Annotated in this window: 56 protein-coding genes and 1 pseudogene (1 of these 57 only partly in view); 27 read left to right on the forward strand and 30 right to left on the reverse strand. The window is 51.8% G+C overall.

All coding sequences use genetic code 11. The features are described from left to right. On the reverse strand, positions 1 to 11 hold the 5' end (the start) of the coding sequence (locus AWR27_RS18635; RefSeq protein WP_077132589.1) for a DUF58 domain-containing protein. Its footprint begins 850 nt before the window's first position; the window shows 11 of its 861 coding nt (coding positions 1–11); the start codon lies at positions 9 to 11; its stop codon lies beyond the left edge, outside the window. Positions 12 to 42: 31 nt separating this feature from the next. Between AWR27_RS18635 and AWR27_RS18640 the strand changes: the two genes are divergently transcribed. The 5 genes from AWR27_RS18640 to AWR27_RS18660 all read left to right on the forward strand — a co-directional run bounded on the left by AWR27_RS18640 (position 43) and on the right by AWR27_RS18660 (position 4074). After that, entirely contained in the window at positions 43 to 471 is a 429-nt protein-coding gene (locus AWR27_RS18640; RefSeq protein WP_232325872.1) for a DUF4296 domain-containing protein, read from the forward strand. Further along, positions 468 to 1787 carry a protoporphyrinogen oxidase gene (gene hemG, locus AWR27_RS18645; RefSeq protein WP_077132590.1) on the forward strand — a complete coding sequence of 440 codons (1320 nt, stop codon included), beginning with the start codon at positions 468 to 470 and terminating at the stop codon, positions 1785 to 1787. The genes AWR27_RS18640 and hemG overlap by 4 nt, the downstream gene beginning before the upstream one ends. A 92-nt stretch (positions 1788 to 1879) precedes the next feature. Then, positions 1880 to 2695, forward strand: a complete 816-nt coding sequence (locus AWR27_RS18650; protein ID WP_077134074.1) for a polyprenol monophosphomannose synthase — start codon at positions 1880 to 1882, stop codon at positions 2693 to 2695. A gap of 117 nt (positions 2696 to 2812) precedes the next feature. Then, positions 2813 to 3715, forward strand: a complete 903-nt coding sequence (locus AWR27_RS18655) for an alpha/beta fold hydrolase (protein ID WP_077132591.1) — start codon at positions 2813 to 2815, stop codon at positions 3713 to 3715. Positions 3716 to 3783: 68 nt separating this feature from the next. Then, a complete protein-coding gene (locus AWR27_RS18660; protein WP_077132592.1) occupies positions 3784 to 4074 on the forward strand; it encodes a hypothetical protein in 291 nt (96 codons plus the stop codon). Between the two features lie 274 nt (positions 4075 to 4348). Here the strand turns inward: AWR27_RS18660 and AWR27_RS18665 are convergent, their stop codons facing one another. From AWR27_RS18665 to AWR27_RS18680, 4 genes are read right to left on the reverse strand one after another with little or no spacing between them, the layout of a single operon-like run. Continuing rightward, entirely contained in the window at positions 4349 to 4627 is a 279-nt protein-coding gene (locus AWR27_RS18665) for a DUF167 domain-containing protein (protein WP_077132593.1), read from the reverse strand. Further along, positions 4624 to 5526: an SDR family oxidoreductase gene (locus AWR27_RS18670; protein ID WP_077134075.1), complete on the reverse strand. Its 903-nt coding sequence runs from the start codon at positions 5524 to 5526 to the stop codon at positions 4624 to 4626. Before AWR27_RS18670 ends, AWR27_RS18665 begins: the two co-directional genes overlap by 4 nt. Positions 5527 to 5565: 39 nt before the next feature. Continuing rightward, the gene (locus tag AWR27_RS18675; RefSeq protein WP_077132594.1) at positions 5566 to 6273 is read right to left on the reverse strand and encodes a peptidylprolyl isomerase; all 708 of its coding nucleotides are present in this window, start codon (positions 6271 to 6273) and stop codon (positions 5566 to 5568) included. A 46-nt stretch (positions 6274 to 6319) separates the two neighbouring features. After that, positions 6320 to 6949 (reverse strand): ATP-binding cassette domain-containing protein, encoded by a 630-nt coding sequence (locus tag AWR27_RS18680; RefSeq protein WP_077132595.1) that lies wholly within the window; start codon positions 6947 to 6949, stop codon positions 6320 to 6322. Between the two features lie 65 nt (positions 6950 to 7014). On the opposite strand from AWR27_RS18680, the gene purN reads away from it, so the two are divergent. Together purN and AWR27_RS18690 are read left to right on the forward strand one after the other, a co-directional pair. Next, complete coding sequence (gene purN, locus AWR27_RS18685) at positions 7015 to 7602, forward strand: phosphoribosylglycinamide formyltransferase (protein ID WP_077132596.1); 588 nt, start codon at positions 7015 to 7017, stop codon at positions 7600 to 7602. Continuing rightward, positions 7599 to 8018: a hypothetical protein gene (locus tag AWR27_RS18690; protein WP_077132597.1), complete on the forward strand. Its 420-nt coding sequence runs from the start codon at positions 7599 to 7601 to the stop codon at positions 8016 to 8018. Before purN ends, AWR27_RS18690 begins: the two co-directional genes overlap by 4 nt. 53 nt (positions 8019 to 8071) lie before the next feature. Here the strand turns inward: AWR27_RS18690 and AWR27_RS18695 are convergent, their stop codons facing one another. After that, positions 8072 to 8296, reverse strand: coding sequence for a DUF4834 domain-containing protein (locus AWR27_RS18695; RefSeq protein ID WP_077132598.1), 225 nt, complete (start codon positions 8294 to 8296; stop codon positions 8072 to 8074). Positions 8297 to 8399: 103 nt separating this feature from the next. Then, entirely contained in the window at positions 8400 to 9941 is a 1542-nt protein-coding gene (locus AWR27_RS18700) for a M28 family peptidase (RefSeq protein ID WP_077132599.1), read from the reverse strand. A 63-nt stretch (positions 9942 to 10004) separates the two neighbouring features. Between AWR27_RS18700 and AWR27_RS18705 the strand changes: the two genes are divergently transcribed. Next, positions 10005 to 11783: a DUF6044 family protein gene (locus AWR27_RS18705; protein ID WP_198045030.1), complete on the forward strand. Its 1779-nt coding sequence runs from the start codon at positions 10005 to 10007 to the stop codon at positions 11781 to 11783. A 6-nt stretch (positions 11784 to 11789) separates the two neighbouring features. Here the strand turns inward: AWR27_RS18705 and AWR27_RS18710 are convergent, their stop codons facing one another. The 3 genes from AWR27_RS18710 to AWR27_RS18720 all read right to left on the reverse strand — a co-directional run bounded on the left by AWR27_RS18710 (position 11790) and on the right by AWR27_RS18720 (position 14157). Beyond that, complete coding sequence (locus AWR27_RS18710) at positions 11790 to 12428, reverse strand: DUF3226 domain-containing protein (RefSeq protein ID WP_077132600.1); 639 nt, start codon at positions 12426 to 12428, stop codon at positions 11790 to 11792. Position 12429: 1 nt separating this feature from the next. Further along, positions 12430 to 13563 carry an AAA family ATPase gene (locus tag AWR27_RS18715; RefSeq protein ID WP_077132601.1) on the reverse strand — a complete coding sequence of 378 codons (1134 nt, stop codon included), beginning with the start codon at positions 13561 to 13563 and terminating at the stop codon, positions 12430 to 12432. A gap of 72 nt (positions 13564 to 13635) precedes the next feature. Beyond that, the gene (locus AWR27_RS18720; RefSeq protein ID WP_077132602.1) at positions 13636 to 14157 is read right to left on the reverse strand and encodes a DUF2480 family protein; all 522 of its coding nucleotides are present in this window, start codon (positions 14155 to 14157) and stop codon (positions 13636 to 13638) included. A gap of 67 nt (positions 14158 to 14224) precedes the next feature. On the opposite strand from AWR27_RS18720, the gene dnaN reads away from it, so the two are divergent. Beyond that, positions 14225 to 15346: a DNA polymerase III subunit beta gene (gene dnaN / locus AWR27_RS18725; RefSeq protein WP_077132603.1), complete on the forward strand. Its 1122-nt coding sequence runs from the start codon at positions 14225 to 14227 to the stop codon at positions 15344 to 15346. Positions 15347 to 15455: 109 nt separating this feature from the next. Continuing rightward, positions 15456 to 16730 (forward strand): TCR/Tet family MFS transporter, encoded by a 1275-nt coding sequence (locus AWR27_RS18730; protein ID WP_077132604.1) that lies wholly within the window; start codon positions 15456 to 15458, stop codon positions 16728 to 16730. Here AWR27_RS18730 and AWR27_RS18735 read toward each other — a convergent pair. After that, positions 16624 to 18204, reverse strand: a complete 1581-nt coding sequence (locus AWR27_RS18735) for a lipopolysaccharide biosynthesis protein (protein ID WP_077132605.1) — start codon at positions 18202 to 18204, stop codon at positions 16624 to 16626. The genes AWR27_RS18730 and AWR27_RS18735 overlap by 107 nt on opposite strands. 151 nt (positions 18205 to 18355) lie before the next feature. Between AWR27_RS18735 and purH the strand changes: the two genes are divergently transcribed. From purH to AWR27_RS18770, 7 genes are all read left to right on the forward strand, one after another. Beyond that, positions 18356 to 19912 (forward strand): bifunctional phosphoribosylaminoimidazolecarboxamide formyltransferase/IMP cyclohydrolase, encoded by a 1557-nt coding sequence (gene purH, locus AWR27_RS18740; protein ID WP_077132606.1) that lies wholly within the window; start codon positions 18356 to 18358, stop codon positions 19910 to 19912. Between the two features lie 114 nt (positions 19913 to 20026). Next, complete coding sequence (locus AWR27_RS18745; RefSeq protein WP_077132607.1) at positions 20027 to 20758, forward strand: lysophospholipid acyltransferase family protein; 732 nt, start codon at positions 20027 to 20029, stop codon at positions 20756 to 20758. A gap of 14 nt (positions 20759 to 20772) precedes the next feature. Beyond that, positions 20773 to 21060: an Asp-tRNA(Asn)/Glu-tRNA(Gln) amidotransferase subunit GatC gene (gene gatC / locus AWR27_RS18750; RefSeq protein WP_077132608.1), complete on the forward strand. Its 288-nt coding sequence runs from the start codon at positions 20773 to 20775 to the stop codon at positions 21058 to 21060. A gap of 20 nt (positions 21061 to 21080) precedes the next feature. Next, a complete protein-coding gene (locus AWR27_RS18755; protein ID WP_077132609.1) occupies positions 21081 to 22055 on the forward strand; it encodes an AAA family ATPase in 975 nt (324 codons plus the stop codon). Positions 22056 to 22065: 10 nt separating this feature from the next. After that, complete coding sequence (locus AWR27_RS18760; RefSeq protein WP_077132610.1) at positions 22066 to 23178, forward strand: hypothetical protein; 1113 nt, start codon at positions 22066 to 22068, stop codon at positions 23176 to 23178. Then, positions 23175 to 23999: a tetratricopeptide repeat protein gene (locus AWR27_RS18765; RefSeq protein WP_077132611.1), complete on the forward strand. Its 825-nt coding sequence runs from the start codon at positions 23175 to 23177 to the stop codon at positions 23997 to 23999. Before AWR27_RS18760 ends, AWR27_RS18765 begins: the two co-directional genes overlap by 4 nt. Positions 24000 to 24004: 5 nt before the next feature. Continuing rightward, the gene (locus AWR27_RS18770; protein ID WP_157579267.1) at positions 24005 to 25366 is read left to right on the forward strand and encodes a DUF58 domain-containing protein; all 1362 of its coding nucleotides are present in this window, start codon (positions 24005 to 24007) and stop codon (positions 25364 to 25366) included. A 1-nt stretch (position 25367) separates the two neighbouring features. Here AWR27_RS18770 and AWR27_RS18775 read toward each other — a convergent pair whose 3' ends face one another. From AWR27_RS18775 to AWR27_RS18795, 5 genes are all read right to left on the reverse strand, one after another. Next, entirely contained in the window at positions 25368 to 25583 is a 216-nt protein-coding gene (locus AWR27_RS18775) for a hypothetical protein (RefSeq protein ID WP_077132612.1), read from the reverse strand. Beyond that, a complete protein-coding gene (locus AWR27_RS18780) occupies positions 25580 to 26248 on the reverse strand; it encodes a GNAT family N-acetyltransferase (RefSeq protein ID WP_077132613.1) in 669 nt (222 codons plus the stop codon). The genes AWR27_RS18775 and AWR27_RS18780 overlap by 4 nt, the downstream gene beginning before the upstream one ends. An 11-nt stretch (positions 26249 to 26259) precedes the next feature. After that, positions 26260 to 27117, reverse strand: a complete 858-nt coding sequence (gene tatC, locus AWR27_RS18785) for a twin-arginine translocase subunit TatC (RefSeq protein ID WP_077132614.1) — start codon at positions 27115 to 27117, stop codon at positions 26260 to 26262. 99 nt (positions 27118 to 27216) lie between these two features. Further along, positions 27217 to 28509, reverse strand: coding sequence for a serine hydroxymethyltransferase (locus AWR27_RS18790; protein ID WP_077132615.1), 1293 nt, complete (start codon positions 28507 to 28509; stop codon positions 27217 to 27219). An 81-nt stretch (positions 28510 to 28590) separates the two neighbouring features. Further along, positions 28591 to 29460: an AraC family transcriptional regulator gene (locus AWR27_RS18795; RefSeq protein WP_077132616.1), complete on the reverse strand. Its 870-nt coding sequence runs from the start codon at positions 29458 to 29460 to the stop codon at positions 28591 to 28593. A 146-nt stretch (positions 29461 to 29606) separates the two neighbouring features. On the opposite strand from AWR27_RS18795, the gene AWR27_RS18800 reads away from it, so the two are divergent. Beyond that, a complete protein-coding gene (locus AWR27_RS18800; RefSeq protein WP_077132617.1) occupies positions 29607 to 30440 on the forward strand; it encodes a phytanoyl-CoA dioxygenase family protein in 834 nt (277 codons plus the stop codon). Between the two features lie 74 nt (positions 30441 to 30514). Beyond that, entirely contained in the window at positions 30515 to 32596 is a 2082-nt protein-coding gene (locus AWR27_RS18805; protein ID WP_077132618.1) for a protein-disulfide reductase DsbD family protein, read from the forward strand. A 12-nt stretch (positions 32597 to 32608) separates the two neighbouring features. Here AWR27_RS18805 and AWR27_RS18810 read toward each other — a convergent pair whose 3' ends face one another. Next, a complete protein-coding gene (locus AWR27_RS18810; RefSeq protein ID WP_077132619.1) occupies positions 32609 to 33643 on the reverse strand; it encodes a fatty acid desaturase in 1035 nt (344 codons plus the stop codon). 120 nt (positions 33644 to 33763) lie between these two features. Beyond that, entirely contained in the window at positions 33764 to 34456 is a 693-nt protein-coding gene (locus AWR27_RS18815; protein WP_077134077.1) for a porin family protein, read from the reverse strand. A gap of 139 nt (positions 34457 to 34595) precedes the next feature. On the opposite strand from AWR27_RS18815, the gene AWR27_RS18820 reads away from it, so the two are divergent. After that, complete coding sequence (locus tag AWR27_RS18820) at positions 34596 to 35399, forward strand: lysophospholipid acyltransferase family protein (protein WP_077134078.1); 804 nt, start codon at positions 34596 to 34598, stop codon at positions 35397 to 35399. A gap of 69 nt (positions 35400 to 35468) precedes the next feature. On the opposite strand, the gene AWR27_RS18825 is transcribed toward AWR27_RS18820, so the two are convergent. From AWR27_RS18825 to AWR27_RS18840, 4 genes are all read right to left on the reverse strand, one after another. Further along, positions 35469 to 36890: an inorganic phosphate transporter gene (locus AWR27_RS18825; protein WP_077132620.1), complete on the reverse strand. Its 1422-nt coding sequence runs from the start codon at positions 36888 to 36890 to the stop codon at positions 35469 to 35471. A gap of 99 nt (positions 36891 to 36989) precedes the next feature. After that, positions 36990 to 38039 (reverse strand): dual-specificity RNA methyltransferase RlmN, encoded by a 1050-nt coding sequence (gene rlmN / locus AWR27_RS18830; RefSeq protein WP_077132621.1) that lies wholly within the window; start codon positions 38037 to 38039, stop codon positions 36990 to 36992. 56 nt (positions 38040 to 38095) lie between these two features. After that, positions 38096 to 38599 carry a CvpA family protein gene (locus AWR27_RS18835; protein WP_077132622.1) on the reverse strand — a complete coding sequence of 168 codons (504 nt, stop codon included), beginning with the start codon at positions 38597 to 38599 and terminating at the stop codon, positions 38096 to 38098. A 17-nt stretch (positions 38600 to 38616) separates the two neighbouring features. Beyond that, a complete protein-coding gene (locus AWR27_RS18840; protein ID WP_077132623.1) occupies positions 38617 to 39066 on the reverse strand; it encodes a GatB/YqeY domain-containing protein in 450 nt (149 codons plus the stop codon). Positions 39067 to 39223: 157 nt separating this feature from the next. Between AWR27_RS18840 and AWR27_RS18845 the strand changes: the two genes are divergently transcribed. Together AWR27_RS18845 and mnmH are read left to right on the forward strand one after the other, a co-directional pair. Next, entirely contained in the window at positions 39224 to 39943 is a 720-nt protein-coding gene (locus tag AWR27_RS18845; RefSeq protein WP_077132624.1) for a pyridoxine 5'-phosphate synthase, read from the forward strand. Between the two features lie 93 nt (positions 39944 to 40036). After that, the gene (gene mnmH, locus AWR27_RS18850; RefSeq protein WP_077132625.1) at positions 40037 to 41068 is read left to right on the forward strand and encodes a tRNA 2-selenouridine(34) synthase MnmH; all 1032 of its coding nucleotides are present in this window, start codon (positions 40037 to 40039) and stop codon (positions 41066 to 41068) included. A gap of 6 nt (positions 41069 to 41074) precedes the next feature. Here the strand turns inward: mnmH and AWR27_RS18855 are convergent, their stop codons facing one another. Beyond that, complete coding sequence (locus tag AWR27_RS18855) at positions 41075 to 41662, reverse strand: hypothetical protein (protein ID WP_077132626.1); 588 nt, start codon at positions 41660 to 41662, stop codon at positions 41075 to 41077. A 155-nt stretch (positions 41663 to 41817) separates the two neighbouring features. On the opposite strand from AWR27_RS18855, the gene prfA reads away from it, so the two are divergent. Further along, the gene (prfA, locus tag AWR27_RS18860; protein WP_077132627.1) at positions 41818 to 42891 is read left to right on the forward strand and encodes a peptide chain release factor 1; all 1074 of its coding nucleotides are present in this window, start codon (positions 41818 to 41820) and stop codon (positions 42889 to 42891) included. A gap of 21 nt (positions 42892 to 42912) precedes the next feature. Here the strand turns inward: prfA and AWR27_RS18865 are convergent, their stop codons facing one another. Then, a complete protein-coding gene (locus tag AWR27_RS18865) occupies positions 42913 to 43881 on the reverse strand; it encodes an FAD:protein FMN transferase (RefSeq protein WP_335695394.1) in 969 nt (322 codons plus the stop codon). Between the two features lie 52 nt (positions 43882 to 43933). Between AWR27_RS18865 and AWR27_RS18870 the strand changes: the two genes are divergently transcribed. Beyond that, on the forward strand, positions 43934 to 44140 hold the full coding sequence (locus AWR27_RS18870; RefSeq protein WP_077132628.1) for a hypothetical protein: 207 nt from the start codon (positions 43934 to 43936) through the stop codon (positions 44138 to 44140). 42 nt (positions 44141 to 44182) lie between these two features. On the opposite strand, the gene aroC is transcribed toward AWR27_RS18870, so the two are convergent. Together aroC and AWR27_RS18880 are read right to left on the reverse strand one after the other, a co-directional pair. Further along, the gene (gene aroC / locus AWR27_RS18875) at positions 44183 to 45292 is read right to left on the reverse strand and encodes a chorismate synthase (protein ID WP_077132629.1); all 1110 of its coding nucleotides are present in this window, start codon (positions 45290 to 45292) and stop codon (positions 44183 to 44185) included. Positions 45293 to 45331: 39 nt separating this feature from the next. Then, entirely contained in the window at positions 45332 to 46318 is a 987-nt protein-coding gene (locus AWR27_RS18880) for a hypothetical protein (protein WP_232326080.1), read from the reverse strand. On the opposite strand from AWR27_RS18880, the gene AWR27_RS25840 reads away from it, so the two are divergent. After that, a complete protein-coding gene (locus tag AWR27_RS25840; RefSeq protein WP_232326081.1) occupies positions 46296 to 46493 on the forward strand; it encodes a hypothetical protein in 198 nt (65 codons plus the stop codon). The two genes, AWR27_RS18880 and AWR27_RS25840, sit on opposite strands and share 23 nt — an antisense overlap. Here the strand turns inward: AWR27_RS25840 and AWR27_RS25845 are convergent. Further along, a pseudogene (locus tag AWR27_RS25845) lies at positions 46457 to 46774 on the reverse strand (BatD family protein); the annotation flags it as partial. The gene AWR27_RS25840 and the pseudogene AWR27_RS25845 sit on opposite strands and share 37 nt — an antisense overlap. Positions 46775 to 46898: 124 nt before the next feature. Here AWR27_RS25845 and AWR27_RS18885 point away from each other — a divergent pair. After that, positions 46899 to 47102 (forward strand): hypothetical protein, encoded by a 204-nt coding sequence (locus AWR27_RS18885; protein ID WP_077132631.1) that lies wholly within the window; start codon positions 46899 to 46901, stop codon positions 47100 to 47102. A gap of 59 nt (positions 47103 to 47161) precedes the next feature. Here the strand turns inward: AWR27_RS18885 and AWR27_RS18890 are convergent, their stop codons facing one another. After that, a complete protein-coding gene (locus AWR27_RS18890) occupies positions 47162 to 48556 on the reverse strand; it encodes an MBL fold metallo-hydrolase RNA specificity domain-containing protein (RefSeq protein ID WP_077132632.1) in 1395 nt (464 codons plus the stop codon). A 145-nt stretch (positions 48557 to 48701) separates the two neighbouring features. Here AWR27_RS18890 and pbpC point away from each other — a divergent pair, with 145 nt between their 5' ends. Continuing rightward, complete coding sequence (gene pbpC / locus AWR27_RS18895) at positions 48702 to 51035, forward strand: penicillin-binding protein 1C (RefSeq protein WP_198045031.1); 2334 nt, start codon at positions 48702 to 48704, stop codon at positions 51033 to 51035. A 56-nt stretch (positions 51036 to 51091) separates the two neighbouring features. On the opposite strand, the gene AWR27_RS18900 is transcribed toward pbpC, so the two are convergent. Both AWR27_RS18900 and AWR27_RS18905 read right to left on the reverse strand, forming a co-directional pair. Then, positions 51092 to 52417 carry an amidohydrolase family protein gene (locus AWR27_RS18900; RefSeq protein ID WP_198045032.1) on the reverse strand — a complete coding sequence of 442 codons (1326 nt, stop codon included), beginning with the start codon at positions 52415 to 52417 and terminating at the stop codon, positions 51092 to 51094. Positions 52418 to 52460: 43 nt separating this feature from the next. Continuing rightward, positions 52461 to 55931 (reverse strand): putative Ig domain-containing protein, encoded by a 3471-nt coding sequence (locus tag AWR27_RS18905; RefSeq protein WP_077132633.1) that lies wholly within the window; start codon positions 55929 to 55931, stop codon positions 52461 to 52463. Positions 55932 to 56133: the final 202 nt, after the last annotated feature.

Below are 56133 nucleotides of genomic sequence, written 5' to 3' on the forward strand. Positions count from 1 at the left end.
AATTCATTCATACCGAACGAGCGTTAGGTTATTTTAACGAAGATGCCCGAACTTTGCGGACTTTCGCAGCCTTACAAAGGTAACAAGTTCGACACGTCGAACCAGCTTTACTACCCTATGCAACGAATACTGACACTCTTTCTGGTATGGGTTACGATGGCCTGCTCGCCCCCCAACGATGATCGGCCCGATAATCTTATACCCGCCGACCAGATGGCCCGGATTCTGACCGAAATACATATGGCCGAAAGCCGTATTAGCCGACTGAGCCTGGCATCGACCGATTCGGCCAATATGGCGTATAAGCACCTGGAAAAGAAGATATTTACCAAGTTCAAGGTCGACACGGCAGCCTATACCAACAGCTATGTTTATTACTCGTCGCACCCGCGCGAGATGGAAGCCATTTACAAGCGAGTGACAGACAATCTGAAAAAGAAAATAGATACCAAAAAGCCCGCTCGTTCATGAGAATCGGCATTATTGGTGCAGGCATTTCGGGCCTGACTTTAGCATTTGAGCTTCAGCAACGCGGCATTCCTTACCAGATTTGGGAAGCATCTGACCAAGCCGGCGGCTACATTCGCTCCCGGCGCGACGGGCCGTACCTGCGCGAACTCGGCCCCAACTCGCTGCTGGGCGACGCCGATTTACTGGCCTGGCTCGACGGTCTGAGCCTGACGCCCGAACTGGTGTTTGCCAATCCGGTCAGCAAGGCGCGGTTTATTTTCCGAAATGGGCAGTATCGCGCCCTGCCCTCCGGTCCGCCGTCGCTGCTGTTCGGCAATTTTTTTAGCTGGAAAACCAAATGGGCCATGTTTCGTGAGCCTGCTAACCGCACCACGTCGCCCCCCGGCGAAACCCTGGCCGCTTTTTTCCGACGCCGGTTTACTGACGAAATCGTTGACTACGCACTCGGCCCGTTTGTGGCAGGCATCTACGCAGGCGACCCCGAGCATCTGCTGGTTTCGGAAACGTTCCCGCTTCTGTTAGCATACGAACGCGAGTATGGCTCGGTGCTGCGCGGACTGATAAAGAACCAGTCGGCAACCGGTCGGCGGCAGTCGTTCAGTTTCCGGGAAGGCATGCAAACGCTACCCAACGCACTGACTGCCAGGCTCGAAAATTTATCGCTCAAGACACCCATTACCGAAATTGAGCGCGTTGGCAACGGTTGGCGGGTTCAGAGCGTACAGGGAATTGAAACCGTTGACCGGCTTGTGCTGGCCGTTGGCACCGACGCAGCCGCCCGGCTTGTGGCCCCGCACACACCCGGCCTGACCGATGCGCTGCACGGCGTTTCGTATCCGCCTATGACAGCCGTGCATTCGGCCTACAAACGCGCCGACGTGCAGCACCCGCTCAACGGCTTTGGTGGATTGAATCCGCACGTTGAAGGTCGTTTCTGCGCCGGACACATCTGGAGCAGTTCGATTTTTTCGGGCCGCTGCCCCGCCGATGAAGTGCTGTTCACGACTTTTGTGGGCGGAACCCAATCAGCCCGCAACGCCCAGCAGCCCGATGAGATACTGCTGGCTAACGTTCATCGCGAACTGGCCGAAAGTTTCGGTATTCGGGCCAATGCGCCAACGTTCCGGGCAGTTTATCGCTGGGAACGGGCTATTCCACAATACGATGAAGCTATCGTAGCGGTGAAGCATCAGGTCGACGCCCTGGCCGGGCAGAACCTGTTCGTTTGCGCCAACTGGTACGGGGGCGTCTCGTTGGCCGATTGCATTGGTAAGGGCAGGCGGCTGGCCGAAGCGTTGTCGCAACCAATTGATTAAGAATTTTTAATGATTTTCCTGCACAAAAAACAGGTTTTTTGCTGTTCTTGTAGGAGGAGGTCAAAACCGAATAGCAACCCGCTCAATTGCCCGTGAAAGAACGCCTTGTTGTCATACCCACCTACAACGAAATCGAAAACATCGAAGCCATCATTCGTAAGGTGTTCAGTTTGCCCGAACCGTTCGACATTCTGATTGTGGATGATGGTTCGCCCGATGGCACGGCACGGCGCGTTCGCGATTTGCAGGACGAGTTTCCGGCCAACGGCCCGTCGCGCCGGCTGAACCTGCTCGAACGGCGCGGTAAGCTGGGCTTAGGCACGGCTTATATCGACGGGTTTAAATGGGCTCTCTCACGCGGTTATCAGTACCTCTTCGAGATGGACGCCGACTTCTCGCACAACCCCGACGACCTGATTCGGCTCTATCACGCCTGCGCCGACGACGAATCGAACCGGGCTGGTGCACCCCGCGCCGACGTGGCCGTTGGGTCGCGGTATATCAAGGGCGTAAACGTGGTCAACTGGCCTATGGGCCGGGTACTGATGTCATACTTTGCGGGCGTTTATGTGCGCTTTGTCACGGGTATGAACATCATGGACCCCACGGCGGGTTTTGTTTGCTACCGGGCTGATGTACTGGAAGTTATCCTGCACAACCCGATTAAGTTCGTGGGCTATGCATTCCAGATCGAGATGAAGTTTACATGCTGGAAATACGGCTTCCGCATTACCGAAGTACCCATCATCTTCACCGACCGAACGAAGGGCGTCTCGAAAATGTCGTCCAAGATTTTCAAGGAAGCGGTGTTTGGCGTATTGCAAATGAAAATCAGCAGCTTTTTCCGCCATTACATCCCCCGCCGGGAAGAAGCAGTCAAAGCAGAAGAGCCGGTCGATGCGGTGTAGCTGATTTCAACGTCTATCATATTGCTTATTCAACAAAAGAAACAGAGCAGCTTGATATGGATTTGAGAAGATTTTGCATCTTCTGTCTATCACGAGTATTTATCATTTCTATATTCTATGAATAACCTCTTACTTCTGCTAATTTTCTCTATCTCTTTCGGTAAAGCATATGCACAATCCCAAAAGATTACCATCGACGGTACCCAAATCGCTGTACAAGTCTCCGGGTTAGAAACAAGAAAACAAAATGAACCTGTCATTGTGTTTGAAAGTGGCTTTGGGACGCCGATGCAGCACTGGAATCCAATCTTTAATCAGGTGAGCAAGATAGCCCCTGTAGTAGCTTATGATCGACCGGGAATAGGCGATTCTCAACCTGACCAGCAAATGCCTACCGTCAAAAACGTAGCCGATAAACTCAGAAAAGTATTACAGGCTTTACATGTTAAACCACCTTATGTGCTGGTAGGGCATTCCTTAGGCGGAGTTTACGTGCGAGGATTTGCCGTTTATTATCCCCAAGAACTAGCCGGGTTAGTAATTATTGACCCGGCAGATTTCACAGAGACTTATGACCACTTTGGTCAGTATATGTTAGACGTTGGTTTGAGTAAAGCACACGTAGACAGCGTAATGGCTCAGCGCCGAGTTGAGACTTTCAAACCCAATCCTAAAATGCCGACTTCGCTTCAGGAAGAATTACAAATTCTGTTTAATCTTAGACGGTCTGAATTTTCTGAGTTCAATGGCAAACCACTACCTAACATACCTATCTCATTTATAACCAGTGGACGTTTTGAACCCTTTCCCAATGCCAAACCGATTGATGAAGCATTATTCCATTCGAAGACGAAGTTTCGCATAGGGCGTTGGATAAAGTTCGTTGACACGGTACCCAAAGGACGTTTCTTTTACAGTGCAAACGCTGGACACTTTGTTCACCGAGATGACCCAGGCTTGGTAGTCTCAAGTATAGAGTTGGTTCTAAAAGACGCTCAAATGAATACAATGAGTAAGTAACACTAATACTGCTTTTGTGATAAGCCAGTCCCACCCATTTCCGGGCAAACCAATTCAATCCATTCCTTATGGAAAAACATAGCGAAACCACCCTTAAACGTAGGGCATGGTATCAGAAACATACCGAAGACGCCCTGACGCAGTACGAGCCTAAATTCTGGATTATATTTTGGGTTACGGCGGCTGTAGGTGTAGCCTTACAGTATTTGACGGCGGAACATATTGCTCCTTATCTGAATCAGGACGGTCGATTTATACTATCGGTTAGCTGCTTAAGTCTGCCCCTGTTGGCATTACGAAATCTTCATTTACAAGCTTTTACGATTTTAGGCATTAGTTTGGTTAGTATTGTATGGTAAAGCATCATCTAACACAGATTCTCTCTTAAAACAGCGATAAACCATGAAACAAACAGAATTTTTCAAGCCAATGAATAAAATGTGGATTCAACTGAAAAAGTTTTTTAAGGATGTAATCCAAGGCCGGGTTAAGATTGACATTCACAGCTTGTCCTAAGATCACTTAGAAGTTATTTGAGTTGCCAACAGTCACTTTACAAGGGCTTGACAGCGTAGCGTCGGTAGCCCAATAAATCTTCCCCTTGCCCGGCCAGGCTCTTACTACGCTTAAGGACTAAATCCCCAAACTTTCCTGAAAGCGCGAAAAGTGTTCTTCACTCACATCAATCGCCACTCGTTTGTGCTGACTCGTGTGGCCCGAAACAATCGCTACTCCCGACTTGGCAACGCCTAATTGCTTCGCCAGAAACTCAACCAAATAGGCGTTGGCCTTACCATCCTGCGCCGGGGCTTTAATCTTCGCAGTGAGCAGCTTTTCGCGGCCTGACCCGGCAGCATCGTAGAACAACATATCTACTTTGCTGCCAGGTTTTACTTTCAGGCTGATGGTCATTTTGCCAACTGACTTGCCAGCGTGGCAATGCCCTCATCAAAGCTGTGGGGGTCATAGCCGAGCACCGTGCGGGCTTTGTCGATGATAAACCCTGTACGCGGAGGGCGACGGGCGGTTTGTTTGAACGTAGAAGCATCGGCCATCGTAATCAGCGACTTGTCGAGACCGAAGTAATCGGCGGTTTGAATTGCCATTTCGTAGGGTGTCAGCACCTCTTTGCCCGAAATGTTGAAGATACCTTCGGCCTGTTGGGTAGCAATCAACGCACATCCTTGTGCTAAATCTTCGGCCAGCGTTGGGCTGCGAAACTGATCGGTCACGACCTTGATTTTTTTGCCATCTTCGAGCGATTTCTTGACCCACAAAATGATGTTGCTGCGGCTCATGTCATGGGCAATACCATATACCAGCACCGTGCGGGCAATGCCCCACCGGATACCGCTGTGCCGTACTACTTTCTCGGCGGCATACTTGCTCCAGCCGTAGAAGCTGATGGGATTCGGTTCGGCGGTTTCGTCGTAAGGACCGGCGGCACCGTCGAAAATAAAATCGGTCGAAACGTGGCAAAGAAACGCGTTGGTTTGCTGACAGGCTTCCACGATGTATTCGGTAGCCGATACATTCTGTGCCCAGCAGGCATCTTTGTCCAATTCGCACTTATCCACATCGGTCATGGCTGCGCCGTGGATAACCGCATCGGGCCGCACCTCGGCCAGCGTATCGAGCACCTGCTGCCGGTCGGTAATATCCATCGACCGATACGTATACCCGTCGGAAAAAGGTAACCGATTTTGCCCGCGAGCAGTAGCTATCAACTCAACATCAGCTTGTTTCGCAAGCAGGTCGACCAATTTTTGGCCCAGTAGCCCATTGGCACCAGTAATCAGAATTTTTGTCATATCGTAGCGAAGGCGCAAACAGCCGAAGCCTGCCTGCACCTAAAATTTATAGCCGTAGCGTTTCGTAATCTTCTTTTTCTTCACCCACTTACCCGAAACGCCCATGCGTATGTCCTGTAAGGGACGGTTCACTGAATTGCCCGGTTGTTTCGCAATGCTGTCAACAACGGCCAGGCCATCAACAACTTCGCCAAAAACGGTGTATGTCCCGTCTAAATGCGGAGTTCCACCGAGGGTTTTGTATGTCTGCTTTTGCGCGTCGGTAAACACGCGGCTGACCGAGCGGGTGCGTCCGCGCTCAATTTGCTGCTGCAACTCATCATCAGTCCAAGTGCGGCCCTGCACGATGTAGAACTGGCAACCACTCGACGCTTTTTCAGGATTATTGTCGCGGGCAGCGGCCAGCGTACCTTTTTTATGAAACAGTTCGGGCACTATCTCGGCGGGTACTTTATAGCCATTCTCGCCGTCTCCGAGCAATTGACCGGGCTGAGCCATACGCGAACCAGGGTCGCCCCCCTGAATCATAAATCCCTGAATAACCCGGTGAAACAGCAAACTATCGTAGAACCGCTCATTAGTCAGTCTAATGAAGTTTTCCTTGTGTTTCGGCGTCTGATCGTATAACACCAGTCGCATGGGGCCATATTTTGTTGTGAGCGTTACCAAAAAATCTTTCTTTTTGCGATTTTGAGCCGAAACGAGGAACGGGAGAAGAAAGAAAAGAAGCAGGACTGTTTTTTTCATAAAGCCGGATATCATCTTCCGTAAGCAGGTGAATTAATTCACCTGCCTACGGAAGCAAAACCTGATTTTGAAATACGTCTTTCAGCCGCTGATCGTGTGTCACCACAATCAGACTGGCTCCGATCTGCTCCGATTGCTGACGCAGCAGCGATACCACACGAGCTGTATTCTCATCATCGAGACTCGACGTTGGCTCATCGGCCAGAATCACGTCGGGCTGATTCATCACCGCGCGGGCAATGCTCACGCGCTGTTGTTCGCCCTGACTCATCTGATTCGTTTTCTTACCAAGATAGTCTGCAAAACCCAACTGTCCAGCCAGTTCGCGGGCGCGGGCTTTGTTCTGCGGCTTATTGGCTAAATAATTCGCCATTAGCAGGTTATCGATCACAGATAGCGAACTGACGAAGTGCGGTTTCTGGTATACGATGCCAACGTGTTGCGCCCGAAATGCTGCCGTTTCGGCCACGCTGAGCTGGGTCAGGTCGGTTTGATTGATGATAACCGAGCCGCTTTGGGGCTGCAATAGCAACGCCAGCAGGTGCAGCAACGTGGTTTTTCCCGTTCCCGACCGGCCCAGAATCAGCAAAGCTTCGCGGTCGGCACACTGAATGTCGGGAAACGAAAACGGTTTGGCGGGGTCGTAGGCAAACGTAAGTTGGCGCGTAGCAAGCATCGGTTCAGAACGATTGTCCACAAAAATAGGCAAAAGACGTAAGTTTGCGGTAAACACTTTCCACCGTGAAACGCATCGCCTTGTTTGCTTCGGGTTCAGGCTCGAATGCCGAAAAAATAGCCCAGTATTTTGCCAACGGCACCGACGTTGAGATTACGCTTGTTCTGACCAATAATCCGAAAGCGGGCGTTATCGAGCGCAGTAGGCGGGGATTTGGCTGCGGGCTGCACGTACCCGTGCTGACATTCGACCGAGCCGCGTTTCATGAGAGCGACCGAATTATAAAAATTCTTAAAAATCAGCAGATTGACCTGATTGTGCTGGCTGGTTTTATGTGGCTCATACCAGCCGGTTTAGTTCGGGCGTTTCCGAATCAGATGGTGAATATCCATCCGGCTCTGCTGCCCAGATTTGGCGGAAAAGGCATGTATGGTCATCACGTCCATGAGGCCGTAGTAGCGGCTGGCGAAACTGAATCGGGCATTACCATTCATTACGTGAACGAACACTACGACGAAGGGCAGGTTATTTTTCAGGCCCGCTGCCCTGTATCGGCCACCGACACGCCCGACGACGTTGCCCGTAAGGTGCAGGCACTCGAACACGAACATTACCCGAAGATTGTGGAAACCATTCTCCGCGAACTATCATGAAAACAAACCGAAAGTCCACAATCATTGCGCTTTTCATTGTTCATTTTTCACTTTTCATTTTTATCGGCTGCTTCCGGCCTATCGTGTATCTGCAAAACAGCCCCAACTACCCCGTTGCAATATTCTACGACAACCAACGCCCCGACCGTCCGTTTGAACCCATTAAAGAGTTAGAATCGACTGAAGAAGTGCCGCTGGAAAGTCGGCAAACGGCCAACAGGCGAATGTTGAGCCGGGGCAATGATATGCAGCAGAAAGAACTTTTATTGGCCCGGCTGACGATAGAAGCCAAAAAACTCGGTGCCGATGCGCTCGTTGGGGTTCGGTACAAATACTACACCACTCAAACCCATAATGGTTTTCTGCTAACGGGTTTAGCCGTGCGCTACCGAAAAGAAGAAATTGTTAGTCAATGAGTTAGAATAGCAAAAACCGGGCTGCTGACCCGGTTTTACTGTTTATAGCACTATCACTTTACTTCCTCATAATCAACGTATTCACCTCCTTTAAAACGCGTATCCGTTTGCGGGGGGCGATTGTCGACACGAATGTTGCCTTCGCGGTGCGAACCCCGGCCCGGTTGTTTTTGCTGTTTCACCAATTGCCGCCCTACGAGCAAATAGAAAACAAACCGACGCACAGGCGGTACGAACAAGATAATAAGCGTCAGAATGAACAGATATTTGAGCAACATAGCTGGGTGTCGTTAATAACCAATAAACGTAGCGGAATCGGGTTTAGTTTTATTACCTCTTCTGTAAGGGATCGAATTAATTCGGTCCCTTACAGAAGAGCGGCTATCGCCCATACAAGGCTTTTCCGGCGGCTTCATACTTATCGCCTGCCGACCATTGCGGGCGCGTGGTGCGGTTGGCAATCAGGCGGGCCGCATGAGCATATGCCTGACAGAATTTCTGTACATAATTAAAATCCAGCGACTCCGGGTTGTCGATAGCCTGATGGTAGTACTTACCAATTTCCTCGTTAAAAGCTTTAAAGCCGGCTGAAAATGTTGGGGCTGGAATGCCCTTAGCCGCGAAACTCACATTGTCGGAGCGGTCGAACAGCCCCTGTTCGGGGGCGGGTTCGGCAAATACGCCCAGCCCAGCCGCTTTGGCCCCGGCTTCGATTTCGGCTCGCGCACCCGTGCGTTCGAGACCGATTACCGAAACGACGGTGGTGTCGTTATACCCGGCACCGTCGGTATTAAGGTCGAAAATTGTTTGTTTCAACGGCACCAACGGATGTTCGGCATAGTAGCTGCTGCCGAGTAAACCCACTTCTTCGCCGGTCAGGGCCAGCACCAGCACAGAGCGTTTGGGACGCTGTTGCGACAACGCTTTGGACGCAGCCAGAATTGCCACCGTGCCGAAGGCATTGTCGCGTGCGCCGTTAAAAATACTATCGGATGGCGGGTAAGCGTTACCGCCCTGTTTGCCTACGCCAACGTGGTCGAAGTGGGCCGACAATACCACGTACTCGTCTTTCAGTTTAGCGTCGGTGCCTTCAATGATGCCCGCAACATTGGCCGAAGGCGCAGGAATGCGGGGCCGCCCCGACGTTTGGAGCATCAGCGACATGCCAGGCTCTTTCAGGTGCTTAAACTGATTGTTGGCATTGTTAAGCCACAAATGCGCCATTGCCGATGAACCACCCGAAGGCAGCGTAATCTGTTCACGACTAAAATATTGATTGACAAAGCCCCACGGAATCGACTCGGAGTAAAGTTCAATGAGGGCAGCCGCGCCCTTTTCAGTAGCTAATTTTCGTTTCTGACGCGAAGCCCGGAAAATTTCGCCCGGTCCTTTGGCTTCAGGCGAACCGCCCTGCGCTATCAAAATCCGGCCTTTCACGTCGCGGCCTTTGTAACCATCTTCGCCATCGGTCAGGCCGTAGCCTACGTACACTACATCGCCCGATACGTCGGCGGGGCCACCGGCCATCACTGCCAAATCTTTGCCCAATTCGACCTTATCACCGCCAATAATCATACTGGCCGATGTAGCCGCCACCACTCGCTCGAACGGAATGCGCTGTAAATAATCGCCGTTATCGCCAGCGGGTTTCAGGCCCAGTAGCCGAAACTGCTCGGCAATATAGCGGGCGGCTGCCAGATTGCCGGGGTCGCCGGTTCGCCGGCCCTGCAACTCGTCGGAAGCCAGAAAACGGGTATGGACTTCAATTTCAGTGCGGGTTAGCGAAAATTCGGGCAGTTTTGCTACCACTGCTGGCTGGCTGGCGTTGGGGCGCGGAGGTGCTTTGGTGGCTCTGTTTTGCGCGTGGGTGAGCATGGTCAGCGAAAGGCCAGTTAGCAAAAACAGGGATGTTTTTGTTTGCATGATGATTGGGTTTATTCCGTAAAAATACAGAAAAGCCGTACTTTCGTTTTGCTTTTTACTGGTATGCCGCTGCGTTTATCCCGCTTCTCCTCGTCCGAAAAATACTACCTGATTGGTGCCGCCGGGCTTTTGTTGCTGTACGTTTTGCCGTATGCATGGCTCGGCGAAGGCGCACACCTGACCATTCACGATAACTTAGACAGCGATTTTCTGTACCTCTACCTGCTGAAAATCAACAATACGGCCTTCGATTTTCGGCTCGATACCATTATCCCGAATATGATGAGTGGGGGGCCATCGAACGGCATTCCGCGCTCGGCCTTCCGAACGGGGCTGAATTTCGAGGTATTGTCGTTTTATCTGCTCCCGCCCTATCTGGCGCAGGTGCTGAATTTCGCGGCTGTGCACGGCATTGGTTTCGTGGGCATGTATGCGCTGCTGCGTCGGTACGTACTGCCGGAGCCGGGTTGGGCCTTCGTGCGGGTGGCGGTGGCTCTGCTATTCGCGCTGGTGCCGTGCTACATAGTGCATGGCGCATCGGTAACGGGGCAACCGCTGCTGCTGTTCGCCTTTCTGAACCTGCTCAACCACCGCGCCCGCCCAACCAACTGGCTTATTATTGTACTGTTTCCGTTCTACTCATTTTTCGTTTGGGCAGGGCTGTTTATCTGCGTAGCACTGGGCCTGATTGGAGCCGTAGCGATGCTCCGTCAACGATTCATTAACTGGCATTATGTGGGTGGGCTGGCGTTGCTGGCCGTTTTATACGTAGCCAGCGAATGGCAACTGATTTACGGCTTTATCAACCAGACGTACATTTCACAACGCACCGAATTCGATTACAGCCGCTTACGACCAATGCACGTGGGCGACAGTTTGCGCCGGTCAGCCGATTTATTTGTCTGGCCGATGTTCAATACCGGCGCGTTTCTGACGCTCGGCATTCTGGGCACCGCCGGGCTGGGTGCCTGGCTGGCCTATCGCCGTGGCGACCGGCGGGCGGTTGGGTGGTTGCTGGGCTTGCCCGTGCTGGCCGGGCTTATCTGCCTGCTTCACGGTTTCTATCACTACCTCGTCGTGTGGCTTGGCAACGGTTCGCTGGGGATGAACTTCCGCGTTTTCCAGTTCGACCGCTTTTATTTTCTGCTTCCCACACTCTGGTTTATTCTCTTCGCGATGGCGTTGCGGGCACTATCGGGACAGCAGCGAAACAAGCCGCGTGCCATTACTTCGAGTAATAATATTCGGCTGGTTTCGCTGCTGTTGGCCGGGCAGTTCGTAGTAATGGTTTATGCCAACAAGGAATGGCGCATCAACGTCGGTAAACTGTTCGGCGCGGTTACGGAAGCGGAGCAGCCCTCCTACCGGGCCTTTTTCGCCGAGAAGCAATTCACGAAAATTCGTACTTTCATTGGTCGTCCACCCGAAAGTTACCGGGTTATCTGTCTGGGTATGCACCCCTCCGTAGCGCAATACAACGGTTTTTATACGCTCGACAGCTACCAAAATAATTATCCCCTGCCCTACAAACACGCCTTTCGCCGAATCATCGCTCCCGAACTGGCGAAGGGATCGAAAAAAATGCGAACGTACTACGACGCTTACGGGTGCCGGGTATATTTGTACACAGCCGAACTGGGCATGAATTACCTGTTTGGCAAAACCAGCAACGCGGCTGTTAACAATCTAAAAATCAACGCAAACGCCCTAAAAGAAATGGGCGGGCAGTATGTCATTTCCGCCGTACCGATTCGGAATGCATCTCAAAACCAGCTCCGGCTCGAAAGCATTTTCAACGATTCGGAAAGTTATTGGAAAGTTTGGCTGTACCGGGTTTTGTAGAGTTGGCTATTCGTTAAAAAGCCGATTCAGCCAGCCAACAAACCGCTGGCAGAGGTGGGCGTTGTGGTCGAGATAGGTTTTGGTCAGGGCCATTCCCATCGGTGTACCGGGGTCTACCTGCCAGGCAAGCCATGTATGAATATGGGCCTTTGCGCGGTGAAGTTCGGGGTTATAACAACGCTCAATACCTTCTTTTTCGACTTGATTGAGTATTTCTATCACGATTGGCTCAAGCCTATCGTCCGGTGGTATCAGATGCCGGGCAAAATCTTCCAGCATGCCCGATTTCAAATTGTCGGGCATAAGCCAGATACCGATTTTAGGATAGATGTCGTGTGCGTGATGAATAAAACCTTCAGGGTCTGGCATTTCGGGTAGGCTGTAGCCGGACTTACCCAATATCGTTTTTAAACTTTGCCATCGTTCCTGCAAATTCTGATCGGCATCCAGAACGACACCAACCGTTTTGATTGCTTCCTGCCTAATATCAAGCGGTAAACGTTTGAGGACGCGGCTGTCGCTCTGGTTGTCAATCACATCGAACGTTTCGGCAACCTTGTATTTTTCGCAGATGGCCCAGATAACATGTTGATCATCATTGCCTTCTACCAGCAATTTGGCATTGAACTTCTCCTGTATCTGCATCTTAGCGCACTTCGATATTGTATTCTACGGCGGTTTCTAATTCTTCGGGCGAATAATCCACAGCCCGAATCATATCATTATGCAGTTGCAGACGAATTGCTTTTCCAGCTTCATTGGGGTTTTTCTGCTTTGCCAACATCGCCGTAAATGAGCGAATGGTATCACTGCTATGCGTTGTGGCAAAGACCTGAATATTTAGCCGTTCGGCAAGGTCAAAAATAATTTCCCACAGTTTTTCCTGAACGGAGTAGTGCAGACCGTTTTCAAATTCGTCAATAAGGAGATAGGTGCCGTCACATGTAACCATAGAAAGAACTACAGAAAAAACTCGGCCAACACCATCACCCATGCTTGACAGGCTTCGCTTTTGTCCTAAGTTTAACCTAACTATCGGTTTACCATCCTCAACGACTCTGAAGTCTTCGATTCGGGGTTCGATTATTTTTAAAGCATTTAGCACTTCGTCCTCTTTTGTAAGAGCAATTCTACTATATAAAGATTCTATAGACTGTTGTGTTTGGTTTTTGGCGTCAACATACTGAAATTGAAGTGGTTCATTTATTCTTTCTGGCATTAAGCCCTCAAAGAAAATCTGACTATTCAAGGCATATATTGCTTGGCGGAAATTATTCCTAAACAACCGGACCTCAAACCTGAATTCACGTTTTTCAAGATCCTCTTCGCTTTCAGCTTTGATATACTCAATAATTTCTCTACCCGTAGAGTCAGAATTCAACGTTTTATAAGCCTTATTAAAATCAATTTGCAAGTTTCGTTGCTGGTAATTTTCTTCTTGAGCAATTTCGCCTATGTAAATACCAGAATAAATCCCTTTGGATTGTGGGGAAAAAAACGTTGGCAGGTAATCTGTATACAAGCTGCTTATTGACAAAAGATTACTTTCAAGAACAGACGAACTTCTTGACAAATTGATTGATTGATATTCTCCTCGACGTTGCAACAACGATTTAATTGTTGTCATTTCGTCACGATCAGATGCAAAAATTGCCACCGCTTCCAGCACCGACGTTTTTCCCGTATTGTTCTTACCTACCAGCAAATTAACCCGGCCTAACTTCTCGATAGTGAGGTGGCGGAGGTTGCGGTAATTGCGGATTTCGAGTGATCGTAGCATACGTTTCGCAAACAATGAGTCGCTAAACTACAAAGAGTTGGGCGCATCTTCTAAACGATGCTTTTGCCGGAATTAGACCTGTTTCTCCTTCAACTTCTTGTACAACGGCACCGTGCTGCATGGTTCGCCGAACATGAGCGTCTGCACCACTGGGCGTAGCACCCGCGTTAGTTCGACGTAGGCCGCCGTAGGTACGGGAACTTTTGAACACCCTTTTACCACTATGCGGGCATTGGTATAATCGGCAGGATTGATCCGGGCAATGGCGTCGAAGTAGAGTTTTTCTTCCAGGTCGGTCAATGACCCGAATACAACTGTGTTGGCGTAGGGTTGCAGGTGCAATGTCAGCAGCATATACGCCCAGGTCGGAACGATGGCATCTTCGGAGCAGGTCAGGGCTACGTTTTTTCCGGCGTATTGGCTCCAGTCGTGTTCTTTCAGAAATGCCCGGAAGTCTTTCTCCTTCAGAATCAGGCCCATGAACAGGTTGTCTTTCAGGTCGTAAACCACCCGTTCGCCCGGATGATAATATTCTTCCAGATCAAGCGTCACTAAGCCGCTGTTGGCTACCCGGTTTATAATCTCCGTTTCCATCCGTCTCAGTATTTTTTGTTACTTTTGTTCCTATATTTTTTTGCGAATCTACTTAGACAACAGGCCCATGAAATTTATCGTTTCCTCGTCCGTCCTTCTGAAAAATCTGCAACACATCAACGGCGTGGTGGCTACCAATCCCATCGTACCGATTCTTGAGAATTTTCTCTTTAAAATAGATGAAGGAACCCTGACCGTAACGGCGTCGGACCTGCAAACGACCATGACTACGCAGATTCCGGTTGAAGCCAGCGAAAGCGGAGCCATTGCCATTCCGGCCAAATTATTGCTCGACACGCTGCGGAGCCTGCCCGAACAACCCGTTACGATCAATATCGATACCGATACCTTCGGCACCGAAATTCTGACCGATAATGGCCGCTACAAACTCTCCGGCGAAAACCCGATTGACTTCCCGAAACTACCTACGGTTACGAAAACGATGTCGCTCGACGTACCGTCGGATGTGTTGCTAAGTGCCATCAATAATACCGTTTTCGCTACCAGCACCGACGACCTGCGTCCGGCAATGACGGGCGTTTACCTGCAACTAAGCACCGACAACGCAACTTTCGTAGCCACCGACGGGCATCGGCTCATCCGCTACCGCCGTACCGACCTGAGCGCATCGGCCAGTACGTCGCTGATTGTGCCGCGCAAGGCGTTGCAACTGCTGAAAGCGTCGCTGCCCGAAGGCGTACCCGTTGCGGCAGAGTTCAGCCAGTCGAACGCGTCGTTTACGTTTGGCCCGACACAACTGATTTGCCGGTTAATCGATGAGCGTTTTCCCGACTACGAAAACGCAATCCCGACCAACAACCCCAATATAATGACCATTGGCCGAACCGATCTGCTCAACTCGCTGAAGCGGATTATGATCTACGCCAACCGCACCACGCACCAGATTCGGCTTTCGCTCAAAACCAATGCGTTGACCATTTCTGCCGAAGACCTCGACTACTCGAACGAGGCCAACGAGAAGCTGCTCTGCGACTACGATGGCGATGCGATGGAAATTGGTTTCAACGCCAAGCTAATGGCCGAAATGCTCAGCAACCTGAGCGCGAAAATGGTCACGCTCGAACTATCGGCCCCGAACCGCGCCGGTCTGCTTATCCCCGCCGACAAAGAAGAAAATGAAGATATTCTGATGCTGGTAATGCCAGTAATGTTGAATACATACGCGTAAAAGAGTGATGAGTGATGAACGATGAGTGATGAGTTTGCTGACGCCGGTGTATTTCCTCTTGCGTCAGCAAACTCATCACTCATCGTTCATCACTCATCACTAATTTCTCATGGCAAAGCGTTCTGCTCCGGCTCTCGTTTTTATTTTTATTACGCTGCTCATCGATGTAACGGGACTGGGAATCATTATTCCCGTTGTTCCGAAACTCCTCGAACAACTTATTGATGGTAATCTGAGCCAGGCCGCCAGCTACGGCGGCTGGTTGACGTTTGCTTACGCAGCCATGCAGTTTATTTTCGCGCCCGTGCTGGGCGGCTTAAGCGACCGGTATGGACGCCGGCCCGTGCTGCTGTTTTCACTGTTCGGGTTTGGGCTTGATTATGTGCTGACGGGTTTTGCGCCGAGTATTGGCTGGCTGTTTCTGGGACGCATCTTTGCGGGCATCACCGGTGCCAGTTTCACCACCGCCAGCGCGTATATTGCCGACGTTAGCCCACCCGAAAAACGCGCTCAGAATTTTGGGCTGGTTGGTGCAGCTTTTGGGGTCGGTTTTATTCTCGGCCCTGCCCTGGGTGGTATGCTGGCACAGTTCGGCCCCCGAACACCGTTTTTCGTGGCGGCAGGGTTATCGTTTGTCAACTTCCTGTACGGTCTGTTTGTGCTGCCCGAATCGCTCGCGCCCGAAAATCGCCGGGCGTTCGACTGGAAACGGGCCAACCCGATTGGTACGCTGGCACGGCTGGGGCATTACCCGGTTATTCTGGGGTTGGTCGCGTCGCTGGTACTGATTTATATTGCCGGGTTCTCGGTGCAGGGCACGTGGACGTTCTATACGATGGAGAAATTTAAGTGGAACGAACAAACCGTAGGCTGGTCACTGGCAATGATTGGCCTGTGCTTCGCTATCGTGCAGGGTGGCCTTACCCGGATTATTATCCCGAAACTTGGTCAGCAGCGGTCGGTATATGTGGGGTTGATGTTCTCGGCCATTGGGTTCGCGCTCTTTGCTGCGGCCACACAAAGCTGGATGATGTTTGCCTTTATGGGCGTTTATGCGCTCGGCGGCATTGCGGGGCCATCGATTCAGGGCATTATTTCAACGCAGGTGCCAGCCAACGAGCAGGGCGAAGTGCAGGGCGCACTCACCAGTTTAGCCAGCACTACGTCGATCTTCGGCCCGCTGATTATGACCAATTTGTTCTCGTATTTCACCAGCAATAACGCCCCGGTTTATTTTCCCGGTGCACCTTACGTGCTGAGTGCTATTCTGACCGTTATTAGCGCGTTTTTGGCGTGGCGCGGGTTTCGGAATCCAAAGGTGGCCGTTGCCCCCGCAACCGCGCCAGCACCGGCTGAATCGTATCGCGCTCAACCCGAAGAATAACCAGCAAAAACAGCCCAAACAGGGCCAGATGGACCGGCACGGCTATCCACAAATTCGCTATTGGAAATTGCTGCGAGAGCCAGATCAATGCCCCCGCCCCCAGCACATAGCCCGCTGCCGAACGTAGGTCATACGGCACGGGGTAATGCCGTTCGCCCAGCACATAACACAGAGCCATCATCACAAATGTAGACGCGAGAAACGCCCAAGCACAGCCCAAATAGCCAATTCTCGGAATCAGCACAACGTTGCCCAACACCGTAACGGCCAGCCCGACCACGGTTATCAGCGTGCCAAACCGGGTTTTGTCGCTGAGTTTGAACCAGAATGAGATGTTGTAGTAGACGCCCAAAAACAGGTTTGCCAACAGCAAAATCGGTACAATATCCAACCCCACCCGATACATGGGCGACCGCAGCATCAGCAACCCCACCGCGTCGAGGTTCAGACTAACACCCACCCACAGCAGTACGCATACGATTACAAACCATTTGGTAACACGGGCCAGCAAGCCGGGTGCATTTTTGTCTTCTGCCTGAGAGAAAAAGAACGGATCAGCCGCGAATTTGAACGACTGAATGGCTAAACTCATAAACACCGACAGTTTATAACAATTGCCGTAAATACCTACGGCATCTTCGGTGCTCAGACCAGGATAAAACCCCTCTGGAAGCCAGTGCATCAGCACTATTCGGTCAGTGAGCGTGTTAAGCAAACCGGCCAGCGTGGTCAGCATAAGCGGGAACGAATAAACGACCAACGACCGCACGTCGTTGCGCCGGAGTTGAAACCGGAATTGGCTCAGCACGTCGCGCAACAGCCAGAAATACAATGCGTTGGCTATCAGGTTAGCTAAGAAGATATAGCCCGGCCCAACAGCGGGGTCGTAGAACAAGCGCACGAACGGCTGAAGAATCGGAAGGTATTTACCGGCGTAAACGTCGCGGCAAAACAGCAGGAAGAAAAAGTTCAACCCTACCATTACGATTACATTCGTGATCTTCGCCAGCACGAACTGCCGGGCACGGTTTTCGGCACGCAGCCGGGCAAACGGAATTGCCATAAAGGCATCGATGGCTACCAGCAGAGCTACCCAGCGAATAAATGGTTCCTGCCCCCGATAGTCGAGCCACTCTGCGATTTGGGGCGTCAGAATAAAAATGACCGTGGTGAAAACCAGCGTAATAACCATTACAAGGCTCAACGTATTGTTGAAAGCCGCGTCGCGCTGTTCGGCATTTTCAGTTCCTTTAGCGCGGGCAGACGTTCGGAAAAAGGCCGTTTCGAGGCCAAACGTATAAATCGCCAGCATCAGGGCCACGTAAGAATACAACACCACGTTCGACGACAATTCGCCCGGTTTGGTAAATACTGCCGTTTGCAGCGGCACCAGCGCGAAGTTTATCATGCGCGGTACAATGGTACTCAGGCCATACAGAGCCGTATCGCCCGCCAGTTTTTTAAAGGCACTCATTCAGCACGGGGAGTTGCCCGCTTACGTAATCGGGCCAACAAAGTTACGGCGTTTGGTTATCTTTGCATGGTAGGCCGAAACAGGCTCCGGCTGTTTCGTGTCGTGTGCTTAACTTCTTCTGAAGCAGTCGGAGCCTGTTTCGGCCAAACGCATGTCTTCCAAAATATCTTCCGCATTAATTTCCGTCTACTACAAAGACGGCCTTGAGCCGCTGGTTCAATTGCTTCACCAACAGGGCGTTAAACTTTATTCAACAGGAGGCACCCAGTCGTTCATCGAACAACTGGGCATTCCGGTAGTGGCTGTTGAGGCTATTACGGGCTACCCATCGATTTTTGGCGGACGGGTAAAAACGCTGCACCCGGCGGTGATGGGCGGCATTCTGTACCGGCGTGATGTAGACAGTGATCTCGAACAGGCTCAAAAGCACGAGATTCCGCCCATCGATATGGTCGTGGTCGATCTGTATCCATTTGAGGAAACGGTAGCGTCAGGCGCATCGGACGAAGACATCATTGAAAAGATTGACATCGGCGGAATTTCGCTGATTCGGGCGGCTGCCAAAAATCACAACGATGTACTTATCGTATCCTCACGCGACCAATACGCCGATGTTGTGAAACTGCTGACCGAAAAAGATGGCAGCACCGACCTCGCCGACCGTCGGCAGTATGCGGGCGCGGCCTTTCGGGTCACGTCGCAGTACGACACGGCTATTCAGACCTATTTCAACCCCGCCCCCGTCCCCTCCCCATTAGGGAGGGGTGAAGACCATCCAAGAACAGCCCCCCTCCCTAACGGGGAGGGGACGGGGGTGGGGTTGCGCTACGGCGAAAACCCGCACCAGCAGGCTACATTCTACGGCGATTTGGATGCTATGTTCGACAAACTACACGGTAAAGAATTGTCGTTCAATAACTTAGTCGACGTTGATGCCTGCGTCGGGCTGATTGATGAGTTCAGCGAAACAACGTTTGCCATTATCAAGCACACCAATGCCTGTGGCATTGCTTCGGCATCGACCCCGAAAGAAGCTTATCTGAACGCGCTGGCCTGCGACCCGGTTTCGGCTTTCGGAGGTGTCGTGATTACCAACGCGCCGGTTGATCTGGAAACTGCTGAAGAGTTGAACAAACTGTTCATGGAAATCCTGATTGCACCCGACTTCGCGCCCGAAGCCCTCGATCTGTTACGCTCGAAGAAGAACCGGATTCTGCTAAAACGCAAGCCCGCTGAACTGCCATCGAAGTTAGTCAAAACCATTTTGAACGGCCTGCTCGAACAAGACAAAGACAACCAGACCGAAACCGCCGACCAGTTTAAGACCGTTACGCTCAAAAGCCCCACCGACAGCGAGTTACGTGCGCTGGAGTTTGCGCTCAAAGTCTGCAAACACACCAAGTCGAACACCATTGTGCTGGCAAAGGAAAATCAGTTGCTGGCGAGTGGCGTGGGGCAAACCTCACGCGTCGATGCGTTGCGGCAAGCCATCGAGAAAGCACGTGCATTTGGCTTCGATCTGACCGGAGCCGTAATGGCGTCGGATGCGTTTTTCCCCTTTCCCGACTGCGTTGAAATAGCGCATCAGGCGGGCATTACGGCGGTGGTGCAGCCCGGCGGTTCTATCCGCGACCAGGATTCTATCGACTACTGTAATCAGCACGGCCTGGCAATGGTGACTACGGGCGTGCGACATTTTAAACATTAACTGTGATTCGTCGGATTATACTGACTGACTATGATTTTATTGATTCACTGCCGAAGGCGAAATAATCATAGTCAGTCAGCATAATCCGATGAATCACAGTTCAGAAGTCTATTTATGCGCCTGCTCTACACCCTTTATTGTGGCGTTTATTTTGTTGCGCTGTATATCGTGCTGTTTCCGATTCAGTTCGTGTTTTTGCAACGCGAAGCATGGAAGCCGATTGCGCATAAAATCAACTATCTCTGGGGAAGCCTGTTTTTTATCGGCGCGGGGATTCCGGTGCGTATCGAGCATCGGTTTCGGCCCGACCCCAAACAGGTGTATGTATTTTGTGCCAATCACTTTTCCTACTTAGACATTCCTGCAATGGGCGTTGTCATTAAAAACTACTACGCTTTTGTTGGGAAAAGTGACGTGAAACATATTCCATTGCTGGGCTATATGTTTGCCAAACTGCACCTTCAGGTCGACCGTGACCGGCCCAACAGCCGCGCCTATTCGCTGGCAAAGTCGATCCGAACGCTGGCGTCGGGCCGGAGCATCGTGATTTTCCCGGAAGGCGGCATTCGCGCTCCGCATCCGCCCCAGATGGTGCCGTTTAAGGATGGCGCATTTGTAATGGCGATTCAGCAACAGGTGCCTATTGTGCCGGTAACATTACTAAATAACCACCAGATTTTGCCCGATAAAAAGAAAGTCAGAATGCACTGGCAACCGCTGCGGGCTATTGTTCACCCGCCTATCGATACAAAAAACCTGACGCAAAACGACGCAACATGGCTAAAACAGGAAACGTATCGTATTATTGATGCCGAGTTGACAAAGGCATCAGCCGTGCAGGTTTAAACGAATCTTTTCTTATGCAAGTGACCCCCGAAATGCTGCAAAAAATTGCTCATCTGGCCCGGCTGGAGGTACATCCCGACGAAGAAACCGACCTGCTGCAAAGTCTGAACGGTGTACTGACCTGGATGGAGCAACTCAATGAGGTAGACACCACGGGCGTGGAGCCATTGACGCACATTTCTGCTGAAATCAACGTGCTGCGCGATGATGTGACAGGTACTCACCTGCCCCGCGAACAGGCACTCCAAAACGCTCCCCGGCAAAATGGCGTTTTCTTTGAAGTGCCGAAAGTGCTCGACTAATTCACACCGACCAATCTGTTATGGAACCATTCTCCTCCCGCATCGATCTTGCCCCGCTCACTGAAGCCATCGGTGCTATCCGAGCCGAAGTCGGTAAAGTTATCGTTGGTCAGCAACAAACCATTGATTTGCTGCTGACGGCCCTGCTCGCCGACGGACACGTGCTGATCGAGGGCGTTCCAGGCGTGGCAAAAACGCTTACAGCCAAGTTGCTGGCAAAAACGCTCTCGGTGGGTTTCAGCCGGATTCAGTTTACGCCCGATTTGATGCCGTCGGATGTATTGGGCACATCGGTGTTTCAACCTAAAACCGGCGATTTTTCGTTTCGGCAGGGGCCGATTTTCTCGAATCTGGTGCTGATTGACGAAATCAACCGCGCGCCAGCCAAAACACAGGCCGCGCTGTTTGAGGTTATGGAAGAACGGCAAATCACGAACGATGGCACTACTTACCCGCTTGATGAGCCGTTTATGGTGCTGGCAACCCAAAACCCTATCGAACAGGAGGGTACGTATCGCCTGCCCGAAGCGCAACTCGACCGTTTCCTATTCAAAATTGTAGTTGACTATCCTACCGAAGCCGCCGAGATTGACATTCTGCGCGGTCATCATAAACGGCGAAATCTGACCGACGCGCTCGACGCCATAACCGCCGTGCTGACCGCCGACCAACTCATCAGCCTGCGAACGCAGGTACAGCACGTGCATGTCGAAGACCATTTGTTTAGCTACATTGCCCAGCTTGTGCAAGCTACCCGCGCCAACAAATCGCTATACTTAGGCGCATCGCCCCGCGCATCGGTAGCTTTGCTGAACGGTGCCAAAGCCCTTGCCACGCTGCGAGGCCGCGATTTTATCACGCCCGAAGACGTGCAGGAATTAGCCGCACCCGTGTTGAGGCACCGCGTTTTGCTCACACCCGAACGCGAAATGGAGGGTGGCACCGCCGATGAGGTCATTGGTCAGTTGGTACAGAGGGTAGAGGTGCCACGTTAAGAAGTGAAAAATGAATAGTGAAAAGTTGAGTTGGACCGTTGGTAAGCGACCCTCAGGCTGGTGGGTTAGCGTACTCATTTTTCTCTTTTCATTATTAACTTTTCACTACACAAAAGCCCAACTTACCGGCACCTGGATTGGTGTGCATTCGGAATGGGACAGCGATTTCGTTTGCCCGCTGCCAGCCTACCTGCGTCTAAACGCCGACAGCACTTACCAACTCGGTCTGGTTGAAGGAACTACCCCACCCATTCGCTCGACCTGGGCCGTTCAGGGCAACCGCGTTCGGCTCGATACCATTCATTATGCGCCAGGATTGGTGCAGGTAGAAGGCAACTTGCTCCGCATTGGCACGTTTTACCCGATGGTGTTCCGGCGGTTTCAGACTATTCCACTCGACTCAATTGCTGTCTATCAACAACTTAGTGGCCGTGTATGGCAATCAGACAGCCTGACGATAGCATTGTTTGCCGACGGACGGGTTAGTCTGGAAAACCGCACGGCGAAAAACCGCACGGTACATTTCTGGCGAGTGGCCCGGCTCGATGCGTCGCTGTTTCTGGTGATACGCGGCAGCCCACACGAACGCGATGGCAACTACAAACCGCTTTGGCAACTGACAAGCGTATCGCCTACAGCCATTCAGGCCATCGGCTGGAATGGGCGCAACGTTAGCACCGAAACATTTCGCTTAGGGCGTTCGCTTACATCGGCAGACAGTTGCCGGTCAAGCGGGTTTCAGCCCTGCGACAACTGCTTTTCGTGGCAATGGTATTATACGCAACTCAACGCTGAACGGCAGCAATACGTGAAAGAGGTTATGCAGAAACACTATCATCCGATTGATTTGCCGGGGCAGTCGGGGCTGCTTCGGGCGCGGTTTGTGGTAAACTGTCAGGGCGAACGCGGCCTGTTCGACATCGCCGGATTTGATACCGATTACTGCCCCTTTGTTTTCGACAAGTGCATTACGGAGCAAGTTCAGGACATTTGCCGCCGACACGTTGATTTTGAAGGCTTATCGTATTATGTCAGCGGTCAAACAGAACGACGCCCCGAAGATAAAGGCGTTTCGCTGACATTCCGGCTTAAAGACGGTTGCATAACTGATGTGTTGCCATGATCCGACTCGCGCTTTCTCTGTCGTTCTTTCCCCTGCTGGCTTCGGCGCAAACTGACGATAGCCATTTTCTGCAATCGTGCGCGTCGATGCTGGCCGCGAACCGGGCCGCGCCAACGCAGTTTTTTTTCAGCACTAAACGCGAACAAAACCGGCTCGATACGGCGACCGCTACCGGCCCTAACTACCGATTGCGGGCGTTGAATTATGTTTGGCTGCGCCACTATGAGCAGGCCGCGCAGTGGTTCGAGAAAGCTGCCGAACACTTCCCGAAAGAACACGGAGCAGCAGGTGAGTTTTATTTTACGTTTTTGCGCGATACGGACCGCGCCCTGCGTCATCTCAACGCCTTCGACGCGCTGACCGTTAATTTCGATGACCACATAAACCACAATCCTGTCAGCTACCTGCGTGGGTTGGTATATCGGGATAGGGGCAACCACCCAAAAGCCATTGAGCAGTTTTGCATTGCTATCGACTCGCTCGAAAAAAAGCACGGAGCCGAGTGGGTCAACTACCGACATTACGTAAGCCGGGCCGTAAGTTATTTAGCCACGCAACAGCCTGGCAAAGCATTACTTGACTTAGACAAAGCCGCGCACAATTATCCCAAATCGCCGTTGGTGCAGTATCAGCGTGGGGTGGCCCTGCGGCAGTTGGGTCGCACCGCCGAAGCCCGCACGGCCTTGCAGGATGCTTCATTTTTTTACAAACAAAACCGTGCTCAGCGAGGCTCCTACCCACAGGAAGACGACAATAATCCGTTGTTCGAACCCGACATCGACGCTGCCATCGACGCGCTGCCAGCCACTAACCGCAACTGACTATCGTGAATCTCTATCGCGCCCTTTTTGTATCGTTGCGGCTGTGGCTGATGCTGGTTGGCTTTGTGCTGCTGTTTGTGGCTGCTTACGCGCTGCCGTTGCTGTTTCCGCTGGCAAAATTGGCCTTTTTCGTTTTTTTATCTGCTATCGTCATCGACGCATGGCTGCTGTTTCGGCCCGGCAACGTGCGCGATAAACTGCCCTTCTTCGCCCGGCGCGACGTACCCGACCGGCTTAGCAACGGCGACAACAACCCACTGACGATCTATCTCGAAAACCGATATAATTTTCAGGTCGACGTTGAGGTAGTTGACGAAATTCCGTTTCAATTTCAACGGCGCGACCTGCTCTTCCGCGCTCGATTGAATACCCGCGAAACCCAGACCATTCGGTACGAACTGCGCCCCACGCGCCGGGGTGAATATAGTTTCGGAGCCGTAAACGTGTTTGTACTGACGCCATTAGGGCTATTGAAACGACGATTTCAGTTCGGGCAGGGCAAGATAGTAGCTGTCTATCCGTCGTTTTTGCAGATGCGTCAGTATGAACTGCTGGCGGCTACCAACCGGCTCAATGAAGTGGGTGTAAAACGAATCCGACGGCTGGGCCACAGTATGGAGTTCGAGCAGGTACGGCCTTATACCACCGGCGACGACGTGCGGACCATAAACTGGAAAGCCACCGCCCGGCGCAGCGACCCGCGTGGTACGTCGCTGCAAATCAACGCCTATCAGGACGAACGTTCGCAGCCGGTTTATTGCCTTATCGACAAAGGGCGGGTGATGCGGTCGCCGTTTGAGGGGCTTACGCTGCTCGATTACGCCATCAACGCGAGTTTGGTATTGAGCAACATTGCCCTCCTGAAACAAGACCGCGCCGGTATTCTGACCTTTTCCGACCATGTTGGTCAATTGCTGCCCGCCGACCGCCGTTCGGGACAGATGCTCAAAATTATGAATGTGCTGTATCGGCAGAAAACGCGCTTTTTAGAGACCGATTATGAGAGCCTGTACGCAAACGTTCGGACGCACATCAGGCAGCGAAGTTTACTACTGCTTTTCACCAACTTCGAGACCGTGAGCGGTATGCAGCGGCAACTGCCTTATCTGCGCCGATTAGCAAAAGATCATCTGCTGCTCGTGATTTTCTTTGAGAACACTGAACTCCGCGCCCTGCTCGATCAGCCCGCCCGCGACACGGAAACTATTTATCTGAAAACCATCGGCGAGAAATTCGCTTACGAGAAAAAGCAGATTGTGAAGGAGTTAGCCCAATACGGTATTCAAACCATTCTGACCGCCCCACAAAATCTGACTGCCAATACGGTAAACAAATACCTGGAGCTGAAAGCCCGTGGGCTGATTTAATTCAGGTTTGGCTCCCTTTCACTGATTCGTAATCAGATTTCAACCGGTCCATTTCCTTCGTCAGGAACGTCTGCAACTGCCGATTAAATTCTTCCTTTTCCGCATCGGGTAGTGATGCGTAAAGGTCTTTTAATTCCTGATTGATGGTAGCCCGTTCGGCATCGTTGGCCGCGTTGATGGAGCGATAATGGTATTTGCGAAAATCGTATTGTATCATTCGATTAAGTTGTCTAATTCTTCAAACGATACGTCGGGCAGCACGGACGTTACCTGAATATGATATAATGCCGCCTGACCCCAATAATTTTTAAAATTTCTTAGAAAGCTAAATCCTGTCTTCTTTAGCAACGAACACGACGCTGCATTCGTTTGCAAAGGCTCAGCCCGCGCTTCATATAAAAGAAACTGGACAGGTAATTGACCAAGCAGATGCTTAAGAGCTTCTTCAGCATAGCCTTGCCGACGAAACGGTTCGGCGATTGCGTAACCTACCATACACGGCATCCGTTTACCATCCCAAATTTCAAGACTAATTTCATAAAGATGTAACACGCCAACGTAGGTGCCATCATGGAGTCGTAGCAACCAATCGATTGAGCCACGTTTTGCACCATACCTTCCTGTAGATAATTGGTAGGCCACATAAATGTCCAACTCGTCAGGCCGCTTTAGAGACGGCATCACATACTGACTGGTATCCTGTTCAAATAAGTTTAACAGTATGCGGTAGTTTGACCAGGAAAGCGTTTCATAACAAAGCCGGTTCGAGGTAGGCAGGTCCCGGTAATAAGCAAGCGGTTTAGAATCCGGCCAGCGAATTTCATTGTACAGGTCAACCACCTTCTGCGCTTCTGGATGCAAATCAGCAGGAGGTAACAACATAGGCTTACTTATTACGACTGCATCAGTTCGCGGCTTTCTTTTTCGCGCAGCCGCTGCACACGGCGCGACACCAGAATACTGACTTCATATAAACCCGCCAGCGGCAAGGCCACCAGCACCTGACTATAAATGTCGGGCGATGGGGTAATGATACCTGCCAGCACTAAGATCACGATCCAGGCATGTTTGCGGTATTCTTTCATAAACGCCGGAGTCAGCACACCCACCTTCGAGAGTACAAACGCAGCAATCGGCATTTGGAACATCAGAGCACAACCCAGCGAGAGTGTAACCAGAATACCAATGTATGACGTGATATCGAACTGGTTTTTAATGTCGGGTGTAATCTGATAATTGGCTAAGAAGTTGATGGCAAGGGGAGAAACAATGTAATAGCCAAACAACAAACCCATCAAAAACAGCATCGACACGTAGAATACGGCTCCTCGTGCAGCCTGCCGCTCAACGGGGCGAAGGCCCGGCTTGATAAACCGCCACAACTCCCAGAATGCGTATGGAAAGGCGAAACACAACCCAATAATCAGCGACGACGTAAGGGCCATTGTAAATTGGTCGGATACGCCGAGAGCCTGCAACTCAAAATTCAACTTCTTGACACAAAGGTCTTTATAGCCCGACATCTCCGACAGCTTACACATCATCCGATACGTCCAGAAGTTAGGGCTTTTCGGTCCCATTATCACTTCCCGGAAAATATCTTCAATGAAAACGAAAGCAATAATGGCAAAGACAAAAATCGACCCTACAGCGCGGATAATGTGCCAGCGCAGTTCTTCCAGATGTTCCAGGAAGGACATCTCTTTACCTTCGGATTCGATTTCTTCGTCAGTCAGTTGATCGAGTGGCATAACAATTATTGAATGATTGAATGACAGAATGGTTGAATAATCGAATAAAACGTCTTCTAAATTTTCATTCGATCATTCAACCACTCAATCAGTCAATAATTAACTTTTAAAGAGCGGAAATGCTTTCATCCACTCGTTGATTTCTTCTTTAACGGTTGCGATAGTGGCCGCATCATCGTGGTGCATCAGTACGCGGTCGATATATACGACAATCTGCTCCATGTCCGATTCTTTCAGGCCGCGCGTGGTCATAGCCGCTGTACCAACGCGCATCCCCGACGTCACCATCGGCGACTTGTCATCGAACGGAACCATGTTTTTGTTAATGGTGATGTCGGCTTTGATGAGCGTGTTTTCGGCCAGTTTTCCGGTCAGACCTTTGCTTCGTAAATCAATCAGCATCAGGTGGTTGTCGGTGCCGCCTGAGATGATTTCGTAGCCTCGGCTCAAAAATGCCTTTGCCATAGCCTGTGCATTTTCGCGCACCTGCAACACGTATTCATAAAAATCTTCAGTCAATGCTTCGCCGAACGCCACGGCTTTGGCCGCAATAATATGTTCGAGCGGGCCACCCTGCGTGCCGGGAAAAACGCCCGAATCCAATAACGACGACATCAGGCGGGTTTCACCTTTGGGCGTTTTAATGCCGAACGGGTTCTCGAAATCGTTGCGCATCAGAATCAGGCCACCGCGTGTACCGCGCAGGGTTTTGTGCGTAGTCGTTGTCACGATGTGCGCGTGATCCAGTGGGTCGTTCAGCAATCCCTTAGCAATCAGGCCCGCCGGGTGCGATACGTCGGCCAGCAGCAACGCGCCCACTTCGTCGGCGATGGCGCGGAGCCGGGCGTAATCCCAGTCGCGACTATAGGCCGACGCTCCGCAGATCATCAGTTTGGGCCGTTCGCGCCGGGCTGTTTCTTCAACCACGTCGTAGTTGATAACGCCCGTTTCACGTTCCACACCGTAGAACGTAGGTCTGAAATATTTACCCGAAATATTTACGGGCGAACCGTGTGTGAGGTGACCACCGTGGCTGAGGTCGAATCCGAGAATGGTATCGCCGGGTTGGAGGCAGGCCAGAAACACAGCCATGTTGGCGTTGGCTCCCGAATGCGGCTGCACATTAGCCCACGTTGCGCCAAAGAGTTCTTTAGCCCGGTCGATAGCAATTTGTTCGATTTGGTCAACTACCTCGCAGCCACCATAATACCGTTTGCCGGGCAGGCCCTCGGCATATTTATTGGTCAGTACGCTACCGGCAGCTTCCATCACGGCGGGCGATACGAAGTTTTCGGAAGCGATCAGTTCAATGCCCGACTCTTGCCGGTGCTGTTCTTTGGCAATCAGGTCGAACACCTGCGTATCGCGGGCGGTGGTAGTCGCGGTTGTCATGCGTGAAAATAGCTTTTTTCAGAGAACAAAGGTACGGCGAAAACACTTGGTTTGGGAAGATTTTCGCCGAACATGAGCCTGTTATTTACCGCGCGAAACGGTCTGATAGCGAAGGGGTGTCATGCCGGTATGCAGCTTGAACTGCCGGTGAAAGTGCGAAACGTTGTTGAAACCACAGTCGAGCCCTACCTGCCCTACGCTTACATCGGCGTTGGCAAGCATTTTTCGGGCGTGGCTGATACGCAGTTCGTTCAGATATTCGACAAATGGTTTTTTGGTGCGTTTTTTAAAATAGCGGCAAAAGGCAGCCGGAGCCATACCCGCTACCGAAGCAATCTGCTCGACCCGAATTTCTTCGCGGAAATGTGCCAGCATGAACTCCAGCACCCGTTTCATACGCTCGGTTTCGGCCACGCCGGGGGCCAGTTGATAGCCTTCGCTTGCCAGCAGGTGAGCGTCGCGGTCGGCGGCCAACTGGTCGAGCACCTGCAATACGCTCAGCACCTGTGTCAGACCCGACAGGTTGGTAAATCCTTCGATTTGGTGCGCTACGGCTGCACTCGCTTCGGGGCTGAACCGCAGACCATAGCGCGCACGATTCAACAGATTGAGTACGGCGCTGGCTTCGGGCAGATTAGTGAGTACGTTCTGGCTGAAGGCTGCCGGAAACTGCAAAACAACCCACTCCGACTGTACATCGGGGTCGTTTTGGTAGAAATCGTCGTCGCTACGCCAGAAGTGGGGCATATCGGGGCCAATCAGAATCAGGTCGCCATCGGAAAACGGCTCTACATGATCGCCCACAAACCGCCGACCGTGGCCTTTTACTACGAACGTAAGTTCATATTCAGGGTGATAGTGCCAGGGGGCGTCGAAATATGGAAATTTGAACCGACGTACTAACAGCGACGTTTGTTCGCGGAGCGTAACTTTTTCAAACAACGCTTTCACTGACTGACCTTTTTTAACAGGTGAGCCTGCAAATTATTCAAAAACTATCAATATAGAGTATAAACAGGCAAAATAAATTAAACTACGCCCTTTAAAAGTCGGGTAAATTTGTTATTACCATCTAAACCCGCAATATCCGAACGCGCATGGAAACTCTTGTCAATAAGCAATGGCTGCTCAACGAACTGAACACCCCCTACGAACTGCCCGGCAACGCCATCGCTTTTTACCAAAAAAACGGCTACGTTAAACTTAAACACGTACTGAGCGAAGACGTACTGGCTTACTATGGTGATATTATTACCGAGCTGGTTTTCAGGCTCAATACACTGATTAAGCCGATGGAGGAACGCACGACCTACGAGCGGGCTTTCCTGCAAATTATGAACCTCTGGCGCGAAGATGAACAAGCGAAAGAGTTTGTTTTCTCGAAACGGCTCGCTAAAATAGCTACCGATCTGATGGGCGTCGAAGGGGTACGGCTCTATCACGATCAGGCGTTGTATAAAGAGCCGTCGGGCGGCATCACACCCTGGCACGCCGATCAGTTTTACTGGCCGCTGGCGTCACCTAACACCGTAACGGTCTGGATTCCGTTGCAGGAAACGCCAATGGAGATGGGGCCACTCGCCTTCGCCGAAGGGTCGCAACACGTTGAAATTGGCCGCGATATTGAAATCAGCGATGAAAGTGAAGCGATTCTGGCTCAGGCCCTGCAACGCCAGAACTTCCCGCTCAACGACACGCCCTTCGACCTCGGCGAAGTAAGCTACCACGCTGGCTGGACGTTCCACCGCGCCGGGCCGAACGTATCGGGCAAGCCGCGTAAGGTAATGACCATGATCTATATGGATAAAGATCAAACCATTATGCAGCCGCGCAACAGCTATCAGATAGCCGATCATGCTACGTGGCTGAACAGCGTACCTGTGGGCCAAAAACCACAGGACGAGCTAAACCCCGTACTATTTAGTTATTAACGGTCGTTTTGGAAGTATTTTTGCACCGGATGTGTTAGCTACTGTGAACAGGCTAATACCTGCTCATTACTTCCATGAAGAATATCGTTGCCCTATGGGCATTTTTGTTACTGTCGGTTAGTGCCTTCGCGCAGATTCGTAAAGACCCCACCAACTGGTCGGTTAGTGTGCCGAAACAACCGGGTGTCGTTGGCGATGTAGTCAGTATTCGCATCAACGTTCGCATTGCCGACGGGTGGCATCTGTATTCTAACGACCTCGATCCGAACATCGGGCCAATACCCACTACACTGAAATTTACGCCCTCCGACGAGTACGCACTCGTCGGGGTGGCTACGCCCATAGGCGTTCAGGAAGTGTTTGAAGAAGCTTGGGGAGCCAAGGTGCGGCAGTTCGACAAATCAGCCGTGTTCGTGCAGAAAGTGAAACTGCTCAAACCCGCTGCGTTGATTACCGGAACAGCAGAATATCAGGTTTGCTCCTCGAAAGATGGCGTGTGTCTGCCACCCACCGAAGTCGAATTTTCGACCACGCTCAAGGCAACTGCTGTCACTGCCACCAGCAGTCTTACGGTTGCTGCCACGCCAACAACGTCGGTAAAGGCTACGACTGCCACGGCCCCAACTGTGCAAACAGCACAGACTGTCAAGCCGTCGGCAGCAACGGCTTCGGCGGCAGCGTCGACAACCGCGCAAACGGCACCGCCAGCCAGCCTGACCACTACAAACCCACCCGAACAACCCGCCGACGAATCGCTGCTTGGCTTCATTGTAGCTGCCTTCTTATCGGGCTTAGTGGCACTGCTGACGCCCTGCGTATTTCCGATTATTCCGATGACGGTCAGTTTTTTTACGAATCAGGCTGGCGGTCGGTGGAAAGCACTGCTGTTTGGCGCGTCGATTATCGGAATTTACGTACTTGTCGGTACGGTTGTCTCACGGATTAACGGTCCGGCGTTTGCCAATTTCGTTAGTACGCACTGGTTTCCGAACGTACTGTTTTTCGCCGTTTTCTTTGTATTCGGGCTGTCGTTTCTGGGCTTGTTCGAGATTGTGCTGCCCTCGTCGCTGGTCAATAGTGCCGATGCGCGGGCCGAGAAAGGCGGGTTGGGGGGCGTATTTTTTATGGCCTTCACGCTCGTGCTGGTCTCGTTTTCGTGTACCGGGCCTATTGTTGGTAGCTTGCTGGTAGCCTCGGCGGGGGGCGAAGTAATCAAGCCCATTATTGGCATGACAGCCTTTTCGTCGGCGTTTGCCATACCGTTTACCTTGTTTGCCGCTTTTCCGCAGTGGCTCAAAAGTCTGCCAAAATCGGGCGGCTGGCTCAACTCGGTCAAGGTCGTGCTGGGCTTTCTCGAACTGGCTCTGGCTCTCAAGTTCCTGAGCATTGCCGATCAGGTATACCACTGGGGTCTGCTCGACCGAGAGGTATTTCTGTCGTTCTGGATCGTGATTTTCGCCCTGATGGGTTTTTATTTTCTCGGCAAAATTCGCCTGCCGCACGACAGCGAAACCAAGACCGTCAGCGTTCCGCGTCTGTTGCTGGCAATCGGCACGTTTGCGTTCGTTACGTACATGGTTCCGGGCCTGTGGGGTGCTCCCCTGAAAGCTCTGTCGGGTTATCTGCCACCTTTGGCCACGCAGGATTTTTATCTGAGTCGGCAGTCAGCCGTTGGCGGTCAGCCGCTGGTTGAACGGAACGTTCGGTATGGCAACCTGTTCAAACTGCCGCATGGCTTACAGGGTTTTTTCGATTACAAAGAAGCGTTGGCCTATAGCAAGCAAGTCAATAAACCCGTGTTCATTGACTTCACCGGACACGGCTGCGTGAATTGCCGCGAGATGGAACAAAACGTGTGGTCGGACCCGGCGGTGTTGTCGCGGCTGCAAAACGACTTCGTGCTCGTTGCGCTATATGTAGACGATAAAACTGAACTGCCCGAAGCAGACTGGTACACCTCGGCTTACGATCAGAAAGTGAAAAAGACAATCGGTGCGCAGAACGCCGATTTGCAGATCGTACAATATAACAACAACGCCCAGCCACATTATTGCTTAGTCGATGACGACGGGAAGTTGCTTGTTGCCCCTAAAAACTACGACCGCGATATAGCCAATTTCGTTGCCTTTTTAGATGCAGGCAAGGCAAAGTTTTAATAGAAAAACTGGTCAGACAGTTGCCACTTTAGCTGGAATATCCTGCGCCTGAACCATGTCCAGATCGGGTTTCGACTGGTCGGTGAGCGACACGCGCCCGCGCTCGTGGCGAACGATGCGCGAAAACAGCGAAATCTCCTGATCGAACAGAAACCGGAAAAACAGCCGCACAAATGACGTGTGATACTTTAGCGTATCGTAAAATTCGGGGGCCGTTTTCTTGATATGAGGCAGGCGGTTCCACGGAATCGACGGGAAATCGTGGTGTTCGTTATGAAAGCCAACGTTCAGGTTCAGCACGTTCAGTTTGCCGTAGTAGCTGTACGTTTCCTGCTCAGGGTCGAGCGTAAGGTAGTGTTCCTGAATCCAGCGTGCCCCCAGCGGGTGAAAGCCTACCGAGAAAAACAGGCAGAGCGTCAGGAAGGCCAGGGCTTTCCAGCCAAACAGCACCACAACGAGCGTGTTAAAAGCCAATTGAATAACAATATTAGCCGCCACCCACCGGTCGATCACGGCCAGTTCGGTCATGCGGAGTGTGCGGATACCCTGAAAAATAGGGAACAGCAGCAGCCATATTGCTTTGCCGATAGCGTAGTTTTTAATCAGCCGGGCTTCGTACCAGTCGGGCAAATCGGCATCTAACTCGTGAACGCCCTGAAAAGCGTGATGTTTGATATGGAAGTTTTTGAACGACAAGGCCGTGGGAAATACCGTAGGTAAATTAGCCAGAATCGCGGCCCATGCATTGGCGGCAGGTTTTCTAAAAATCAGGTTATGGGCGGCTTCGTGAATGCAGACAAACAGCGTATGCGCCGGAAACGCGCCAATAAACCACGCAGCCGCTACTACTACCCACCACGACTGATCGCGAACGAGCCAGGCCAAGCCCATCATTACGGTTACACAGGCCAGAATTATCCAGAACGTGGTGGGATTTTTCTGACCGATCAATTTCTTAATTTCGGGATGCGCTTTCAGAATTTGCCGAGTACGGGTACGGTGCGGCTCAGGAGCCGTTGAACGAACAAAATCAGTCAATGTTGCCATATTGATGTCGCCTGAACAAGTGCGATAAAGAACGAATTGTAAAGCTAATCAAAAAAGAAAGGCGTAGCTAAACAAGCCACGCCTTTACTTATCCAGGTTGATTCAACTTTTACTTCTTGTTTAATAACCAATTGGGAACGAATACCCCAGCGATACAGCTATGCCCCGATTTCGGACGTTCACGTTCACAACCGGTACCTGCACCTGCCGCGTAAAACCATGTGTGTAACGGCCTTCTACGAAAAGCTTACCCGGTCCGGCATCCATCGCAAGGCCCAGCCCCCCCACAGCACTGAAATCCCAGCGGTTCATTGCCGCGCCGTAATCAACATCTACATCAATAGGGCGGGTTGAGATCAGGGCGGTGGCACGGGTACGCACGCGTCCGTCAAGGGTATAGCTCACCGACGGGCCAGCAATAAAGTAAGGTTGCACGGGGCCGTCGGTCAGATTTATTTTCGCTAATAGGGGCAATTCAAGAGTTTGTGCCTGATACGCAATGCGGGCACCGAGCGGCAGTGTGAAACCGCCCAGATTCAGGTCGATGCCTTCTTTAACTAAAAAGCCTTTTTGCACGTAGGCAATTTCGGGTCGGAATGAAACGCGGTCGCTGACGGGTATTTCCAGAAAGAGTGCGCCAGTGGGGCCGGGCGAAGGATGGAAGGTGGGCGTTAGACTGCCCAGAAATTCGGGTTTTGATGCAAACGCCCAGTTGGCACCGCCCCGAACACCTACCTGTACCTGAGCCGTAGCGGTTGTATGAGCGAAGAAAAAACCTAATGCGGCCACGCTGGCAAGCACAATTCGTTTCATGGTTGTAAACGGAAAAATATAGGTAAGAAACAAACAAGTCGTTGGTTGGATGTGGGAGCTGTTTAAAAGATTAATAGAGGATAGAAATTATTTTCTGTCGTCGTTTATCTTTACCAGCTATCGGCGACCCCAATCTGCGATGAAACACATAAAACCAACTACATTCAGCTATCTGCCAAAATTTCTAATGCCGCTCGACGTGCTGGGAATTTTTGAGCGTGATCCTTTTGGCAACTCGCTGTTGGTCAGACGAATGATGATTGGCATTGTTGGCTGGTTTACCTATGCCCGATATACGGTCGTGAATCGCATCGAGATTGAAGGCACCGAAAATCTGGAGAATCTGCCCATCAACAACGTCCTGTTTTTGTCGAACCACCAAACCTACTTCGCCGACGTGATTGCCTTTTTTCACATCTTCTGCGCGGTAAAGTGGGGCTTTCAGAATACGCTGTTGCCACCGATGTACCTGTTTGGCCCCCGCGCCCGGCAGTATTACGTAGCGGCTTCAGAGACAATGAAGAAGGGCATTATTCCACAGATTTTTGCCATGGGCGGTGCGCTCACCATCGAGCGGTCGTGGCGGGCCGAAGGGCGCGAAGTGCAGCGGTCGGTCGATACATCGGCCAATGATAAAATCGCCAAAGCACTCGAACACGGGTGGGTAGTGAGTTTCCCGCAAGGTACTACCAGCCCCTACGCGCCCGTTCGGAAAGGCACGGGACACCTCGTACTGAACAACCAGCCAATCGTTATCCCGGTGGTTATCAACGGCTTTCGTCGGGCGTTCGATAAAAAAGGATTACGCTTCAAAAAGCGCAATACACTGTTAACCGTGAAGTTTAAAGAGCCGATGGCCTACGGACCTGACGATACCGTTGACGACATTGTAGCCCGCGTTCGGCACGCCATCGAGCAGGACGCGCCGGAATGGGTAAAATAGCAGTGAACAGTTATCAGCCAACAATACTGACACAAACACTGTTGGCTGTTGGTTGATAACTGCTCACTGTCAAATCAGCCAGCGGAAGAGGATATAGAGGGTAAACGACAGCAAAATAGAAACTGGCAGCGTTAGCACCCAGGCAAGAGCAATATTGCGCACAGTGCCCGCCTGCAAGTTTTTAATGCCTTTGTTTGCCACCATACTACCCGCAATACCCGACGACAGAATGTGGGTGGTGCTAACGGGCAGGTGCTTCCACGACGAAACAGCAATCATTATAGCGGCTGTTAGTTCGGCAGAGGCACCCTGCGCGTAGGTGAGGTGCTGCTTACCAATTTTTTCTCCCACCGTTACTACAATCCGACGCCAGCCAATCATGGTGCCCAAACCCAGCGATAGGGCAATCATCAGAATTACCCAGGTCGGCGCATAGTCGGTATATCGGCGTAGGCCACCTTTTTCATCTAAGTTGGCTTCCAGCGTTTTCAGGTCAGCCGCACTGAGGTTTGCGCCTTCATCCTCGGCAATCTTTCTGGCGTTGCTGTTGATGAGCAACAGGTCGCGCCGGACGTCTAAACGTTTTTCCTGCGGAATTTTTCCGTCAACAAGCGGCTGTGCCAGTAGTTGTTTCAGGTCATTCAGTTCGGCTCGTGTTTTAAGTAAGCGGTCCTGATTGGCCGTGGAGAGCGTAGCGGCATTGACCCGGCCCAGCGTTTGCTCAACCGCAGCAACGTTGGCGTTCATCAAACGGGGGTCGATGTCAGACTTGACGGCGAACTGAAACGGCACGATACCAATCAGAATCAGCATAACCAATCCCACGCCCTTTTGCCCGTCGTTGCTGCCGTGGAAGAAGCTCACCATTGAGCAGGTAGCAATCAGAATGCCGCGAATCCACGACGGTGGCGGTGCATTTTTTTTGGGTTCCTTAAAAAGCTGATCTTTGGTTTCTTCGGGCACCAGCCGCCGAATCAGAAACATAATGACGATTACTAAGCTGAAACCCAACAGGGGCGATAGCAGCAGAGCCTGTCCGGTTTCGATGGCTTTCTCCCAGTTCACGGCTGCGCCTTCGGTATTGTCGGGCAGGGTAGAGAAGGCCAGACCAACGCCCAGAATGGAGCCAATCAGCGTGTGCGAACTCGAACTTGGCAGGCCAAAGTACCAGGTGCCCACGTTCCAGATGATAGCACTGAGCAGCAGAGCCATTACCATCGCAATGCTATGGTACACATTCTGATCGACGAGCAGTTCAACGGGCAGCAGGTTGACAATACCCATTGCTACACCGATACCACCCAGCAGTACGCCCGCAAAGTTGCAGATGCCCGACCACACAACGGCCACGGTCGGCTTCAGCGAGTTGGTGTAGATAACGGTAGCTACAGCATTGGCCGTATCGTGAAAACCATTGACAAATTCAAAAGCACAGGCAGCAAACAAGCTGATAAACAGCAGAATAAAAACATCCGTTTCTAAACCAAACATGGAGTGGTGAGTCTTCGGTGGTAACGCAAACAGTCAGGCCATTCGCTATAAATCGCCACAAAAGTACGTCAAACCAGACAGAGCCGTATTACGAAATTGTTAAGGCGTTTTACCTGCCAACTGCCCACAGGCCGCGTCGATGTCTTTACCCCGGCTCCGGCGCACATTGACAATTACGCCCTTACTGTCTAAAAATCCGGCAAACTTGTCGAGCGTTTGCGGATCGGTGTTTTTGAAAGTAGCTTCGGCAATGGGGTTATACTCGATAATATTGACTTTGGCCGGTACGCGCTTCGTGAATTTCCAAAGCTCCTGCGCGTCCTGCAAACTATCGTTGAAATTATAAAACAGGATATATTCAAACGTAATGCGCGTACCGGTCTTCCGATAAAAATAGCTCAGCGCATCGCCCAATGCCTGTAGCGTATTGCTTTCATTGATGGGCATAATTGTATCGCGCTTGACGTCGTTAGCTGCGTGCAGCGAGAGCGCGAGGTTGAACTTCACCGCATCATCGCCCAACTGCCGGATCATTTTGGCAATACCCGCCGTTGATACCGTAATCCGCTTCGGCGACATACCCAATCCATCTGGCGAAGTAATTCGGTCGACCGATTCCAGCACGTTTTTGTAATTCAGGAGCGGTTCGCCCATACCCATGTAAACGATGTTCGACAGGGGGGCGTCGTAATTTTCTTTAGCCTGCCGGTCAATCGCCACGACCTGATCGTATATTTCGGCAGCATCGAGATTGCGCTTGCGGTCCATATAGCCTGTAGCGCAGAACTTGCACGTCAGCGAGCAGCCCACCTGCGAGGATACACAGGCCGTCATGCGGTCAACATCGTCGTGGCGCAGGGCCGGAATCAGTACGCCTTCCACTAAATTACCATCGAAGAGCCGGAACGATGATTTTATGGTTCCGTCGCTGCTGCGTTGCTGCTGGGCCACACTCAACGGGCGAATCTCGAAATGCGTATGTAGCAGATCGCGCGTTGGCTTCGAGAGATTGGTCATCTGCTCGAACGACTGCGCCGACTTTTTCCAGAGCCACTCGTGTATTTGTTTCGCCCGAAACCCCTGCTCACCGTTTTGGGTAAGCCACTCTTTCAACTGCGCGGGGCTGGTTTTGCGAATATCCTGTTTCATTAAATAAAGAGTGAAAGAGCGAAAGAGTGTAAAAGCGAATAGAGTTACCCACTCTTTCACTCTTTCGCTCTTTCACTCTTTAATGTTTCTAATCCCTTCGGCACCCAAACGGCGGCTTTATCCATCACTTTTGGCGCAACGGGCCGAATGTATGGGTATAAAAATGCGCCTTCTGTTTGGCGGGGAGGCATTTGCACGCCCATATAACTGAACAACCAGAGTATCACACTAATTCCAAAGACCCACGTAAAAAGCCCGACGGTTGCTCCGGCCACACTGTCGAACGTGCCGAGCAGCGTGTATTTGAGCGACCGCCGAAGCGCAAAGCCCATCCGATTAATCATGAGTACCGTGGGAAAAAAGATGATTGAAAACCCCAGCCAGGGCAGAATTTTCCGGGCCAGTTCGCGGCTGATGTAAGGACTGAGCAGATCAATCCCAAACGCCAGAAACTTGAACCCCACAATCATCGCCACCACAAACGCAATAATCGCCACAATCTCAACCAAAAGACCTTTGCGATAGCCATTAAACGCGCCCCATGCCAGAGGAATCAGCATAAAAAGGTCGAGGGAGTTCACTGTAAAAGTGTTTTCACCATTGCCGAAATGGCTTTCCCGTCGGCTTGTCCGGCCAGTTCTTTGGTGGCTGCACCCATCACTTTGCCCATGTCTGAAGGGGCCGAAGCACCAACGCGGGTCATAATGGCCTGTAGCTTTTCTTTCAGTTCGTCTTCTGTCAGTTGTTTGGGCAGATACTGCTCGATTACGGCGATTTCGGCTTCTTCGGTTGCCAGCAGGTCGGGGCGGTTTTGCTGCCGGTAAATATCAGCAGAGTCTTTGCGCTGTTTTACGGCTTTGGTCAGAATCTTGATCTCGTCGTCGGGCTTCAGTTCGCCCGTGCCACCTTCTTTGGTTTCTTCGAGCAGAATCATCGATTTCAAAGCCCGTAAAGCCCGCAGCCGGTCCTGATCCTTTGCCAGCATAGCCTGCTTAATATCGTCGTTTATTTGTGTTTTCAGTGACATAATTTTAGGAGCGAAAGAATGAAAGAGTGAAAGGGCGACCCCATCTTTCTGGAAATCTTTACAGAAGTCGAACCTTCATTAATCTGGCAAAGTTACAAAGCATAGTGGCGAAACCGCTCTTTCGCTTTTTCACTCTTTCGCTCTTTAACTTTTTAGAATGACCCGTCTATCTGTCAACATCAACAAAATAGCTACCATTCGTAATGCGCGGGGCGGCAATAATCCAAACCTTGTGAACGTGGCTCTCGACTGCGAACGCTTCGGAGCGCAGGGTATTACGGTTCACCCCCGCCCCGACGAGCGGCATATTCGCTATCAGGACGTGCTTGATCTGACTGGCGTTGTAACAACCGAGTTCAACATCGAAGGCAACCCCAACGAGCGGTTTATCGAACTGGTCCGGCAGGTTCGGCCCGCGCAGGTGACACTCGTTCCCGATGCGCCTGACGCCATCACGTCCAACGCGGGCTGGGATACGATACGCCACGCCGACCACCTGCGGCAGTTAGTCGAAACATTCAAACAAGATGGCATTCGCGTGTCGATTTTTGTAGATGCCGATGAGCGCATGGTCGAGGGTGCCAAAGCCGTTGGGACCGACCGAATTGAGTTGTACACCGAACCATACGCGGCTCATTATTTCGAGAATCGCGAAGCGGCCATTGCGCCGTTTGTGCGGGCTGCCCAGAAAGCACAGGAACTCGGTCTTGGCCTGAACGCGGGTCACGATCTCAGTTTAGATAATCTCCAGTATTTTGCCCAGTACATTCCGGGCCTGCTCGAAGTTTCCATCGGTCACGCGCTCATCTGCGACGCGCTGTATTTTGGTTTAGAAAATACCATACAGATGTATCGAAGATGTCTGAACCAGGATTAGCCGAGATTATCAAGATTAAACAGGATTCGACGCTTCGCTTGTTTATAAAATTGGATAAGCGAAGCGTAAAATCTTGTAGTAATCTTGCAAATCATGGCTAATCTTGGTTCAGAAGCTTTTCTTGATCTGGCGCAAACCCTTCCCGTCATTGACGTGCGGTCGCCGGGCGAGTATGCCCACGCCCACATACCGGGGGCAGTAAATATCCCGCTGTTCGATAACGACGAGCGGGCGCAGGTCGGCACCAAATACAAGCAGGCGGGTCGCGATGCCGCTGTGCTGCTCGGGCTTGACCTGGTGGGGCCGAAGCTGGCCGATTTTGTGCGACAATCGCGCCGGTTAACGCATCATAGTGCAGGGCAGGTACTGGTGCATTGCTGGCGGGGCGGTATGCGCTCTGGCTCGTTTGCGTGGCTGCTCAACACCGCCGGACTCACGGCTACGACGCTCGAAGGTGGCTACAAAGCGTACCGAAACACTGTTCTGACTGCGTTTACTGAGCCGTATAAACTGATTGTACTCGGCGGGAAGACCGGCTCCGGCAAAACCGACATATTGAAAGAACTGGCCCGACTGGGCGAACAGGTAATTGACCTCGAAGGGCTGGCGCATCACAAAGGATCGACCTACGGAGCCATCGGGCAACTCCCGCAGCCATCGTCCGAACACTTTGAAAACAAGCTCTTTACAGACCTGCGCCGGTTAGACGTTACGAAGCGAATCTGGATCGAGGATGAAAGCCGCAACATCGGCACCTGCTTTGTGCCGATGGCCTTTTGGCAACAGATGAGTGCGGCAGTCGTTGCCGCTGTCGACATTCCCAAACCAATTCGTATTGAGCGGTTGGTTACGGAGTATGCGAGTATCGATCACGGCTTATTGGTTGAAGCCACCGGGCGCATCCATAAACGGCTGGGCGGGCAGGCAACTAAAGACGCCCTGAACGCCCTCAGTAAACACGATTACGCAACCGTAGCCGACCTGACGCTGGTTTACTACGACAAAGCCTATATGCATGGTTTATCGCAGCGGCAGGGCAAACAGGTTCATACGTTTTCTGTGCAGGAAGACAATCCAGCCGAAACGGCCCGGCACCTCGTCTGTTGGGCGAATCATAGCCAATAAACTGGGCTATTTTTTCTTTATCGCCACTCGGCGAACAACTTCGCGTTTCGGAAATAGTATGCGCCATACGGCCAACGGTGTCTTCTGATCGCCAAAGCAGGTTTGGCAAATGATGTTGTCGGTTGGCACGGCGGCATTGTAAACGAAGAGCGTATCGTTGATTTTCTGAATGTTTGAGATTTGAGGCAGTTTTTGCTCGGCATTATACAAATACGCATCAAGCACTTCGCGTTCTTTTGTACTTAGCGACTGATTTTGTACGTCCTTACCACTAACCAACTGAATATCAACGCCGTATTTTTCCTCGATTGCCGTTAGTCGGGGGAGTTTTTGCAGTTGACAGAGCCGCGCTCGTTCGGCTGGCCCGTTCGCTTTCTGTAAATCGTCAAGTAAATCACTTTGGACCGCCTTACTGATTCGTTCTCCGAGAACATTAACCGTTTCAACCATATCGGCGTTTGTGATACGTTTAGGTTTCATGTCGGCCATTTGTTGCTTTAGCGCATCGGTTTGCTTGATGCGGTCGGGCGTGCAGGCAGTGATGAAAAGTGCCGTAACAGCCGTTGAAAGAACAAAAGCGCGAAAGTGTGCCATTGGAGCCATAAAGCGAAAGTGTGCATGTTGATGCTCAAATATGGGTAAAGATACGGGTTTTAACCGACTCAGGTCTTGGGTAAAACGCATGATAAGCCGTAATAAAATCGTAATTTTGCAGGCCCAAACCGTTTGGGTGTATTTCCAGAATCAACATGCTTGACCAGTTAGAAGCCATCCGCGAACGCTTCGATGAAGTAGCCCAGCAAATTGTGCAGCCTGAGGTTGTTTCCGATCAGAAACGCTTCATGAAGCTGAGCAAAGAATATAAAGACCTCGAAAAAATTGTGACGCAGTACCGGGCCTACACCCAACTGCTCGAAGAAATCGAGAACGCCAAACAGATTATCGCAACCGAAAAAGACGAAGATTTTCGGGAATTAGCCAAAGCCGAATTAGATGAACTGCTGCCGCGCCGGGAGCCGCTGGAAGAAGCATTGAAAGAAATGCTGATTCCGAAAGACCCTAACGACAGTAAAAACGTAATTCTCGAAGTTCGGGGCGGCACCGGGGGCGACGAAGCGGCCATTTTCGCGGGCGATATTTTTCGCATGTACCAGCGGTTCTGTGAAAAAATGGGCTGGCGAATGACACTCGTCGATTTTACGGAAGGCTCATCGGGCGGCTACAAAGAAATTATTACCGAGATCGAGGGCGAAGACGTGTACGGCAAACTTAAGTTCGAGTCGGGGGTTCACCGGGTGCAGCGCGTACCGGCCACCGAAACGCAGGGGCGCATTCACACTTCTGCCGCCAGTGTAGCCGTGTTGCCCGAAGCCGAAGAGGTAGATATTGACCTGAATATGAACGACATCCGCAAAGATACATTCTGTTCGTCGGGCGCGGGTGGGCAGTCAGTAAACACCACTTATTCGGCGGTGCGGCTTACGCACATTCCAACAGGACTCGTTGTGCAGTGTCAGGACGAACGGTCGCAGTTGAAAAACTTCGACAAAGCTCTGACGGTACTTCGGTCGCGGCTGTTCGAAATTGAGTTGCAGAAGCATAACGACGCTATTGCCTCGCAACGCAAAACGATGGTAGGCAGTGGCGACCGCTCCGACAAAATTCGCACCTATAACTATCCGCAGAGCCGCGTGACCGACCACCGTATTGGCCTGACGGTCTATAATCTCCCGGCTGTGATGGACGGCGACATTGGCGAATTCATCGAACAACTCCGCATTGCTGAAAACGCCGAACGGCTGAAAGAGGGAGCAACGGTATAAGACCGCCTTTTCGTAGAATTATCAGCGGATATACGTCTCAAAACCGGTCGATTGCCAACGGCGCAATCGACCGGTTTTATTTTCTAAAATCAACAGTTCAACCTCCGGGAACCGGCGCAGCAGTCGACGGCTTTTTCGCCAGCCTGCCACGCTGAATACCTTCGTGAGCGCGTCGGCCCGCCAGCCGTCGGGAGCCAGCACAGTGGCGCGTACAAAATGCCGCAGTCCCAAGCCCGAACGCGGATTCATGACGTGCGAATACCGACGCCCCCGGTAATCTAAATGTCGGTACATATCGCCAGACGTGGTAATGGCCGCATTTTTAAGTGAAAGTACAGTTGAGTCGAGCGCAACGGAATAGCTCGTATCTCCAGCCAGCACGTCGCCCCCCAGATCAAGCAAAAAAGTGTTGATTCCCAGCCCGCGTAGTAGTTTACCGGCCTGGTCGATGGCAAAACCCTGCCCAATGCCGCCCACGTCTAATCGCATCTCACGTCGCCGAAGCCTGACAGATTGTGTGGCATAATCCAATTGCATCAGCCGATGACCGACAGCCCGGCGCGCCCGAAGTCGCTGCTGTCGGTCGGGAAACTCGCCCCGCCGAACGGCCCTCCGCCAAAGCTGCGACAACGGCCCAATAGTTGGGTCGAACCGGCCATTCGAGAGCCGGGCAATTGTTTGGGACTTTTGTAAAACCTCGAACAGTTCGGGCGAAACCCGTACCCACTGCCCCGAACCCGCCGTGGCCGACAGCCGGTTGATCTCCGACCCATCGAGGTAATCGCTCATAATCTGGTTGAGCGAATCCATGCGGGCGTTCACAGCGTTGTTGGCACGTTGGGCCGTTGCACTGTCGGGTGCGTACAGCGTAAGCACAAACTGCGTACCCATCAGCCCACGCCGAAACTGATAGCGATGCTGCGGAGTCGGCTGGGCCACAACGGCTCCGGCCATCAGTATGAGCAGAAAACGAAGTAGATTGGCGAACAAAATACCGTTGGCGACTTGTTAACAGGCTGGCGTCATCAAACCAGTCACATTTATGATTACGATACGAAACAAATACCTGCTTGCTGCCGCTGGATTCTGGCTTCTGGGTCTGATATTCGTGTTAATTGGCGCGGCTGGCCGAAGTAATCAGTGGGATTCGGCAGGAACGTTACTAACGATTGGCATTCTGGCTCAGGCGATAGGCTTTGGGCTTCTGGGTTTTGTGCTGATGCAGGCTGTTTTTAGCAAGAAGAAATAGGCATAGCCGTCCGGTTTGCGCAAGCAACGGCAGCTATCAATTCTACAAAAACTCGGCCTGCTTCGTCGTGCGGCCAACCTGTGCGGCTTCGTTGCGCAGCATCATATCAACCAGCACCAACGCGGCCATTGCTTCTACGATTGGCACGGCACGCGGCACCACGCAGGGGTCATGCCGACCCTTACCCGATACCGTAACCGGCTGTCCGTCAACGTCTACGCTATCCTGATCCTGCATAATGGTCGCTACCGGCTTGAAGGCTGTTCGGAAATAGATAGCCTCGCCGTTGCTGATGCCGCCCTGAATACCACCCGAATGATTGGTGCGGGTACGAACTTTGCCGGTTTCGTCAGTATAAAACTCGTCGTTATGCTGCGAACCGTATAGCTCGACTCCGGCGAAACCGCTGCCATATTCAAACCCTTTCACGGCATTGATACTCAGCATGGCCTTACCCAGTTCGGCGTGGAGTTTGTCGAAAACGGGTTCGCCCCAGCCCGCCGGGACGCCCGTAATCACACAATCGATTACGCCACCGATAGAATCGCCCCGTTTGCGGGTTTCGTCGATGTACTGGAACATCTGCCCGGCCATGTCGGAGTCAGGGCAACGCACGGGATTTTCTTCGGTTAGGTTCAGATTCAGCTCCGTGTATGGCTTATCGAGTTTCAGTGCGCCCACCTGCGAGACATACGCCCGAATCTGCACACCGTGCTGGGCCAGCAACAGTTTTGCAACAGCACCAGCCGCCACTCGTGCCGCCGTTTCGCGGGCCGACGACCGGCCCCCGCCCCGGTAATCGCGGGAGCCGTATTTGGCCTGATACGTATAGTCGGCGTGAGAAGGCCGGAATTGCTGAGCGATGTGGCCGTAATCTTTACTACGCTGGTCGGTGTTGCGAATGATTAGGGCAATAGGCGTTCCCTGCGTCTGCCCATCAAACACCCCTGATAGTACGTCAAATTCATCGGCCTCGCGTCGTTGGGTCGTAATGCGCGACTGTCCGGGTTTGCGCCGGTCGAGTTCGTGTTGAATAAATTCGGTGTCGAACGTTAACCCCGCCGGGCAACCGTCAATGACAACGCCGATAGCCGGGCCGTGCGATTCACCAAAAGTAGAAATCTTAAATAGCGTTCCGTATGTACTGCTCATGATGTATTGTCTGCCAAACCTGAAAGCGCGGTGCAGAAATTATCGCTTAAAAAACACAAATATCATCCCCAGCAGCATCAATACAATAAATACGTTGGCTGCGGCCCGAACAAGTACTGAAATACTGATTGGCTGTCGGCTGCTGTCGAGCGTTTCGATACCGTCATAAATTGACATACTACCCGCCGGTGCCGAAACTGTATCGCGGCCTGTTTCCGGCGAGTTGCCCATTTTAGCGGGGCTGGTATTCCCGTTTGTTGTGCCAACCTGTAGTACCAATGCCGGGCGAAGCGTATCGTACCGAGCCAGTTGCGGATTAAAATAAATCCACTGAAATCGGCCAGCCAATGGTATAGGCGACTGCTGATGAGGCACTAAGAAATAGGTAAATGTTTTGCTGCCCGTTACACCGGCCACTGTACGGCTAAGCGTTAGTCGTTCTTCGGGCGGGAATACGTCTACATCAGGATTTGGGTTCAGCATGGCCGGGGCGGGCAGCGCAGCGATGTTACCCTCGCCAACCACCGAAAACGCGTACCGAACACTACGGCTAACCACGATTCGGCGTCGGTCAAGCGATTCTTCGAGCCGAAACACGCCGACCGGTACGCGGCCCCGCAAGGGGTGAGCCGGCAACGCCCGAACAGCTACGTTAAGGGGGCGGCTGGTAAACGAAACAGTTTCGGGCGTGGGTGCTGGCGGGCCAATCAGGGGCCGCGAACGGGTTAACTGAAGCGTAACGGCAGGCAAACGCAAAGGCCGGGTCGACAGTGGGAAGAACACCGCCTGGTAGAGTTTGTATTCGCGGAAAGGTTTACCACCAACTTGTACCGGAACCGCCTTTAACTCATTGATATTCAGATTCTCCTCCCAAGCATTAGCAGGTCTGATTTTTTTGATAATAGTTTGCAACTGCTTGTCTAAAGCCGTAAAATTCAGCACATATGGGTAGTTATCCGCTACAAAGAACGAAAGCGTTAGCCCTATGCTTTCGCCAACGTAAATGCTGGATTTGGTTGCCCGCAAGGTTAAAAATGCCGGGTTTTTCGGTAACGTATTCTCCAAAAGAGCCGAAGCACTACCCGGCAACGTAGCTGTTGGTCTGACTGTTAATTCGGCTCCCTCGGAGCGGACGGTCGTGCCATTTGTTGTGATCGAGAACGGCGGCAGTCGAAAACGCCCTGGCGTGCGGGCCTGGTAATTCTGCGTTATAATTTGATTGACTACTGTTTTTCCACCGATTTCAACTGTGGTTACACTGGCAGATGTTCCCTTCTTTGAAAAACCGGTAATGTCGGGAAAAGAAATGGTTGGCCGTGTCTCACTGTTCGGAATACTCACTGTGATAACAAAAGGCCGTTCAATCGGAAAGTTAGTTGCGCTAAATTCTATAGTTGCCGCATTATCAATCACTTGCCCAAATGTAACTATCGGCAGACAAAAAAATAATGCAAAATATTTGCGGAATACTGCTAAAAACATTGTTATTTCGTGGCAACATTTTCTAAAGTGGTGCGTTCTCAACCATAGATGCCCGTAGCCGAAACGACGGTGGAGTCTTTTAAATTACTCATCACTTCCTTAAACCAAAATCCCGTTAACAACCATGCTTTCGATGCTTGAGTACATCAAAACCATCCTTCAGAAGGTGAGTTTTGACAAAGCACTGTTCGAGAAGGAATTGGCGAAGGCCATCAAAATGCTCATTCCCGAAGAGGTGACGCAACTCAAACGCTGGTGTTACGCGCAGTTTGGCAAAATGTACCGGGTAGTGCTTAATCGCTGCTTCGCCCGCGTGCGTTATTCCTGACGGCGTTCTGTTTACTTTCCTGGACCTCTGCTGACCCCGGTTGCTAAAGCCGGGGTTTTTCATAGCACTACCTTCTCCCCCATTTCTGGTATAGCAACGTGCTGAAATCCAGCCGTCTCAAGCTTATCTTTCCAGACCAACTGCTTTTCATACTCGCCATGAACCAGAAAGACCCGCTTCACCAGAACCGGGTTCTGACAGCTCAAAAAGTCAAGCATTTCGCGGTAGTCGCCATGTGCAGAGAATGAATCCATAATCTCGACACGGGCTTTTACCTCATAACGGTCGCCGAAGATCGTTACCTCTTTGTCGCCCCGTTTTAAGGCACCACCCAAACTGTTGGGCGAAGCATAACCGACGAGCAGGATGGTTGTCTGCGGGTCGTCGATGTTGTTTTTGATGTGGTGCTTGATACGCCCCGCTTCGGCCATACCCGACGGGGCGATGATAATACACGGCCCCTGTCGGTTGTTAATGGCCTTTGACTCGTTCACGTCCGACACGTAATGCAGATTCGGGAAGCTGAACGCGTCGCCGTCTTTGTTGATGTAGACCAGGATGTCGGGGTTGAAGTTATCCTGGTGCATGTGCATAACCTGCGTGGCTTTTACGGCCATCGGACTGTCGATGTATACGGGCAATTTCGGCAGTCGGCCTTCGCTCGAAAGCTGGTCGAGGGCATAAATCAATTCCTGTGTCCGGTCGACGGCGAAGGCGGGAATGATAAGTTTACCCCGATTTTCAATGCACGTTTTGTGTACGATCCGCAGCAGGTGGCTCTTCATATCGGGTTCTGGTTCGTGGAGCCGGTCGCCGTAGGTCGATTCGCAAATGATGTAATCGGCCTGCGGAAACGAATCGGGCCTGCGCAGGATTTTGTCGTCAGGGCGGCCAATGTCGCCACTAAAAAACAGGCGTTTTTCGGCACCATTTTCGCGGATAGTCAGGCTAATCGACGCGCTGCCAAGCAGGTGGGCCGCATCGGTCAGCAACCCCGTCACGTCTTCGGTGATCACAAACGGCTGGTTATAGTTAACCGGGCGCATCTGGCTCAAAGCCTGTTCTACGTCCTGTTCGTCGTATAACGCTTCGAGTTCGGGTTGACCGCGCCGGGTGCGCCGTTCGTTCACCCGCTCAAGGTCGCGCTCCTGAATGCGGGCACTGTCGCGCAGCATCACGTCGCAGAGGTCGATGGTAGCTAAGGTGGTATAAATTGGCCCCCTGAAGCCCTGCTTCACGAGTCGGGGAATCAGACCCGCATGGTCGATGTGGGCGTGCGACAGAACCATATAGTCGACGCGGGCGGGGTTAAAGCCGAACGTTTGATTCAGTTCATCGGTATTGATCCCCTGAAACAGGCCGCAGTCAAGCAAAATCTGTGTACCACTGTCGGTAGTGACAAGGTGCTTGCTGCCCGTTACGGTGCGGGCCGCACCAAAAAATTGAATGGTCATAGGGTTTAGGAGACTGGAAGCCGTCGTATTTTTCGACAAGATTAACAGGATTTGCCGGATTTGCACACTATACGTTATGCAGGTCGGTCATTTGCAACATAAGAGCCTACCAATCCTGACAATCCTGTTAATCCTGTCAAAAAAGATGAGCAACTGGAGAGAACTTGTCAAACGGCTATGGCGCAAACGGCTAACGAAGGCCGTTCTGACCACGTTTAGCCTGTTTCTATTACTCGATCTGCTCTTTCCGCTCAACACCCGCGTACCTTATTCTACGCTGATTATCAGCCGCGACGGGCAAATCCTGCACGCTTTTCTGAGCCGCGACGACAAATGGCGGATGTACGCCGAGCTGCCCGAAATTACGCCCACCCTGCGCAACGCTATTCTGTTCAAAGAAGATAAGTATTTCTATTATCACCCCGGTTTCAACCCCGTTGCCATGCTTCGGGCCGCCGGGCGCAACCTGCTGACGGGTCGGCGCACGTCGGGGGCTTCGACTATCACGATGCAGACCGTGCGGCTGCTCGAACCGCGCAAACGGACGTATCTGAGCAAAGCTATCGAGTTGTTTCGAGCGATTCAGTTGGAGTGGCATTACTCGAAAGATGAGATACTGCAACTTTATCTAAACCTGATTCCCTACGGTGGCAACATCGAAGGGTTGAAGTCGGCTTCGCTGCTGTACTTCGGCAAACCGCCCCAACTGCTTAGCTTAGCCGAACTCACTACGCTGACTATTATTCCGAATCGTCCGTCGAGTTTGCGGCTGGGGCACAGCAACGCCCGCATCGTGCAGGAACGCAACCGCTGGCTCACCCGCTTTCGAACCGCTGGCCTATACAACGATGCTACCATTGCCGACGCCCTGACCGAACCACTGACCGCCTACCGGCGCGAAGCCCCACAGCAAGCTCCACACCTCGCCCGCCGACTCCGCACCGACCATCCCGACACGCCCATCGTGCGGGCAAGCGTCCGGGCCGACGCGCAGGCTACTGCCGAGCGCATCGTACAAAACTATGCCAACCGGCTCCGGGGGTTAGCTATCCACAACGCGGCTGTACTAATTGTGGATAACGCCACGCGGGAGATTGTTGCTTACGTGGGGTCGGCAGATTTTCGGAATGCGTTCGACGGTGGGCAGGTCGATGGTGTTCGGGCGGTACGGTCGCCGGGGAGTGCGCTCAAACCGCTGCTTTATGGACTGGCTTTCGACGCGGGCATCATTACGCCAAAAACCAAACTCGCCGATGTACCAACCAACTTCAGCGGCTACGAACCCGACAACTACGACCGTCGGTTCAACGGCCCCGTTACGGCAGAGTTTGCGCTGGCAAACTCGCTGAATATTCCGGCAGTGGCTTTGCTGAATGAACTGGGTACGTCATCATTCGTATCGGCGTTGGGGAAGGCCGGATTTGTATCGGTGAAAAAACAGGCTAAAGACCTCGGCCTGTCGCTGGTGCTGGGCGGCTGTGGCGTCACCCTCGAAGAAATGACCCGGCTGTATGTCGGGCTGGCAAACGGGGGTCAGGTCAAGCCAATACACCTTACAGCATCCTCCGCCACTAAGGAGGTCCCTGCTTCGGGGGCGGAGGAGACTGTGCTTTCTCCCGAAGCCACTTATCTTGTTACGCAAACGCTCGTGCAAATCACCCGGCCCGACCTGCCTAACAATTTCGATAACAGCTACCACCTGCCGCGCATTGCCTGGAAAACCGGCACAAGCTACGGTCGGCGCGATGCCTGGAGCATTGGCTACAACCGACGTTACACCGTTGGCGTGTGGGTGGGCAACTTTTCGGGCGTGGGCGTGGCCGAACTGAGCGGAGCCAACACGGCCACACCGTTGCTGTTTCAACTATTCAACGCGCTGGATTACAACTCGCCGAGCGGCTGGTTTCGGCCACCAACCAATCTGAGCCACCGCCTGATTTGCCCCGAAACCGGCGACGTGCCAGGCGATTCGTGCCACCACCCCGTGACCGATGCGTTTATCATGGGCGTGTCGCGTTATCGGCCCTGTCAGCACCGCAAGGCCATCTGGACCAACGCAGCCGGAACGATTTCGTACTGCGCTCACTGCCGCCCCGCCGATGCCGTGCGCCGACTCTACCCCAACCTTGCGCCGAATGTGCTGGCGTTTTATCAGACTCAACGTATTCCATTTAGAACCGTGCCGCCCCACAACCCCGCCTGCGAGCGCGTGTATGGCGATGCCGGGCCGCTGATTACCAGCCTGAACGACCGAAGCGAGTACTACATTAACCCGCGCCAGCCCGCCGAACTCGAATTGGGTTGCCAGGCTGGCAGCGACGTAAAAACCGTGTTCTGGTATCTGAACGACAAATTCTACCGCCGGGCCACGCCCACTGAAGCCGTATTCTTCAAACCTCGCCCCGGCCCCCTGAAAATCTCCTGCGCCGACGACCGGGGAAGGCATAGCGACTTGCACGTACTGGTAAAAGCGGAGTAGGTCGTTCAGCGTATTTTTTGGCTACGCTGAACGGAGATCGCTAAAGGCAATACAGCTTACTTAGAGCCTTGCGGATTTTTCAGTTTTGTTTTACTCTGTGGTTTGGCTTTGGGGTATATTATCCGCCCTTCTTTCAAAACCATTTTTACGTTAGCCAGCGATTGGGCAAAATCATTTTCCAGATCACCGTTAAAAAAAACCAGGTCTGCTTTTGCGCCTTTGCTTATAACACCCAAACGCTCCGATAAGCCCAACGCTTTAGCTGCATTGTACGTAGCGTATCGTAGTACGTCTTTTGCAGGCAAACCGGCCTCATAATACGATTGAATTACATCAACGGCTCCTTCACCTCGTTCTATACCCTTCACGTCGTTGTAAAAATCAGAGCCTGACACAATCATAACGCCTTTGTTAACGGCACGTCGCAGGCGGTCATGAAAACCGTCTAAAGCACTTTTCAGATAATCTTCTGCTTCCTTTCCAACCATTCCGATACCTGCCACTAATAGTTCGCCTTTTTCCCGTGACACATCAGTGGGTACTAAATAGGTGCCGCGTTGTGCCATCAATGCCAGCGTGCTGTCAGATAGAATATAACCGTGCTCAATGCCGTCAACGCCAGCGAGAACAGCGTCTTTGGCGGAGTCGTCATACGTGGCGTGTGCCGTAACAGAAAGGCCATTCTTATGAGCGGTTTGGACAATTGCAGCAATTTCCTCGGGGGCCAAGACTCGGTTCTCTGTATTCATGCAAACTTTGATGACATTAACACCGCGTTTCTTATGCTCTAAAACGGCTGCTCGTGCATCTTCAACTCCACTAACCACCCTGTATTCCTGGTTAATTACAAAGCTGTCGGCTGGGAAAAGTTTACTGAATTGCCCGCCTGGTGGACTAATAATAGGGCCTGACACGTACATAGTCGGCCCGATTTCTTTACTTTCGGCAAGCGTCTTTTGCAGTTGACTATCTAAGTACTGGCCTGAATTGCCAAGATCGCGAACGGTTGTAATGCCCGCTTCGATATGTTGACGGGCAAATACGAGTCCGCTTTTGATACGTTCAGATGCTGGCACCTTAGAAGCTACCTCCAAACCATCCTTAGTTTGTTTTTGATGGAGCAACAAATGGGTGTGCATATCGATCAGACCCGGTGTTACCGTACATGTAGTCAGGTTGAGCACCGTTGCGTTAGCGGGTTTAACTATGTTATGGCCCACGGCTTCAATGACCCCGTCAGCCACTATGATCTGCTGATTGGTTAAGAAAGACGAGTTTTTGGCATCATAAAGTTTACCTACCCGAATAAATAGTTTGGTTTTGGGTTGGGCCAAAACGGGAGAAGAAACCAGCAAAAGCAAGAAAGGTATGAGCAGACGCATAGACAATTTATGTTTTGATAACGGGGCATCTACGCGTAGTATGTTATGGGCTAAACTGTAGCCGTGCTCCATCGCCCACAGACAGCGTTTTCCCACCTGCGAACGTAACTCTTCGGGCCAATGCCGTGTAGTTGTTAGGCAAACTGATGACATGCTCGACCCGTACAGCATCTGTGCTGGCTGGAACCCGATTGCAGGACCAGACGGTAGGATCGTCCCAGCTACCGTTTTTGACCGTAACCATGCTACAAACGCCCGTACTAATAACAACCTGAACCGAGGCCGTTAGACTTCGCGGGTCGGTAGCCCTAACGGTTACGGTAAAACTACCGGCCTGCGTTGGCGTACCAGTCAGCCGACGATTGACAGCATCAAAACTTAGCCAGCCCGGCAAACCGCTGGCACTATAGGTAAGCGTTTGCCCTTCGGGGTCTGTGAAAGCAGGGACGGTATAGGTAAAGAAATAACCTATTTCAGCCGTTTGTGGGCCTATAGTGGGAGGTATAGGCGGTTGATTCACAGACGTATTGATAACCAACACTCTTGACGTGAACAAACCCGACGGATCGGTAGCTCTGACCGTGATCGAATAGCTACTGGCTACTGTGGGGGTTCCAGAAAATTGGCGCGTTCCTGAATTGAAACTCAGCCAGCCCGGCAGGTTCGTAACGCTGTAGGTAAGCGATTTGCCTTCCGGGTCGGTGAAGGCAGGCGTTGTGTACGTGAAAAACTGATTTACTTCGGCGGTCAGTACGGGTAGCGTTGGTGCTGTGGGAGGCTGATTAGGTCCTGCCACAATAACGAACGGAACAGCCGTTATCAACCCACCCGGATCGGTAGCACTAATCGTGAGGGTGTGGCTGGCCGACTGGGTTGGTGTTCCGGTTAACTGGCGGCTGGTGGTATTATAGCTTAGCCAGGCTGGTAAGCCAGTAAGATTATATACAAGTGCTTGATTTTCAGGGTCTGTAAAAACAGGTATTGTGTAGGCATACGATTGCCCGGTAGCAGCGGCTGGCGGTTGTATAGCTGGGGCAACGGGCGGCAGATTGGGAATGGCACTAACTTCTACCCCTCCGTTCCAGATGCCTCCTACACGCGTGTATACTCGAAAATAATATTGAACGAGCGGGTTTAGATTGGTAACAGTGACCTCGTTGCCAATGCCTTTATAAACCACCTTTCCTCCTTCGATAGGTGATCCGTTTCCGGTGTAGCTGGGATCAGCCGTGTACGACGTGCCAATTGGTATGTCGGTGAAACCACCGGTTGGACGGGCCGCAACCAGAATTTCATTGAACGTTGCCGTTGGGTTAATCCAACTGACCCGAACAGAATTAAGTTGCGGGGTTGCAACCACGTTGCTTACCAGCGAACTGGCCGAATTACAATCTGGATATAGCGTGACGGAGTGGGTAGCTTTAAGCCCTCCATTATCGGTTACGGTCAGCGTAATCAGGTAATAATACGTCTCATTAGGGCTACACCCAACCGGCGAAATAGTCACGGTAGGCGAAGCAGTGGTTATCACCGGTTCGGGGTGGGAGTGGTTATTATGCTCGAGCGATACCTGCCATTCATAACCCATGCCGGTCTGGTCTGTGTCCGTCACGTTTGCCTGAAGCGTGTACGGCGTAGCCTGGCTCATCGTATATAGCGTACCCTGCGCCGGGTTGGTAATCTGCACCGTCGGGGGCGTGTTATTGACCGAAACCACGAGTTGTTTAGGCAGCGACGCCTGATTGGCATTGTCTCTAACCGTCAGCGTAACCGTAAATTTCCTCACTCCGGTGCCCGTGAACACATGCACCGGGTTGGCCGACGTCGAGGTGGTGCCATCGCCAAAATCCCACAGGTAGGTCAGCGGCAGGCCCTCAGGGTCGACGGAGTTCGATCCGGTAAAGGTCACGCTAAGCGGAGACGTCCCGTAGTTTATGGTTGAGGAGGCATTAGCCACCGGGGGCTGATTGCCGCCATAGCTGATACGCGATACCGTACCCTGAATCCGAACGTAAAAGAGCGACCCATCTCTGGGGTTCATTTTTATGTCCAGTATAGACGGGTCGAAGTTATCCGGGGCAAAGTTTCGTACCTCGTGAACAACGTGATCACCTTCGTCGTGAAGGTCCAGATTTTTAATCCAGTGCTGGCTAAAATCCGTAAAGAAGTACGTGTTGCGGTACATAGCCGGAAACTGCGTACCTGTATAGTAAACGCCACCTATAACACATTTGCCGAAAAAGGGAGTACCGGCGGGGGCACCCGTACTACCAACCAGCCGGGCAATAGGTGTTGTTCCACTAAAGGCCGGCACTCGGGTTCGGGCTGTGCCGTGGCTGTAGTCAAGAGCCGGACGTGAATGCGTAAACCGGCGCAATGTCGGGTTTGGGTTATCGGCAAACGTAGTAGGCTGCACACACAGACTTTCAAAAGTGGGCGTGCCCGGCTCATCGAGGTTACGAACATTTGTACCGTTGTAGGATATGGTTGGGTCGAGACCCTCGTAGACGGGCCAGCCGCAGTTAAGGCCCGCTTTATCGACTACGTGAAATTCTTCAATTTGATACCAGCTCACGTCGCCTATCAGCAATGTACCAGGATTACCGTCGGCGGGGTTGGTGCTGCCTGTGTTGGGTTTGAGCGACATGCGATACGGGTTGCGAAGCCCCAACGTCCAGACGCGTGACTGTGGCGAACGCGGATTGGCAGCATCGTAGAACGGATTACTTGATACTCCGTTCCCCGTTGCGGGGTCAATTCGTAATACCTTACCACACAGCGATCTAACCATTTGTGCGCGAAGTGCTCCTACGTTCTCATTGGACCGCATCATGCCAAAATTGAGCGATGCCTGAAAGTAGGTATCAGTACGTCCACCTACGTCAACTCCTTCATGGTGCGCCCCATCGCCAGTTGATACCAACAGGGTTCCGTCTTCACCAAACAAAATAGTGCCTCCTGCGTGCGACTCAAACGTTACCGGAATACCGGTTGTGGCAGATTCGCCCACTAAAACGGTTCGGCTATTTGCCGTTAAAGTCCCGTTAGTGTTTTGAACCCGAAACCGTGATACCCGGCTAATCGTGGCATTATGATACTGATTGGTGGTGCTACTATACTGGGCTGTACCAAAATTCAATACGTGATGCAGATCGACCGTATAAAACAGGTACATGAGACCGTTGCTCTCGAAATTGGGGTCTAAACAGATACTATGCAGACCAAAATCGTTCCACTCGCCAACCTCCTCCCGAATGTCGACAACGGGTGTTGCCTGCCGCACATACGCACTGCCATTCCAGACAGATACCCACACTCGTCCGCTCTTCTCCCAAACAAAAAATCGATTACCATCTGTCGAAAATACGATACCTACCGGACTGGTGTAGTTATCCTGGATTGTAGTTTTCGAGAAACCGCTCGGTAGTTGGGCAAAGCCTGATCTGATCGAACTGATAAATACCAGTAAAGATATTGTCAGTCGACAAACTGAGAAAAAACATGCTAACCGCATCTGTAAAATGTTTACATGTATAGTAGTTAATTTTACTTCAGTCTACCAAAACAAAAAGTAAATTACTTATTCTGTGGATAGTATTCGATAGAGAGTAGGTTTCTGAGCAAATGAATCACATTGGGCAATTGTGATTTCTGGAAATTAACAAAGTACAAACATATTCAATTAATAAGAAATCACCAGAAAAGTATTTGATAGA

Origin of the sequence: Spirosoma montaniterrae, assembly GCF_001988955.1 — a bacterium.
Classification (GTDB): Bacteria; Bacteroidota; Bacteroidia; order Cytophagales; family Spirosomataceae; genus Spirosoma; species Spirosoma montaniterrae.

What these genes read in the sequence shown, in the direction of transcription:
- AWR27_RS18640 (WP_232325872.1), top strand. Translation starts at nt 43, where the DNA reads ATGCCCGAACTTTGCGGACTTTCGCAGCCTTACAAAGGTAACAAGTTC.
- hemG (WP_077132590.1), top strand. Translation starts at nt 468, where the DNA reads ATGAGAATCGGCATTATTGGTGCAGGCATTTCGGGCCTGACTTTAGCA.
- AWR27_RS18655 (WP_077132591.1), top strand. Translation starts at nt 2,813, where the DNA reads ATGAATAACCTCTTACTTCTGCTAATTTTCTCTATCTCTTTCGGTAAA.
- AWR27_RS18660 (WP_077132592.1), top strand. Translation starts at nt 3,784, where the DNA reads ATGGAAAAACATAGCGAAACCACCCTTAAACGTAGGGCATGGTATCAG.
- AWR27_RS18665 (WP_077132593.1), bottom strand. Translation starts at nt 4,627, where the DNA reads ATGACCATCAGCCTGAAAGTAAAACCTGGCAGCAAAGTAGATATGTTG.
- AWR27_RS18670 (WP_077134075.1), bottom strand. Translation starts at nt 5,526, where the DNA reads ATGACAAAAATTCTGATTACTGGTGCCAATGGGCTACTGGGCCAAAAA.
- AWR27_RS18675 (WP_077132594.1), bottom strand. Translation starts at nt 6,273, where the DNA reads ATGAAAAAAACAGTCCTGCTTCTTTTCTTTCTTCTCCCGTTCCTCGTT.
- AWR27_RS18680 (WP_077132595.1), bottom strand. Translation starts at nt 6,949, where the DNA reads ATGCTTGCTACGCGCCAACTTACGTTTGCCTACGACCCCGCCAAACCG.
- AWR27_RS18690 (WP_077132597.1), top strand. Translation starts at nt 7,599, where the DNA reads ATGAAAACAAACCGAAAGTCCACAATCATTGCGCTTTTCATTGTTCAT.
- AWR27_RS18695 (WP_077132598.1), bottom strand. Translation starts at nt 8,296, where the DNA reads ATGTTGCTCAAATATCTGTTCATTCTGACGCTTATTATCTTGTTCGTA.
- AWR27_RS18700 (WP_077132599.1), bottom strand. Translation starts at nt 9,941, where the DNA reads ATGCAAACAAAAACATCCCTGTTTTTGCTAACTGGCCTTTCGCTGACC.
- AWR27_RS18705 (WP_198045030.1), top strand. Translation starts at nt 10,005, where the DNA reads ATGCCGCTGCGTTTATCCCGCTTCTCCTCGTCCGAAAAATACTACCTG.
- AWR27_RS18710 (WP_077132600.1), bottom strand. Translation starts at nt 12,428, where the DNA reads ATGCAGATACAGGAGAAGTTCAATGCCAAATTGCTGGTAGAAGGCAAT.
- AWR27_RS18715 (WP_077132601.1), bottom strand. Translation starts at nt 13,563, where the DNA reads ATGCTACGATCACTCGAAATCCGCAATTACCGCAACCTCCGCCACCTC.
- AWR27_RS18720 (WP_077132602.1), bottom strand. Translation starts at nt 14,157, where the DNA reads ATGGAAACGGAGATTATAAACCGGGTAGCCAACAGCGGCTTAGTGACG.
- dnaN (WP_077132603.1), top strand. Translation starts at nt 14,225, where the DNA reads ATGAAATTTATCGTTTCCTCGTCCGTCCTTCTGAAAAATCTGCAACAC.
- AWR27_RS18730 (WP_077132604.1), top strand. Translation starts at nt 15,456, where the DNA reads ATGGCAAAGCGTTCTGCTCCGGCTCTCGTTTTTATTTTTATTACGCTG.
- AWR27_RS18735 (WP_077132605.1), bottom strand. Translation starts at nt 18,204, where the DNA reads ATGAGTGCCTTTAAAAAACTGGCGGGCGATACGGCTCTGTATGGCCTG.
- purH (WP_077132606.1), top strand. Translation starts at nt 18,356, where the DNA reads ATGTCTTCCAAAATATCTTCCGCATTAATTTCCGTCTACTACAAAGAC.
- AWR27_RS18745 (WP_077132607.1), top strand. Translation starts at nt 20,027, where the DNA reads ATGCGCCTGCTCTACACCCTTTATTGTGGCGTTTATTTTGTTGCGCTG.
- gatC (WP_077132608.1), top strand. Translation starts at nt 20,773, where the DNA reads ATGCAAGTGACCCCCGAAATGCTGCAAAAAATTGCTCATCTGGCCCGG.
- AWR27_RS18755 (WP_077132609.1), top strand. Translation starts at nt 21,081, where the DNA reads ATGGAACCATTCTCCTCCCGCATCGATCTTGCCCCGCTCACTGAAGCC.
- AWR27_RS18760 (WP_077132610.1), top strand. Translation starts at nt 22,066, where the DNA reads ATGAATAGTGAAAAGTTGAGTTGGACCGTTGGTAAGCGACCCTCAGGC.
- AWR27_RS18765 (WP_077132611.1), top strand. Translation starts at nt 23,175, where the DNA reads ATGATCCGACTCGCGCTTTCTCTGTCGTTCTTTCCCCTGCTGGCTTCG.
- AWR27_RS18775 (WP_077132612.1), bottom strand. Translation starts at nt 25,583, where the DNA reads ATGATACAATACGATTTTCGCAAATACCATTATCGCTCCATCAACGCG.
- AWR27_RS18780 (WP_077132613.1), bottom strand. Translation starts at nt 26,248, where the DNA reads ATGTTGTTACCTCCTGCTGATTTGCATCCAGAAGCGCAGAAGGTGGTT.
- tatC (WP_077132614.1), bottom strand. Translation starts at nt 27,117, where the DNA reads ATGCCACTCGATCAACTGACTGACGAAGAAATCGAATCCGAAGGTAAA.
- AWR27_RS18790 (WP_077132615.1), bottom strand. Translation starts at nt 28,509, where the DNA reads ATGACAACCGCGACTACCACCGCCCGCGATACGCAGGTGTTCGACCTG.
- AWR27_RS18800 (WP_077132617.1), top strand. Translation starts at nt 29,607, where the DNA reads ATGGAAACTCTTGTCAATAAGCAATGGCTGCTCAACGAACTGAACACC.
- AWR27_RS18805 (WP_077132618.1), top strand. Translation starts at nt 30,515, where the DNA reads ATGAAGAATATCGTTGCCCTATGGGCATTTTTGTTACTGTCGGTTAGT.
- AWR27_RS18810 (WP_077132619.1), bottom strand. Translation starts at nt 33,643, where the DNA reads ATGGCAACATTGACTGATTTTGTTCGTTCAACGGCTCCTGAGCCGCAC.
- AWR27_RS18815 (WP_077134077.1), bottom strand. Translation starts at nt 34,456, where the DNA reads ATGAAACGAATTGTGCTTGCCAGCGTGGCCGCATTAGGTTTTTTCTTC.
- AWR27_RS18820 (WP_077134078.1), top strand. Translation starts at nt 34,596, where the DNA reads ATGAAACACATAAAACCAACTACATTCAGCTATCTGCCAAAATTTCTA.
- AWR27_RS18825 (WP_077132620.1), bottom strand. Translation starts at nt 36,890, where the DNA reads ATGTTTGGTTTAGAAACGGATGTTTTTATTCTGCTGTTTATCAGCTTG.
- rlmN (WP_077132621.1), bottom strand. Translation starts at nt 38,039, where the DNA reads ATGAAACAGGATATTCGCAAAACCAGCCCCGCGCAGTTGAAAGAGTGG.
- AWR27_RS18835 (WP_077132622.1), bottom strand. Translation starts at nt 38,599, where the DNA reads ATGCTGATTCCTCTGGCATGGGGCGCGTTTAATGGCTATCGCAAAGGT.
- AWR27_RS18840 (WP_077132623.1), bottom strand. Translation starts at nt 39,066, where the DNA reads ATGTCACTGAAAACACAAATAAACGACGATATTAAGCAGGCTATGCTG.
- AWR27_RS18845 (WP_077132624.1), top strand. Translation starts at nt 39,224, where the DNA reads ATGACCCGTCTATCTGTCAACATCAACAAAATAGCTACCATTCGTAAT.
- mnmH (WP_077132625.1), top strand. Translation starts at nt 40,037, where the DNA reads ATGGCTAATCTTGGTTCAGAAGCTTTTCTTGATCTGGCGCAAACCCTT.
- AWR27_RS18855 (WP_077132626.1), bottom strand. Translation starts at nt 41,662, where the DNA reads ATGGCACACTTTCGCGCTTTTGTTCTTTCAACGGCTGTTACGGCACTT.
- prfA (WP_077132627.1), top strand. Translation starts at nt 41,818, where the DNA reads ATGCTTGACCAGTTAGAAGCCATCCGCGAACGCTTCGATGAAGTAGCC.
- AWR27_RS18870 (WP_077132628.1), top strand. Translation starts at nt 43,934, where the DNA reads ATGATTACGATACGAAACAAATACCTGCTTGCTGCCGCTGGATTCTGG.
- aroC (WP_077132629.1), bottom strand. Translation starts at nt 45,292, where the DNA reads ATGAGCAGTACATACGGAACGCTATTTAAGATTTCTACTTTTGGTGAA.
- AWR27_RS25840 (WP_232326081.1), top strand. Translation starts at nt 46,296, where the DNA reads ATGCTGGATTTGGTTGCCCGCAAGGTTAAAAATGCCGGGTTTTTCGGT.
- AWR27_RS18885 (WP_077132631.1), top strand. Translation starts at nt 46,899, where the DNA reads ATGCTTTCGATGCTTGAGTACATCAAAACCATCCTTCAGAAGGTGAGT.
- AWR27_RS18890 (WP_077132632.1), bottom strand. Translation starts at nt 48,556, where the DNA reads ATGACCATTCAATTTTTTGGTGCGGCCCGCACCGTAACGGGCAGCAAG.
- pbpC (WP_198045031.1), top strand. Translation starts at nt 48,702, where the DNA reads ATGAGCAACTGGAGAGAACTTGTCAAACGGCTATGGCGCAAACGGCTA.
- AWR27_RS18900 (WP_198045032.1), bottom strand. Translation starts at nt 52,417, where the DNA reads ATGCGTCTGCTCATACCTTTCTTGCTTTTGCTGGTTTCTTCTCCCGTT.
- AWR27_RS18905 (WP_077132633.1), bottom strand. Translation starts at nt 55,931, where the DNA reads ATGCGGTTAGCATGTTTTTTCTCAGTTTGTCGACTGACAATATCTTTA.